Origin of the sequence: Streptomyces albiflavescens (assembly GCF_014645835.1) — a bacterium.
GTDB lineage: Bacteria > Actinomycetota > Actinomycetes > Streptomycetales > Streptomycetaceae > Streptomyces > Streptomyces albiflavescens.
This window is the reverse complement of record NZ_BMMM01000001.1, coordinates 1,094,391-1,141,571: the sequence shown is the minus strand read 5'-3', so window position 1 is coordinate 1,141,571 and position 47,181 is coordinate 1,094,391. Positions and strand designations below refer to the sequence as shown.

The window sequence follows — 47,181 nt, the reverse complement described above, 5'->3', positions numbered from 1 at the left end:
CTAAGCCTTACAGCGCCGATGGTACTGCAGGGGGGACCCTGTGGGAGAGTAGGACGCCGCCGAACTTCTTTTAGAGCTCCGGCTCTTGGGCATATCGCCCAAGAGCCGGAGCTTTTTTGTTTTCCCGAGGAGTTTCCCGATGGCGTCTCCACCCCTCCGCATCGCCGCGTGTGAGCTGCAGGTAAGGTCAGGGGGCATCGTTGGCTCTTTCCCACAGGAGGCCCCCGGGTGGAGGTCCAGGAGACCCGTGTCCAGACGGACCGGGTCCTCACCATCCCGAACATCCTCAGCATGGCGCGCCTTGTCGGCGTACCCATCTTCCTGTGGCTGATCCTCAGGCCGGAGTTCGGCGGTCCCAAGAGCGACGGTTGGGCGCTGCTCGTGCTCATGCTGAGCGGGATCAGCGACTATCTGGACGGGAAGCTCGCCCGTCGATGGAACCAGATCAGCAGCCTTGGCCGGCTGCTCGACCCCGCGGCCGACCGGCTCTACATTCTGTCGACTCTCGTCGGGCTGACCTGGCGCGAGATTCTTCCGCTCTGGTTGACCGCTGTACTTTTGGCGCGCGAGCTGGTTCTGCTGGTGATGGTGGGCATCCTCAGGCGCCACGGCTATCCGCCGCCTCAGGTCAACTTCCTTGGCAAGGCTGCCACGTTCAACCTGATGTATGCCTTCCCGTTGCTACTGCTCAGTGACGGAAGTGGATGGATCGCGTCACTCGCTGCTATTTTCGGATGGGCGTTCGCCGGATGGGGTACAACGCTGTACTGGTGGGCAGGGATCCTCTACGTGGTTCAGGTCCGCCGTCTTGTCAGGGCGGACACCATCGCCGATTGAGCTCGCCGATAGCGGGCTGTAGTGGCTCGTTGGCCCGCGAACGAAAAGTGCGGGACAATCTGGACGGGTGAAGTCGGCTAGACCGTCGTCTCTTCAAGGAGGACGCTTCCGACATGAAGGCCGTCGTGATGGCCGGAGGCGAAGGCACACGTCTTCGTCCCATGACCTCAAGCATGCCCAAGCCGCTCCTGCCCGTGGTCAACCGCCCGATCATGGAGCACGTGCTCAGGCTGCTCAAAAGGCATGGGCTCAACGAGACCGTCGTTACTGTCCAGTTCTTGGCGTCACTGGTCAAGAACTACTTCGGTGATGGCGAAGAGCTCGGCATGGAGCTCACCTATGCCAATGAGGAGAAGCCACTCGGTACCGCCGGGAGTGTCAAGAACGCCGAGGAGGCGCTGAAGGACGACACTTTCCTCGTCATCTCCGGCGATGCTCTGACCGACTTCGATCTCACCGACCTCATCAATTTCCACAAGGAAAAAGGCGCGCTCGTCACCGTCTGTCTGACGCGCGTACCGAACCCCCTTGAATTCGGCATCACCATCGTGGACGAAGAAGGCAAGGTCGAGCGCTTCCTGGAGAAGCCGACCTGGGGTCAGGTCTTCTCGGACACCGTGAACACCGGTATCTACGTCATGGAGCCCGAGGTCTTCGACTATGTCGAGGCCGATGTCTCCGTCGACTGGTCCGGCGATGTCTTCCCTCAGCTGATGAAGGAAGGCAAGCCGATCTACGGCTATATCGCCGAGGGCTACTGGGAGGACGTCGGTACGCACGAGAGCTATGTGAAGGCGCAGGCCGATGTCCTGGAGGGCAAGGTCGACGTCGAGATCGACGGATTCGAGATCTCCCCGGGGGTATGGGTCGCCGAGGGCGCCGAAGTACACCCCGACGCGGTACTGCGCGGACCGCTCTATATCGGGGACTACGCCAAGGTCGAGGCAAGCGCCGAAATCCGCGAGCACACCGTCGTCGGCTCGAATGTCGTCGTCAAGAGCGGCGCCTTCCTGCACAGGGCCGTTGTGCACGACAACGTGTACATCGGTCAGCACAGCAATCTGCGCGGCTGCGTCATCGGAAAGAACACCGACATCATGCGGGCCGCGCGGATCGAGGACGGTGCCGTCATCGGCGACGAATGTCTCGTCGGTGAAGAATCGATCATCCAGGGCAATGTACGCGTCTACCCGTTCAAGACCATCGAGGCCGGCGCCTTCGTCAACACCTCGGTGATCTGGGAGTCGCGAGGCCAGGCGCATCTCTTCGGCGCCCGTGGCGTGTCCGGCATCCTGAACGTGGAGATCACCCCGGAGCTGGCCGTGCGCCTCGCGGGGGCGTATGCCACGACCCTCAAGAAGGGCTCCACCGTCACGACGGCCCGCGACCACTCCCGGGGCGCTCGCGCGCTGAAGCGGGCGGTCATCTCGGCGCTGCAGGCCAGCGCCATCGACGTACGCGACCTGGAGAACGTGCCGCTGCCAGTGGCCCGGCAGCAGACTGCCAGGGGCAGTGCCGGCGGGATCATGATCCGGACGACGCCCGGTGTGCCGGACTCCGTCGACATCATGTTCTTCGACGGAGCGGGCGCAGATCTGTCGCAGGCCGGGCAGCGGAAGCTGGACCGTGTCTTCGCGCGGCAGGAGTACCGGCGTGCGTTCCCCGGTGAGATCGGGGACCTGCACTTCCCGTCCAGCGTCTTCGACTCGTACACAGGGTCGCTGCTGAGGAATGTCGACACCAGCGGTATCGCGGAGTCCGGACTCAAGGTGGTCGTGGACGCCTCGAACGGCAGCGCCGGGCTCGTTCTGCCCAGCCTGTTGGGCAAGCTCGGAGTCGACTCGCTGACCATCAACCCGGGTCTCGACGAGTCGAGGCCCACAGAGACGGCGGACACCCGGCGGGCTGGTCTGGTGCGGCTCGGTGAGATCGCTGCGTCCGCGCGGGCGGCGTTCGGGGTGCGCTTCGACCCGGTGGGTGAGAGGCTCTCGCTCGTCGACGAGAAGGGGCGGATCGTCGAGGACGACCGGGCCCTGCTTGTCATGCTCGACCTCGTGGCCGCGGAGCGACGCAGTGGGCGGGTGGCGCTGCCGGTGACCACTACGCGGATCGCCGAGCAGGTGGCGGCGTACCACGGCACACAGGTGGAGTGGACGACCACGTCCCCCGACGATCTGACGAGGGTCGGGCGCGAAGAGTCGACGATCTTCGGCGGCGACGGGCGCGGTGGCTTCATCATTCCCGAGTTCAGCGGCGTGTTCGACGGCGCGGCCGCCTTCGTACGACTCATCGGGCTGGTGGCGCGGACGCAGCTCACGCTCAGCCAGATCGACGCGCGGATTCCACGGGCGCACGTCCTCAAGCGCGATCTCGCGACCCCCTGGGCCGTCAAGGGACTTGTGATGCGCCGGGTCGTGGAAGAGGCCGGAGATCGGTTCGTGGACACGACCGACGGTGTGCGGGTCGTGGAGACGGACGGGCGCTGGGTGATGGTGCTCCCGGACCCCGCCGAGGCCGTCACGCATCTGTGGGCCGAAGGGCCCGACGACGAGTCCGCGGAAGCCCTGCTCGACGAGTGGGCGGCCGTCGTGGACAGCGCCGGTCGCTGAAACAACCAGCACGCGCGCGTGCCGGACAAGTGCCCCCAAGGGGGCCTGTCCGGCACGCCGGTGGGGCCATTCGGAGGTATCGCCCGCGACGTGCGACGATGTGCGGCATGCCGCAGCAGCCCCCCGTTCGGAGCAGCGCTCCGCGCCCCTCGCGCCCGGACGCCTCCATGTCGCTGCTCACCAACGTCATGGACCACAGCCTCGACGACGGATACGCCGAGGCGGCCGCCCGTAAGAAGGCCGAGGGCGGCGGTGGCATGCCGAAGACGGTGCGGGCGAAGCTCGGCCTCGCCGCCGGTCTGGTGCTCGCGGCCCTGGTGGTGACCGTGGGGGCGGCGAACGCGAGGATTGCGGCCCCGGTCGTCGCCAAGGAACGCCAGGAGCTCATCGACCGCATCGAGCGTGAGACGGCGGCCGCCGACAAGCTCGAGAGCAATGTCGACACCCTGCGTGCCGATGTGAGCGCGCGGCAGCGCGAGGCGCTCAAGAAGAGCGGCGGCGAGCAGGCCGACCTGGTGAGCATCCTGTCGGGCGCCACCGATGTGCACGGCCCCGGCGTGAAGCTCGTCGTGAACGACGCCAAGGAAGCCAGCACGGGCGGTGACGGCAGCAATCCGCGTGAGACCTCGGGGTTCTCCGACACCGGACGCGTGCGCGACCGTGACATGCAGCGCGTGGTCAACGGGCTCTGGGAGTCGGGCGCCGAGGCCATCGCGATCAACGGACAGCGGCTGACGGCCCTGTCGGCGATCAGGGCCGCGGGTGACGCGATACTGGTCGACAACAAGCCGCTGGTGCCGCCGTACACGGTGCTCGCGGTGGGGGACGACAAGCGGCTCAGCACCAGGTTCCAGAACAGTGCCGACGGGCTGTATCTGAATGCCCTGCAAGAGAACTTCGGCATCCGGACCAGCATCTCCGTCGAGAACGACATCCGGTTGTCCGCCGCACCAAGTGTGATCGTACGTACAGCACAGCCGAGCACAGAGAAGGGCACATCGTGATCGCCGTACTGGGCCTCGTCGTGGGAGTCGTGGCTGGATTGTTGGTCCGGCCCGAGGTTCCGGCGGTGGTCGAGCCTTACCTTCCGATCGCCGTGGTGGCGGCGCTGGATGCCGTGTTCGGAGGCCTGCGCGCGATGCTCGACGGCATCTTCGACGACAAGGTCTTCGTGGTGTCGTTCCTGTCGAACGTGGTCGTGGCCGCGCTGATCGTCTTCCTGGGCGACAAGTTGGGCGTGGGCGCCCAGCTCTCCACGGGGGTCGTGGTCGTCCTCGGTATCCGAATCTTCTCCAACGCCGCGGCGATCCGCCGGCACGTCTTCCGGGCGTGAGGCCGATGAGCAAAGAGGAAGAGACCTCCCAGCCCTCGGGGACCCCCCAGCCCTCGGGGACCCCCCAGCCCTCGGGGACCCCCCGGCCGTCCGAGACGCCGGAGAACCGGCTGCGCAAGGAACTTCCCGACGAGGTGCCCGCGGCCGCTCCCGACAATTCCCAGCAAGGCGGCCACCAGGGGGACGCCGAACCCTCGCTGACCGGCCGGCAGCGACTGGGCAAGGGCTTGTGGCCGCCGCGGGTGACGCGCGCGCAACTCATCGTCGCCGTGCTGCTGTTCGGCCTCGGATTCGGCCTGGCCGTCCAGGTCGCGTCCAACAGCGACAGCGGCAGCGCACTGCGCGGTGCACGCCAAGAAGATCTCGTACGCATCCTCGATGAACTCGACAACCGAACTCAGCGTCTTGAGGACGAGAAGCAAGGTCTCGAAGATCAGCGCACCGAACTGGAGAACAGCTCGGACCAGGCTGAGGAGGCGCGCAAGCAGACGGTCGAGAAGGAGAAGCAACTCGGCATTCTGGCGGGCACCGTGGCTGCGCAGGGACCTGGCATCACCCTGACGATCGAGGACACGAAGGGGACGGTCAAGGCGGACATGCTGCTCGACGCGATCCAGGAGCTGCGCGCGGCCGGCGCGGAGGCGATCCAGGTGAACGGCGTACGTGTCGTCGCCGGCACCTATCTGACGGACTCCGGAAGCGGAGTGAAGGTCGACGGGAACAAGATCACCCAGCCCTACCGTTTCAAGGTCATCGGCAAGCCGCAGGACTTGGAACCGGCACTCAACATCCCCGGAGGCGTGGTGCAGACAATGGAGAAGGAGCAGGCCACCGTCACGGTGGACCGCTCGACGAAGATCGTTGTAGACGCCTTGCGACCGGCGAAGCGGCCTGACTACGCTCGGTCGTCCTCCCAATGAGCCCGGGCCGCATGGGGGGCGCCCCGCGAGGGCATGAGGTTGCGGGGGGTCGGCGCACCGAATGGGTGGTGCGTGGTGGAAACTGTCTGGTGGTTACGGACGTTGTGAGGATGTCCGGGTCGACCGGTGTGTTCAATCAGGGTTCGTCCTGCCCCACGGGCGGGTCTGTTTCGGTCAAGGGGAATCGCCCGTGAAGTTGTTTGCGAAGTTGTTCGGCAAGAGCGCGCGAGAGGGCAGCGGTGACAATGCGACTGCTCGCCACCGCGCACCGCGCCATGGAGACATGGAAGGCCAGGGCGGCGACCGCCCGCTGTTCCGGGACCAGGTCGGTGACCTTTCCGGTGGTCAGGGCGCGCCGTCTGTTGACCCTGCCCAGTCCGGCCGCATAGGTTTCGGGGATCCGTCGACCTCAAGTACGGGTGGAGGGTTTACCTCCGACCCGTACGCGTCCCATGCCCCTGGTGGGCAGCCGCGGCAGGAGGATCCGTCCATGTCGGCCCTGGTGTGTACGAGGTGCGGTAACCGCAACGCGGAGAACAGCCGCTTCTGCTCCAATTGTGGTGCGCCGCTGCGGGGCGGCGCGGAGCGTCCGTCCGAGACGACGTCCACGATCTCCATTTCGGGCCTTGAGGCCTACGACGCCGAGGTGACGGGCCAGACGCCCTCGCCGATGCTCTCCCCGGAGGCGCAGGCGGCTGTCGACGCCCTGCCGCTCGGCTCGGCGCTCCTGGTGGTACGCCGTGGCCCGAACTCGGGCAGCCGCTTCCTGCTGGACGGCGAGCTGACCACGGCCGGGCGTCATCCGCAGAGCGACATCTTCCTGGACGACGTGACGGTGTCGCGCCGCCATGTGGAGTTCCGCCGCGCGGCGGACGGATCGTTCACGGTGGCCGACGTCGGCAGCCTGAACGGCACGTACGTCAACCGCGAGCGGATCGACCAGGTCGCTCTGTCGAACGGTGACGAGGTGCAGATCGGCAAGTACCGGCTGGTCTTCTACGCGAGCCAGCGGGGTATCTGACCCTCCCCCGGGCTCCGTCCGGGGGGACCCCCAGGAAGGTCCATGCTTCAAAGACCGAGCGGCGGTGCCGGAAGCGGTACCGCCGCCACGGACAGTGGGCTGATGAGCATCGGCGCGGTGCTGAACGTGCTGCGCGACGAGTTTCCCGAAGTCACCATCTCCAAGATCAGGTTCCTGGAGTCGGAGGGCCTCATCGAGCCGCAGCGAACCCCCTCGGGGTATCGCAAGTTCAGCGCGAACGACGTCGAGCGCCTCGGTCACGTCCTGAGGATGCAGCGGGACCACTACCTGCCGCTGAAGGTGATCCGCGAGCATCTGGACGCCCTGGAGCGTGGTGAGCCGGTGCGGCCGCCGTCCCCGGGGCGTCAGCGCGACTCCGGCGACGGTGAGTCGCTCGGTGACCTCTTCGGAGAGCCCGAGGCGCCGGCAGCGGCACGGGTGGGCCGTGCCGAGCTGCTGGCCGCGGCGGAGATCGGTGAGCAGGAGCTCGAGGAGTGGGAGTCGTACGGGCTGATCGCGCCGCTGCCGGACGGTGCGTACGACGCCGAGGCGGTGACCGTCGCCGCGCTCGTCGTCGAGCTGGGGCGGTTCGGGATCGAGCCGCGCCATCTGCGTGCGATGAAGGCCGCGGCCGACCGTGACGCGGGCCTTGTGGATCAGGTGGTGGCTCCGCTGCGCCGCCACCGCAATCCGCAGACCAGGGCGCACGCGGAGGCCCGTACGAAGGAGCTGGCGGGGCTCACGGTGAAACTGCACGCGGCGCTGGTGCAGACCGCGCTCGGCGTGCGACTGCCCTGATCCGGGGCGCCCGCCCAAGCCGTGGATCGTCCACCCGTTCTGTGCCCGACTACCCAAACGTCCCGGGCACGGCCTAGGGTTACTGTGTGAACGAGCTCGATGTCGTAGGTGTCCGGGTCGAAATGCCCTCCAACCAACCGATCGTGCTTCTGCGTGAAGTGGGAGGCGACCGGTACCTCCCCATCTGGATCGGACCAGGGGAGGCGACGGCGATCGCCTTCGCGCAGCAGGGCATGGCCCCGGCGCGACCGCTGACCCACGATCTGTTCAAGGACGTGCTGGAGGCCGTCGGCCAGGAGCTCACCGAAGTGCGCATCACGGACCTGCGTGAGGGCGTCTTCTACGCGGAATTGGTGTTCGCCAGCGGCGTCGAGGTGAGTGCGCGGCCGTCCGATGCCATAGCGCTGGCTCTGCGCACCGGGACGCCGATCTACGGCAGCGACGGGGTGCTCGACGACGCCGGCATCGCGATCCCGGACGAGCAGGAGGACGAGGTGGAGAAGTTCCGCGAGTTCCTCGACCAGATTTCGCCCGAGGACTTCGGCACCAACAGCCAGTGACGACCCGATGCGTCAGGCCGCTCGGGGCGGCAATTGCCCGCGGCCAGTGTGGTGTGCCGCGGTCCGCTCCGAGTGCATTCGGCTAGCCTTTCCCCGCGGTGGGGCACGGGAAACCACTCTTAGGGTGATTATCACTCGGCGTGCCGAGTGTGGCGATCGTTGACGCACCCCTGGTGACTGCCTACCGTCGAGAAGGCAGGTCAAGGACGGAGGTCGGCGTGAGAAGCAGCGGCGACGGTACGGCTGGGGGTGCCCCCGGACGCGGTCTGGGGGAGAGCAGCCCGTACCCTCCCCCAAGCTCTCGACTTCGCTCGAGCAGGGGGTACCCCCATCACGGCAGCGCGGCCGATCACGTTCCGCAGCGGCCGACGGCAGTGCCCGGAGAGGGAGGGGCGGTTTCCGAGGAGATCGGCTACCGCGGTCCCACGGCGTGTGCCGCCGCGGGCATCACCTATCGGCAGCTCGACTACTGGGCGCGGACCGGTCTGGTCGAGCCGAGTGTGCGGCCCGCCTACGGATCGGGTACGCAGCGCCTCTACAGCTTCAGGGACGTGGTCGTCCTGAAGATCGTCAAACGGTTCCTCGACACCGGGGTGTCGCTGCAGAACATTCGCACCACCGTCCAGCACCTCAGGGAGCGCGGATTCCGGGACCTGGAGCGGATGACGCTGATGAGCGACGGCGCGACGGTCTACGAGTGCACGTCCCCCGATGACGTTCACGCGCTGCTCCAGGGCGGCCAGGGTGTCTTCGGCATCGCTGTGGGCGTGGTGTGGCGGGACGTCGAGAGCGCACTCTCGCAGCTGCACGGGGAGCGCGTGGACACGGGCGAGACACTCGTCGGCCACAACCCGACGGACGAGCTGGCGCGACGGCGCAACCGGGCCGTCTGAGGCCCGGGCGAGGCAGTAGGGGAGCCGGCCCCGGCGGGCGAGGTCCACAGGGCGCCGGCCGTACCGGGGCATTGTCAGTGGCGTAGGGCAGCATCGGAGATGTGAGAACCGCGCCCACGATCCTGCATCTCGACATGGATGCCTTCTTCGCCTCGGCGGAGCAGGCGTCCAAGCCGAGCCTGCGCGGGAAGGCGGTCGTCGTCGGCGGGCTCGGGCCGCGCGGAGTCGTCGCCACCGCCTCGTACGAGGCCCGCGTCTTCGGAGTGAACTCCGCGATGCCCATGGCTCAGGCGCGCCGGCTCGCGCCGAACGCCGCGTATCTCGTGCCGCGCTTCGGGCTCTACCGGGAGGTCAGCGAGCAGGTCATGGCGCTGCTGCGGGCTCTGTCGCCCCTGGTGGAGCCGCTGAGCCTGGACGAGGCCTTCGTGGACCTGGAGGCGGGGGGAACGGCCTGGGACGAGGGCTCGGCGCGGCTGGCAGGGGCGAAGCTGCGCGCGGACATCCGGGCCGTCACGGGGCTCACGGGATCGGTGGGACTCGCCGCTTCCAAGATGCTGGCGAAGATCGCCTCGGAGCAGGCCAAGCCGGACGGCCTCGTCCTGATAGAGCCGGGGACCGAGCGCGCGCTGCTGGGGCCGATGTCGGTGCGGACGCTGCCGGGCGTGGGGCCCGCCACCGGGGACCATCTGCGGCGTGCCGGGATCACCACGGTCGACGAGATCGCCGAGGCGGGCGAGGACGAGCTCGTACGACTGCTGGGGAAGGCCCATGGGCACGCGCTGTACGCGATGGCGCTGGCCCACGACGAGCGGCCCGTGGTGGCCGAGCGGGAGGCCAAGTCGGTGTCGGTCGAGGACACGTACGACGTGGACATCCATGACCGTGTGCGGGTCGGTCTGGAGGTGCAGCGGCTCGCCGACCGGTGTGTACGGCGGCTGCGCGGAGCCGGTCTGTCCGGGCGGACCATCGTCCTGAAGGTGCGTAGGTACGACTTCTCGACGCTTACCCGGTCCGAGACCCTGCGGGGGCCCACGGACGACCCCACGGTCGTGCGGGAGGCCGCCGCGCGGCTTCTGGAGGCGGTGGACACGACCGGTGGCGTCCGACTGCTGGGTGTGGGCGTGACCGGGCTCGCCGACTACACCCAGGAGGACTTGTTCGCGCAGGCACAGGCGCAGGCCGCCGCAGGGGAGCCTGCGGTCCCAGAGCACTCCGCTCAGGAGGCGCCGGAGGAGTCCGCCGAGGAGCATGTGCCGCCCGCCGAGCGGCGGTGGCCCGCGGGGCACGACGTGCGGCATGCCGAGTACGGGCACGGGTGGGTACAGGGCAGTGGCCTCGGGAGGGTCACCGTGCGGTTCGAGACGCCGTACTCCGAGCCGGGGCGCGTGCGGACGTTCCGGACCGACGATCCGGAACTGGAGGCGGCGGACCCGCTGCCTCTGGTGGAGCGAAGACCGGGGGATCCGGGGCCCCGGGTTGCGGACCCCGGACCTCAGGCGTCCTCCGTGCCGGCGAGTCGCCCGAAGTCGCGGTCCGGCGGGGGCGGAGGGGGCGCCACGTCGAGACCGTAGTGGTGGTAGAGCTGGAGTTCCTGCTCGGGGGAGAGGTGGCGTCCGACGCCGAAGTCGGGGGCGTCCTTGATCAGGGCTCGGTCGAAGGGGATGCGAAGGGCGCCCTCGACGAGTTCACTGGGCTCCAGGGGCACGAAAGCGTCCCTGCTGAACAGGCCCGTGCGTATGGCCGCCCACTCCGGGATCCCGGTCGCGTCGTCGAGGTAGACCTCGTCGATCGTGCCGATCTTGGTGCCATTGCGGTCGAACGCCTTGCGGCCGATCAGGTTGCGCGGATCGATGTCGGTCTGCACGGGCCCTCCTCTTGGTCGCAACTCATTCGTAAGCACTACAAAAGAGCACATTCAGGAAGGCGGCCACTCGAAGACTCAGGTCTTGTCCTCGCTGGTAGGCTGGCAGGCGGCTGCTGACCCCGTGCGGGAGAGTCCTCCAGACTTCATCGGAGGCGCCGAAGGAGCAAATCCTCCCCGGAATCTCTCAGGCTCACGTACCGCACGGACGAGGTCACTCTGGAAAGCAGGGCGGGCGTCGATGGCCTCCGCTCTCACCGACGGTGAAAACCGGGTCGTCAGCGAACGGGCCGGTGAAACTCTCAGGTTGAGATGACAGAGGGGGAGGCCGTCGGGGCACCCGTGCCGGGGTGCCCCTCGAAGGTCGCGTCAGACCAGGAGGCCTCCGCAATGACCGCCCATCGCATTCCGCTCTCCGAGCTCGAACAGGGAATCCCCTTCGAGCAGCGCCACATCGGGCCCGACTCCGAGGCACGGGCCAAGATGCTCGCGCAGGTCGGGTACGGCTCGCTCGACGAGCTGACGGCCGCCGCGGTCCCGGACGTCATCAAGAACGCCGACGCCCTGGACCTGCCGGGCGCGCGCACCGAGGCCGAGGTGCTGGCCGAGCTGCGCTCCCTCGCGGACCGCAACCAGGTGCTCGACTCGATGGTCGGCCTCGGTTACTACGGCACGTTCACGCCGCCGGTGATCCTGCGCAATGTCATGGAGAACCCGGCCTGGTACACCGCGTACACGCCGTACCAGCCGGAGATCTCACAGGGCCGTCTCGAGGCGCTGCTGAACTTCCAGACCGCGGTCGCCGAGCTGACCGGGCTGCCGACCTCCGGCGCCTCGCTGCTCGACGAGGGCACCGCCGCGGCCGAGGCGATGGCGCTGTCCCGCCGCATGGGCAAGAACAAGAAGGGTCTGTTCCTGGTCGATGCGGACGCGCTGCCGCAGACCATCGCCGTCATCGAGACCCGCGCCGAGCCGACCGGCGTCGAGGTCGTCGTCGCGGACCTCGGCGAGGGCATCCCCGGCGAGCTCGCCGGGCGCGAGATCAACGGCGTACTGATCCAGTACCCGGGCGCTTCCGGTGCCGTGCGCGACCTCAAGCCGATCATCGAGCAGGCGCACGAGCTGGGCGCGGTCGTCACTGTCGCCGCGGACCTGCTCGCCCTGACCCTCCTCACCTCGCCCGGCGAGCTCGGCGCCGACATCGCGGTCGGTACGACGCAGCGCTTCGGTGTGCCGATGGGCTTCGGCGGGCCGCACGCCGGATACATGGCGGTGCGCGAGACCTTCGCGCGCAGCCTGCCGGGTCGACTCGTCGGCGTGTCCGTCGACGCGGACGGGAACAAGGCGTACCGCCTCGCCCTGCAGACGCGTGAGCAGCACATCCGCCGTGAGAAGGCGACCAGCAACATCTGTACGGCTCAGGTGCTGCTCGCCGTGATGGCCGGCATGTACGCCGTCTACCACGGCCCCGAGGGCCTGCGGACCATCGCGCGGCGTACGCACCAGTACGCCACGATCCTCGCCGCGGGTCTGACGGCGGGCGGGGTCGAGGTCGTGCACGGCGCGTACTTCGACACGCTGACCGTGCGGGTGCCGGGCAAGGCCGCCGAGGCCGTCGCCGCCGCGCGCGAGGGCGGTGTCAACCTCCACCTCATGGACGCCGACCACGTGTCGATCGCCTGCGACGAGACCACCACGCGCAAGCAACTGGCCGCCGTATGGGCCGCGTTCGGCGTCGAGGGCGACGTCGAGGCGCTGGACGCGACGGCGCAGGACACGCTGCCGGCCGCGCTGCTGCGCACCGACGGCTATCTCACGCACCCGGTCTTCCACCAGCACCGCTCCGAGACCGCGATGCTGCGCTACCTGCGCAAGCTCTCCGACCGCGACTACGCGCTCGACCGCGGCATGATCCCGCTGGGCTCCTGCACGATGAAGCTCAACGCGACCACGGAGATGGAGCCGGTCACCTGGCCGGAGTTCGGCCAGCTGCACCCCTTCGTGCCCGCCGAGCAGGCGCAGGGCTACCTCACGCTCATCCGTGAGCTGGAGGAACGTCTCGCCGAGGTCACCGGCTACGACAAGGTCTCGCTCCAGCCGAACGCCGGTTCGCAGGGCGAGCTGGCCGGTCTGCTGGCTGTGCGTGGCTACCACCGCGCCAACGGCGACGAGCAGCGCACCGTCTGCCTCATCCCGTCCTCCGCGCACGGCACGAACGCCGCGAGCGCCGTGATGGCCGGCATGAAGGTCGTGGTCGTGAAGACCTCGGACGACGGCGAGATCGACGTGGAGGACCTGCGCGCCAAGATCGAGCAGTACCGCGACGAGCTGTCCGTGCTGATGATCACGTACCCCTCGACGCACGGTGTGTTCGAGGAGCATGTCGCCGACATCTGCGCGCAGGTGCACGAGGCGGGCGGTCAGGTCTACGTCGACGGCGCCAACCTCAACGCACTGGTGGGCCTGGCCAAGCCGGGCCACTTCGGCGGTGACGTCTCGCACCTCAACCTGCACAAGACGTTCTGCATCCCGCACGGCGGCGGCGGTCCGGGCGTCGGCCCGGTCGGTGTGCGCTCGCACCTGGCGCCGTATCTGCCGAACCACCCCCTGCAGCCCGCGGCCGGTCCCGAGACCGGTGTCGGCCCGATCTCGGCCGCTCCCTGGGGCTCCGCGGGCATCCTGCCGATCTCGTGGGCGTACGTCCGGCTCATGGGTGGTGAGGGCCTCAAGCGGGCCACGCAGGTGGCCGTCCTGTCCGCGAACTACATCGCCAAGCGCCTGGAGCCGCACTTCCCGGTGCTCTACACCGGTCCGGGCGGACTCGTCGCGCACGAGTGCATCATCGACGTGCGTCCGCTGACCAAGGCGACCGGCGTCACCGTCGACGACATCGCCAAGCGTCTGATCGACTACGGCTTCCACGCGCCGACGATGTCGTTCCCGGTGGCCGGCACGCTGATGATCGAACCGACCGAGTCCGAGGACTTGGGCGAGCTCGACCGGTTCTGCGACGCGATGATCGCGATCCGCGCGGAGATCGAGAAGGTAGGTTCGGGCGAGTGGTCGGCGGAGGACAACCCGCTGCGGGGCGCGCCGCACACGGCCGCCGCGCTCGGCGGGGACTGGAAGCACGCCTACACGCGTGAGGAGGCCGTCTTCCCGGCCGGTGTCTCGACGGCGGACAAGTACTGGCCGCCGGTGCGCCGCATCGACCAGGCATACGGCGACCGGAACCTGGTCTGCTCCTGCCCGCCGCTGGACGCCTACGAGGACTGATCAGCGCTCGGGACCTGGACGGCTACGGGGAGTGATCGCCCCCGGACATGCGTCGGGGCCGGTTCGGAGAGTACGTCTCCGGGCCGGCCCCTCTTATGTCTGGGTGGCTCCGCTGGCGAGGCCACCCGGTGGTGAGGCTCAGGCGGCCGTCATCACGTGTTCGCTGCCCATGGGGCGATGCGGGGCGATGATCTGGCCGTCCGGCAGGAGCTCACCGGTGTCCTCGAAGAGCAGAACGCCGTTGCACAGCAGGCTCCATCCCTGCTCCGGGTGGTGCGCCACGAGACGGGCGGACTCCCGGTCGGCGGATTCGGCTGACGGACACGGTGGCTGGTGCTGGCACATGGATGGGATCTTTCGCTGGGTCGAGATGTGAGTGATGGCTGTGGTGTCTGTCCCGCGGCTCGATGTGTTCATGGCCGCCCCCCGTTGGTGTGTGGTCTGGAACCCAGTGTTGCCCTACGAGCGTCAATCCGCAGGGATTTAGCTGCACCGCTTCTTACAGGTTGATGACGCATCACCCGTGCGGTCGGTTCATTCCAACTGCACTGTCCCTTCGGGTGGTTCGGGGTGGCCGAATGGGGCTAGTCCGGTCGGGGCGAGCCGCACGTTTCCCCTCGTACGAGCGGGGTGCGGCCCTAACGAGCAACGTGCCCCGCGGCCGGACGAACGGCGGCGGGGCACGGTTGTCTCACTTGCGCCAGGGCCTATGCGGGGACCTCCGCGGGGGAGCTCAGTAGTGGGGCGCGCGTGACCCGGAGGGTCAGGACCGGCAGCAGTTCGGCGACGCGGTGCGGGCGGTGCGCGGCGATGCCGGGCGGGGCGGGCGCCAGCGGCACCAGGAGGTCGGTGGCGGCCGGGTGGCCGGAGGCGCCGTCCGCGGCGCAGTCGCCGTGCAGCCAGAGCGTGAGCATGTAGAGCTCGGGCACGGACAACAGGCGTGCCTGGTAGGGCTGCTGCATGGTCTCGGCCTGTCGCAGGGCGCGTTCGGTGGCGGTGATGTACGGGCCCTCGAAGAAGCGCGAGAAGGCCCAGCCGTCAGGGGTCAGCATGGTGTCGGCGGCAGCCACCGAGCGGTCCCCGCAGCGGATCAGAAAACGCCAGCCGGCGAGCCGGGTGGCGGAGGCGCCCGCGGGAGTGATCCGGTCCAGGACGTGCACGGGCAGCGGGAGTTCGGGCGTGACGGGTCCCTGGGCCAGACGCAGGGACGGAGTGCGCGCCTCGCGGACAGCGGTGGGGGAACCGAGTGCCGTGAGGACGGTGCGCAGGGCCGGCGCGGGAGCCGGGGGTACGTGCAGCGGCATGGTGGGTCGCCTCTCATTCGACAGGCACAGTGGCGCGAGGGCCGGGGCGGACGGCGCTGTCAGCTCTCGGGGTCAGAAGGGCGAGGGGGTCTGGATCTGCCAACAGGGTGTGGCCTGCCGTACGTCACCTTGACGACAGGACCTAGGACCGCGAGCGCCAACTCTCTGCCTCGTTTGCGGAGTTTATACGACACGTGTTCAGACGATGTTTCGTCTAGCCGTCCCGAATATGAAGAGCAAGGCACTATTCGGTCGGCGAAACGCGATGTTCATCCCGCTTCTGTGGCCGCGTACCACGATGACCTCGGAATGCTTCGCCGGAGCGGTCGGCCGATTCTCGTCGGCGTTTTTCACGAGATCATGTCGGGCTGAAACTTGCACCATGCATCATGCCCGGTGAATGTGCCGCGGGTACCTGGGTACAGAGTAGCGGGCAGAGGGTGTGCCCAGGGCGTTATCGATCGCCTTGTCTGGGCATCATCCCCCGTGACCCGGGACGCCAGAGGCCGGAGCATCGGCCTGCCCATCCGAGGAGGGACACTTCGATGGGGGAGAAGGTCGTGGCAGGGCCGTTCGACCTGTCCGATCGGCAGCGCTACCGCGGCAAGCTCCGGAAGTGTCTGACGGGGCTGGAGCGGCTGCTGGAGGAGAAGCGGTTCGATCGTCCGCAGAATCTCATGGGACTGGAGATCGAGCTGAATCTCGCAGGACCTGACGGCATGCCCAGAATGATGAATGCCCAAGTGCTCGAAAGGATTGCGAGCCGCGATTTCCAAACAGAACTCGCCATGTTCAACCTGGAAGTCAACATAGCCCCCCATCGATTGGGCGGCCGGGTATTCGACCGGCTCGCCGAGGAGCTGCGCACCTCGCTCGGGTACGCCCACCGGAAAGCGAGCGAAGTCGACGCCGGAATCGTGATGATCGGTATTCTGCCGACCCTCGGCCAGAACGATCTGGTCTCCTCGAACCTGTCGGACGTCGACCGGTACACCCTGCTCAACGACCAGATCGTGGCCGCCCGCGGCGAGGATTTCGCCCTGGACATCGACGGTGTGGAGCGCCTCGTCTGTACATCGGGGTCCATCGCGCCCGAAGCCGCCTGCACCTCCGTGCAGTTGCACCTCCAGGTCACCCCGGGCCGCTTCGCGGACGTGTGGAACGCGGCGCAGGCGGTGGCCGCCGCACAGATCGCGGTGGGCGCCAACTCGCCGTTCCTGTTCGGTCGTGAGCTGTGGCGCGAGTCGCGACCCCCGCTGTTCCAGCAGTCCACCGACACCCGGCCGCCCGAGCTGCAGGCGCAAGGAGTCAGGCCGCGCACCTGGTTCGGCGAGCGGTGGATCTCCTCGGCGTACGACCTCTTCGAGGAGAACCTGCGTTTCTTCCCGCCCTTGTTGCCCATCTGCGACGACGAGGACCCGCTCGCCGTCCTCGACGACGGAGGCATCCCCAAGCTCGCCGAACTCGTGCTGCACAACGGCACGGTGTACCGGTGGAACCGGCCGGTGTACGGCATCGCCGACGGCGTCCCTCATCTGCGCGTCGAGAACAGGGTGCTGCCGGCCGGCCCCACCGTCACCGACGTCATCGCCAACGCGGCCTTCTACTACGGGCTCGTCCGCGCGCTGGCCGAGGAGGCGCGGCCCGTCTGGACGCGGTTGTCGTTCGAGTCCGCCGCCGCCAACTTCGACGCCGCCTGCCGACATGGCATCGAGGCGCGTCTGGAGTGGCCGCGGCGCGGCCGGTACGGCGGGACCGCGCGGGTGGACGCCGTGAACCTGGTCCGCGACGAGTTGTTGCCGCTCGCCGCCGCCGGACTGGACGCGTGGGGTGTCGAGCCCGCGGACCGGGACCTCTACCTCGGCGTGATCGAGGACCGGTGCCGATTGCGCGTGAATGGCGCGAGCTGGCAGGCGGCCACCTTCCACCGGGCCCTGGAGAAGGGGCATGCCCGGGATACCGCGCTGGCCGCGACGACCCGGCGGTACGGCGAGCTGATGCACCTCGGGGAGCCCGTGCACACCTGGCCGGTGGGGCTGCCGGAGCCGGTTCCGCTCGGGTGAGAGGCGTTCGTACAGGCGTCGGCCCCAGTTGCCCGCCTCCCCGCGGCGTCAGCTCTGACTGCCCGCCTCCACGATCGCCTTGAGGATGACCGAGTGGATCTGGGACGGGTCGTTGACCTGGTGACCCGAGCCGCCGGTCGCCTTGGCGATCTGGTCGACCTCCTCCTTGTCGGCGTCCGGGCCCACCGCGATCGCGATCAGCGGTACCGGGCGCTCCGGGTCGGTCAGCTTCTGCAACTGGGCGACGAGGCTGGAGCGCGAGATGCTGCCCGGGTCCTGGTTGACACCGTCGGTGAGGACGACCAGCGCGTTGAACTTCCCCTTCACATAGGAGGAGATGGCCGCGCGGTACGCGGCCAGTGTGGTGTCGTACAGGCCCGTTGCCCCGGCCGGGACGGGCTCCAGGGCGCTGAAGGCCGCCGACAGTCTGTCCCGCTGGGTGCCGGTGCCCTTGCGGTCGCCTAGGCGTTCCGTCGGGACGAGCACGCGGTAGTCCTTGTCGCCGTCGAGCTTCGTGGAGAACTTCCACAGCCCGATCTCGTCCTCGGGCGTGAAGGTGGCCAGGGCCTGGAGCAGGGATGCCTTGGTGACGTCCATACGGGACTGGTCGGTGCCCGGCACCGGTTCGGTCATGGACGCGGAGGCGTCGACGACCGTGGTGATCCGGGCGCTCTGCACCGTGATCGTCCACATGCCGAGGGTCTCCTGGAGGGCCTTCGCCGACGCGGGTTCGGCCGAGGCCTGGACGTACGGTTGCGGGGAGCGACCGCCGGCCTTGGTGACCAGCGCGTCCGAGGCGGTCGCGGCATCCGTGCGGAAACCGTGCTTCTGCAGGATCTTCTGCGGCTCCGACTCGCCCAGCAGCGTCATGAAGCGCAGGGCGGCGCGACTCTGGTCCGTGCTCAGCCGTGGCTCGTCGACCAGCGTGAACGGGTAGTCGAGCTGGGGCGATCCGTCCTTGGGGTAGAAGAGGTCGAGCCCGTCGCCGCTGTCGGCCGAGGCGTTGTGCGCGAACGCCGCCTGCTCGGAGAGGATCAGCGCCTGGTTGCGCTTCGGATTGCCCTGCTCGGTGCCGGAGGAGTCGCGCGGCAGCGTGTCCAGGACCTGGCTGTCGCTGTCGGAGGTGCGCTGGGAGAGGGCCTTCGCCATGGCGGCCGCCTGGGTGTCCCCGCCCTTGGTCCGCGCCGCGGCGGTGCTGAGCTGCGTCAGCGCGAGCAGTCCGGACGCACTGCGGGTCGGGTCGGCCGCGCCGAGTTTCAACCGATCGCTCGTCATCGTCGCGCCGGCCAACTCGGTCCAGGTGTATGTCTTCTCGGGCCAGCCAAGGGTCTTCGCGGCCGACGGGACCACGGCGACGCCGACCGGGGAGTACGCGACGTTGCCCGCGTTGGTCACTCCGGTCGCCGCGCTGTCCGCGCTGACGCGCTGCACCCACACGTCGGAGTCCGGCACCCACACCTGAACGTCGGACGTCTTGCCCGACCGGAGCGCGTCGGTGAACTTGTACGACTCGCGCGCGGTCACGGTGACGTCGAGGCAACGGCCGTCGGAGGTGATGTTGTTCTTGCGGGCATGATCGGCGGTGGCTCTGAGGGCGGGCGCCATGTCCGGGGACGCGGCGACCTCGAGGTGGACGGCGTTGTCCTGGCAGGAGCCGCCGAAGGAGAGCAGGCCACCGCGGACGGCGACCGCCGTGCCCGCCGCGACCGTGAGTACGAGCACCGTCGCGATGGCCACGTTGCGGCGGCGCGTGCGGGGTCGGGGGTCGGCGACGCCCGCCCGGTACTCGTCGGGCAAGCTGTGACGTCCCATGACGTTAGTGCCCCTCCCTGTTGAGCCTTGAGCCGTGAGACAGCCGTAAGGCAGACATAGGGGAGGTACGCCCCGTACGGCGCCCGTCCCCCCAACGGCCTGTCGCGCACGATCTTCGTAACTTCTTTCGAGACCCTAGCGGGGCGAAGATGGGGATGAGGCGGGATTACTCAACTGGAGGCGGGAGTGCAGGTGGAGGCGGGTTCGGTGGCCGATTCTTTTCCGAAGGAGCGGCTGACACGACGGATCTTCCGGGACGAGACGCTGCTCGTCCTGGGGCTCTCGCTCGGTGCGAGCGGGGTGTCCGCGCTGATCAGCTTTGTCGGATCGGTCACCAAACCGGGGGGTCTCAAGGACCAGGCGGCCACCCTGAACGCCTCGGCCGCGCCGGGGCGGCCCTGGCTTGATCTGGCATGGCAGCTGTTCGGAATCGCGTCGGCTCTGGTGCCGGTCGCGCTGGTCGCGCACTTCCTGCTGCGCGAGGGCCAGGGGCTGCGCGTGATCGGCTTCGACCGCACGCGGCCGTGGCCGGACCTCGGGCGCGGGGCCGTGATCGCGGCGGTGATCGGCAGCACGGGCATCGCCTTCTATCTGGCCGCCCGGGGGCTCGGCTTCAACCTCACCGTGGTGCCCGAGGCGCTGCCCGACGTGTGGTGGAAGTACCCGGTGCTGATCCTGTCGGCCGTGCAGAACGCCGTGCTGGAGGAGGTCATCGTCGTCGGGTATCTGCTGCGCCGGCTCGGCCAGTTGGGCTGGACGCCGGGCACCGCCCTGGTGGCGAGCTCGGTGCTGCGCGGCTCGTACCACCTCTACCAGGGCATCGGCGGTTTCGTCGGCAACATGGCGATGGGTGTGGTCTTCGTCTTCCTGTACCGGCGATGGGGGCGGGTGGGCCCGCTCGTGGTCGCGCACTCGCTGCTCGACATCGGGGCGTTCGTGGGCTACGCGCTGCTGGCGGGCAAGGTGGGGTGGCTGCCGACGGCGTGAGCGGTGTGAGCCGGGTGAGCCGGTCTCAGGGGGCGTACGACACTCTCGTACGCCCCCTCTTGTATTCCGCGTGGCGCGTCCCCGGCGGCGCGGCGGACGCTCGGCGGCGCGGCGGGGACTAGGGGGTTTCTGATGGATCTCCGTGGAAGAAGGAGCGGCGTTCGGTGCGTGCTCTCGGCGTGCCGGGCGTCGCGACGCCGCGGAGATCCATCAGAAGCCCCCTAGGCGAGCAGGTCGCCCTCGATGACCGTGATCGCGCGGCCCGTGAGCAGGGTGCGGTCGCCGCGCAGTTGCGTGCGGACGAGGCCGGAGCGCGGGGACGCCTGCAAGCCCGTGAGGTCGGTGCGGCCGAGGCGCTCCGACCAGTAGGGGGCGAGGGCAGTGTGGGCGCTGCCGGTGACCGGGTCCTCGTCGATGCCGACATTCGGGAAGAAGCAGCGGGAGACGAAGTCGTAGCCCCGGGAAGGATCTTCGGCGCGAGCGGTCGCGATGATGCCGCGCTCGGAGTACCGCGTGAGCGCCTTGTGGTCCGGCGCGAGGCCCAGGACCACCCTCTCGTCGGCGACTTCGATCACCAGGTCGCCGATGTTCGGGCCGGTGTCGAAGGCGGTCAGTGGCTCGGCGCCCAGCGCCTCGGCGACGCCGTCCGGGACCTCGACCGGGGTGAGCGGCGCGGTCGGGAAGTCCAGCGTGACGGAACCGTCCTCGTGGGGCGTGGCGATGAGGACGCCGCTCAGCGTGGCGAACCGTACGGGCCCCTCGTGGACGCCCGTGGTGTACAGCACGTGCGCGGTGGCCAGCGTCGCGTGCCCGCACATCGCGACCTCGGTGGCGGGCGTGAACCAGCGCAGCGCCCAGTCGGCATCGCCGCCCTCGGGAAGGCGGCGGGCGAACGCCGTTTCGGCGTGGTTGACCTCAAGGGCCACGCCTTGGAGCCAGGCGTCGTCCGGGAACGTGTCGAGGAGGAGGACACCGGCAGGGTTGCCGGTGAAGGGGCGGTCGGTGAAGGCGTCGACGATTCGAATCCGCATGGCGCGACGCTAACCGCCCGCCGCGGTCGCGGAACAAGGCCAATCGCGGGGAGCTGGAGCTCTTGCCGACTCGGGCTCCCCGTCATGTTGATCTCGTTGCCGGCTCGGCTCCGGGTCATGCCGATCCCTCGTCCGAGGGCGAACCAGCCGCCTGGTGCGAAGGCGGGATTCCCCTCCCCGGCGTCGCGCAGTATCACCAGGCGCTGTCGCGATCACCAGGCGCCGTCGCGCGGCCGCCGTTGTCCCGTGCCGGCGCACCTGGAGTGTGTGCCATCGAGGTTCGAGCGACAGGACCGATGGTCACAGCGACTGCGGCAGTAGCCGTACGTCGGCCTTGGGGAGCTTGGCCCACCAATGGTGGTAGCGGCTGTAGACCGCCACCTCGCGGCCGGCGAGGAGCGCCGTCAGGGACTGGGCCTCCGCGGCGAGTCCGTCCCAGGCGGCGGGCGAAAGGGGGCGGAAGGCCATGGCCTCGATGCCGCCGTCCACCGGCCGCCACACACCGGCGACATATCCGTCCACCAGCAAGGTGGGCAGCACGTCGCCGTTGTTCCGGATCACCGAAGGGCGATAGGCCGGGGGTATGACCCGGCTGCGGTCGGCGTAGGCCAGCAGAATGCTGTCCCACATCGCCATGAGCCGGGGCGGAGCAGGGGTGTCCCCGGGCGGCCGGGAGGCGCCCGGGAGGTCGAACAGCGTGACGCCGTCCGGTCCCTGGAGCTGCTCGACGGCGCCGTCCAGAGCACGGAGGGCCTCGCGAACGGGCGCCCGCTGCACCATGGCGAACTGCGCGACGTCCGCCACCGACGCGGGCCCGAACCCTGCCAGATAGCGCAGGATCAGGGTCCGCAGGGCCTCCGGATCCACCGCCCGGCCCGTGGCCAGGGGCCCTGTTCCGGCCGCGACGAAGAACGGCCGGACGCCGAACGACCATGGTGCGTCCGTGGGGGCATGGTGCAGCGGCGCGTACGCCTTCAGGCCCCACCACGCCCCGTCCTTCCGCGGGGTGCCGAGCCGCTCCTCGACCCATGCCTGCATCTCGGCCTCGCTCCGCGGCCGGTTCGCGAAGGCCAACAGCTCCGGCACCAGCTCCTCCGCGTCCGCAGGCGTCAGCCCTACGTCGGCGAAGCGATGACCCAGCCGGGAGCCGTACAGCGTCGGCTGCATCGCCGCGCGGAAGACCTGGTAGTCATCGGTGTGCACGGCGTGCAGGGTGATCCGCATCAGGGACGCCTTGACCACGGAGCGCCGGGTGAACGCGGCGTCCAGCTCGGCCGCGGCGAACCCGCTGAGCCGGTTCCAGAGCGCGAGATACGGTGAGGCCGGGTGCTGCGCCTGGAGCGCGACCACGCGCCGCACTCCGTCCAGGACGGTCAACGGCTCCCGCGCCAGAAGCAGTTGGCGGCTGAGGGTGGCCCGGTTGAGTTCGTGCACGGTGATCTTCACAGCCCGCGATTCTGCCGCACCGCGCACGAACTTCGCGTGCGACCACCGGCCTGGGCGAAGAAGCTCCACGACGAGCACCGGCGCGGTCTGACCGCACCGTTCTGGTAGAACATCAACCGCTACGGCACGTTTCGCCTCGGTGTGGACAAGCGGCTTGGCCTACCGCCTGCGGTTGTTGCCCACCTGTTTGTCAGTGATCAGAGGTCGGCCAGTCTCCTGCGCAGGAAGGCCCGCTCCCGCTCGTTGTCGACGAGTTCGAGCGCGGCCCGGTAGGCCGCGGCCGCCTCGGCAGTGCGACCGAGTCTGCGCAGCAGATCCGCCCGCGCCGCCGGGAGCGGGTGGTAGCCCCGCAACGCTTCGGCGTTCAGCGCGTCCAACGCCGCGAGACCGGCCTCCGGACCGTCGCGCATCGCCACGGCCACCGCCCGGTTGAGCTCGACCACCGGCGACGGGGACACCCGCAACAGCACGTCGTAGAGCGCCACGACCTGCGGCCAGTCGGTCGAGGCGACGTCGGCAGCCTCATCGTGCACGGCCGCGATCGCCGCCTGCAGCGCGTACGGGCCGGAGCGAGGCCCGCACAAGGCGGCGACGACCAGGTCGCGGCCCTCGGTGATGCGGTCGGCGTCCCACAGGGCGCGGTCCTGGTCTTCCAGCGACACCAGCTCCCCCGCCGTGTCGACGCGGGCGGCGCGGCGGGCGTCGACCAGCAGCAGCAGCGCGAGCAGCCCGCTGACCTCGGCTTCGGTGGGCAACAGTCGGTGCAGGATCCGTGCCAGCCGGACTGCCTCGTCGGTCAGGTCGGCCCGCACCAGGTCCTCGCCCGCGCTGGCGGCGTAGCCCTCCGTGAAGATCAGGTAGATCACCCGCAGCACACCGGGAATGCGCCCGGCCAATTCATCGGCCTCGGGCACACGGAACGAGATCCGCGCGTTGCGGATCTTGCGCTTGGCCCGCACGATCCGCTGCGCCATCGTGGCCTCCGGCACCAGAAAGGCCCGCGCCACCTCGGGTGTGGACAACCCCGCGAGGCACCGGAGCGTCAGCGCGACCTGGGCCTCGACCGACAGTGCGGGATGGCAGCAGGTGAAGAACAGGCGCAGCCGTTCGTCGGGGACATCGTCGCTCTCCCGCTCTGGCACCGTGGGGAGGAGCTGCCGCGCCTCGACGTGCATGATCGCGAGTCGCTCGGCGTAGGCCCTGTCCCGCCGCAACCGGTCGACGGCCTTGCGCCGCGCGGTGGTGAGCAACCAGGCCACGGGCGTCGTCGGCACCCCGTCGACGGGCCAGCGCTCCAGCGCGGCCTCGACAGCCTCGGACGCGACATCTTCGGCGAGGTCGAGGTCACCGAACTGGCGCACGAGCATGGCGAGCAGCCGGCCCCGCTCCTCACGAAACACCGCCTCGACCATGCCGGCCGCCCGCCCACCGGTCATGACAGGTCGAAGTCCTGAATCGGGCGCACCTCGACCCGCCAGGCCCGGGCCCCGGGGCAGCGGGCAGCCCAGTCGATCGCGGCATCCAGATCAGGGAGGTCGAGGATGTAGTAGCCGCCCAGATACTCCCGGGTCTCGGCGAAGGGCCCGTCGGTGACCATGCGCTCCCCGTTCTTGCCCACCTGGACGGAGGTGGCGGTCTCGAAGGAGTCCAGCACGTTGCTGTCGACCATGACCCCCGCGTCGTAAACCGCCTTGTGGTACGCCATGAACTCCTCCATGAGCCCCTGGTCGGCCTCGGCCGTCTGGGGCTCGGCGTCCTGAGTGCCGATGATGAGCAGCATGTACTTCACGGTGAACTCCTCTGTCGTCTTTCGTCGGGTTCGTGCGTTGCCCGTAGTGCGGCAACACTGGGATGACGAACGGCGAGGCAGCAGATCGACAACCCGCCGAAAGAATTTTCAGGCCCGCTCGATTCCATGCAGCTCGGCCGCCCCCAGGCCCAGGTCTCGATCGCCATCGTCGAGGCCATGTCGTGCGACCCGTGGCGCACACAAACTACGGCCTCCCTCCCTACGCGCCCGCGGCCGGCGCCGGCCCACCACGGACCAGGCCGCGCTCGCACAACAGCCCGACGACGCGCGGGAGAAGACGGTCCAGAAGATCGCCGGCCTCTTCGGCGTTCCCCGCTCCATGGTTTCAACCGAAGGGGGTTGTCACGCGATGGGTTCCGATATATCGTTGACGCATCGCGACTGATCAACGATGGAATGGAGTGATGGCGATGCGTTCCCGTGGAGAAGACTTCGGATACGAACACGGACATGGACACCACGGCGGCCCCGGTCCTCGTGGTCGGGGCGGCTTCGAGGGGCGGCGCGGGGCTTTCGGGCCCTTCGGACCGGGTGGTCCCGGTGGCCCCGGCTTCGGCGGATCCGGCTTCGGCGGATCCGGCTTCGGCCCGGGCCCGTGGGGCGGGCGCGGCGGCCGGGGCGGGCCCCGGGGGAGGGCGCGGCGCGGCGACGTGCGCGCGTCGATCCTGGCCCTGCTCAAGGACCGGCCCATGCATGGGTACGAGATGATCCAGGAGATCGCCGAGCGCAGCGGCGGGGCGTGGAAGCCCAGCCCGGGTTCGGTGTACCCGACCCTTCAGCTGCTGGAGGACGAGGGTCTGATCACCAGCGAGGCCGAGGGCGGCAAGAAGCTGTTCTCGCTCACCGAGCCGGGCCGCAGCGCGGCCGATGAGGGTCCCGACGCGCCTTGGGAAGAGGCTGGGCGCGGGGTCGACTGGGAGACGCTGCACGAGATCCGGCAGGCCGGCTTCGGCCTCATGGAGGCCTTCGGTCAGGTCTGGAAGACCGGCAGCAAGGACCAGCGCGACAAGGCGGTGGCGGTCATCAACGAGGCCCGCAAGAAGCTGTACCTGATCCTCGCCGACGAGGACTGACGGCGTGCTGTGGTACCTGACGGCGCCCCGCGGAAGCGTTTCCGCGGGGCGCCTTTCCGCGTACGGGACCGCGGGGTGCCGTTCCGGGGCGGGCGATGGTGTTCGAGGCTCAGGTGACCAGTCCGGCCAGTTTGCGCAGCGACTCGTTGAGGGCGGCCGTCGCCGAATCCTTGAGCTTGCCCGCCATGAGCGAGACGGCGGCGCCGGTGAACTCCCCGTCGATCCGCACGGTCGTGGCGTCTCCGTCGGCGGTCAGGGTGTACCGCGTGGCGACGTTCACCGCCATCGGGCCCTTGCCTCGGATGGCCAGGGTGCGGGCGGTCTCCAGCTCCTCGATGGTCCAGTTGACCTCGGCCGGGAAGCCCATCAGTTTCATGTTCTCCTCGAAGGTGCCGCCGACCTCGAGTGACGCGGGGCCGCCCTTCGGGAAGCTGGTGTGGGTCGAGTTCCACTCGCCGTACGAGGAGAAGTCCGTGAGTTGCGCCCAGACCTTCTCGGCAGGCGCCTCCATGCGAGCTTCCGCGCTGACTTCGGCCATGCGACCACCTCTTCGTGTCGGGCTACGGTGTCGCGGAACGTAGCCGCAGGTCCCGGAACATTCAATACTGATGAACTGTCAGAAATTGTGTAGGAGGCGGCGGACGGGGGGTGGAGGGGGGCGGTGGAGGGAGAGGCGGCAGCGGGAGGGTGCGGCGGGGGCGGTGGGTACAGAGGGTCAGCCCACCCGTCGTATCACCGCCGCGTCGAACAGGTCCCACGCCCGCGGGTGGGGCCCCTCCTCGTGGCAGTGCCACGCCTCCCAGAACAGGTCGGCGGGCAGCGCCTCCTCCGGGGCGTACACCCGGTACACGTACTGCCTGCCGTCGATCGCCGGCAGGGCCACCAGCCAGCACCTGCTCTCCATGACCCGGGGGACGAGCGCCGGAGCGACGCGGTTGCGTGCGGGGCGCGAAGCAAGACGGCGCGCGCCCCAGGGGGAAATCGGCGCGAAGTCATCCGTAAGGAGGAGAACTCGCCCAGGGATGCCCACCCTGTGCGGGACGCCGAAATGCTGCCAGCCGGGGATGACCCGGCTCGCCGAGACTGATGGGGTAGGGGTTGTGCCATCCCGTATTCCCCAGCAGCCCGCCGCCGAGAGCGGCCCGAACCGTACGGAAGTCGAAGCCGGACTCAGTGCCGAGTTGGCCTCGGTGGTCTCCGGCGCGCGCAGGAGGGCGCTGCGGGACGGGGACCGGCAGATCGACACGGCCCATCTGTTGCACTCGCTGCTGGAGTCCGACCCCGAGGTGCGCGCGGTCTTCGACGGCGGGCCGCAGGTCGCCCGGTTGCTCGGCTACCTCGTGCAGCGCAGCATCGGCTACGGGCTGCGCTGGCAGAGCAGTGTCGAGGACTCCGGTGCCGTGCCCGTGGTCGCCGAGGCGGGCTGGTCCCCGGTGGCGGCCGGTGCCATGGAGGAAGCGTACGAGCGCGCGGTACTGCGGGGCGACGAGCGGGCCCGCGGTCTCGATCTGCTCGCGGCGGTCGTCGCCGATCCCCAGTCGCGGGCGGTCGAGGTCCTCGGACGCGCGGGAGTCGACGCCCGGGCGCTGTTGGGGCGCATCGAGGCCGGATGCGAGGAGTGCGCCGCGCGGGGCGACGGCGCCTACTGAGTCCACGGCGGGCAGGGGGCTGAGCCCGGTGGGGGCCGGTGGCCGAGCCCGGGGAGAGCCGGGCGAAGCGCCGCTCGCCGGGCCGGGAGAGAGTCATTCGCCAAGCCGGGAGAGTGTCCCGCCGAGCCCGGCCGAGGGTGGCAGACCTTGACGTCGAGTCGGCGCGTCCATGTCCAGCCGATGAGACAGGTGTCATTGGGGATGACGCTCCTGTCGACGCCTGTCATCATGTGCCGGTGCATACGTCTCAGGGCAGTCAGGGCAACCGTGGAAGGGGCGTCGGCCTGGGCCTCGCGCTCGTGTCGGCGGTCGCGTTCGGCGGATCGGGTGTCGCGGCCAAGCCGCTGATCGAGGCGGGTCTCGACCCGCTCCACGTGGTGTGGTTGCGTGTCACGGGCGCCGCGCTGGCGATGCTGCCGCTGGCCGTACGCCACCGGGCGCTGCTGCGGCAGCGTCCCGCACTGCTCGCCGGGTTCGGACTGCTCGGTGTGGCCGGCGTCCAGGCCTGCTACTTCGCCGCGATCTCCCGTATCCCCGTCGGCGTCGCACTGCTCGTCGAGTACCTCGCGCCCGCACTCGTGCTCGGCTGGGTGCGCTTCGTGCAGCGTCGGCCCGTGACACGCGCCGCGGCCCTCGGGGTCGTCCTCGCGGTCGGTGGACTCGCCTGTGTGGTCGAGGTGTGGTCCGGGCTGAGCTTCGACGCCATCGGACTGGTCCTCGCGCTGGGCGCCGCCTGCTGCCAGGTCGGCTACTTCGTCCTGTCCGACCAGGGCAGCGACGCCGGCGACGAGGCGCCGGACCCGCTCGGCGTGATCGCGTACGGGCTGCTCGTCGGCGCCCTCGTGCTGACGGTCATCGCGCGGCCCTGGACCATGGACTGGTCCGTGCTCGGAGGCAGCGCGGACATGAACGGGACGTCCGTGCTCGCCGCGCTGCTCCTCGGCTGGATCGTGCTGATCGCGACCGTCGTCGCGTACGGCACCGGAGTGCTCTCCGTGCGCAGGCTCTCTCCGCAGGTCGCGGGCGTCGTGGCCTGCCTCGAAGCGGTGATCGCGACGATCCTCGCCTGGGTGCTGCTGGGCGAGCATCTCTCGGCACCGCAGATCGTCGGCGGCTCGGTGGTGCTGCTCGGCGCGTTCATCGCGCAGTCGTCGGCGCCCGCGAAGCCGTCGGACGGCCCCGTCGCGAGCGGCGGGAGCGACCTCGAACGGGAGTTGTCGGCCCACGGAACCGCAGCGTAGGGTGCGGATCATGCCGTCGACGCTCGTTCTTCCGCCTCCGGCCGCCTGAGGCGGGCCCTCCGGAATCCACGCCCGGCCCCGAGCCGGGCGCAACGGTGCTGCCCGCAGAAGAAGTCCGAGGACCTTTCCGTACGCCCCCTGCCCGTCAGCACGGGCTGCGACGTGGTCCCTTCCTGAGCTTCTGCGTATCTGCGGAGAGAACACGTGTCGAACACTGCATCCGGCCTGCCCATCGGGCGAGGCCTCCTCTATCTGATCGTCGCCGGTGCCGCCTGGGGCACCGCGGGCGCGGCCGCGTCACTGGTCTACCGGGCCAGCGACATGGGACCGATCGCCCTCTCCTTCTGGCGGTGCGCGGGCGGGCTCGTCCTCCTGCTCACCGTGCGCCCGCGGCGTCGGCGGGTCCGGTCCGCCGTCTGTGAGCCACTCGGCCGCAAGGTTCTGCGGATCGGCGTCACGGGCTGTGGGCTCGCTGTCTTCCAGACCGCGTACTTCGCCGCAGTCGAGGCGACCGGCCTCGCGGTGGCGACCGTTGTCACGCTGGGCGCCGGGCCCGTACTCATCGCGCTCGGCGCGCGGCTGACCATGGGGGAGCGGCTCGGGCGCGGCGGGATCGCCGCCGTCGCCGGGGCGCTCGCCGGGCTCGGCGTGCTGGTGCTGGGCAGCGGAGATGCGACGGTGCGCCCCGGCGGTGTCCTGCTCGCGGTCGTGTCGGCGGCCGGGTACTCCACGATGACGCTGCTCACGCGGTGGTGGGGACGCGAGGGCCGAGCTGACGGGTCCGGCACGACGGCGTGGACGTTCGCCGTCACCACCGTCCTCCTCCTGCCGCTCGGCCTGGCCGAAGGGCTGGTCCCGCACGCCGCTCAACCGGTACACATGCTGGCCCTGCTGGCGTACATCGCCGCCATTCCCACAGCGTTGGCCTATGCCCTGTTCTTCGCGGGCGCGGCCGTCGTCCGTTCCGCGACCGTCTCCGTGATCATGCTCCTGGAGCCGGTGAGTGCGGCCGCCCTGGCCGTCGGGCTGCTCGGCGAGCGACTCACCGCGCCGACGCTGGTGGGCACCCTGCTGATGCTCGGCTCGGTCGCGGGACTCGCGCTGGCGGAAACCCGCGTCGCGGGGGCGGACGGGAGCCCGGTACCCGTGGAGGAATCGGCGCTGGTCTGAGGCGCGCGGTGCGGAGTGCGGGGTGCGGGCTCACCCGGGCCCGCCGGGCGAACCCGTGCCCCGCACCGCTCGGCCGACGAGGATGAGCACGATTGAGCTTGCGCCGGGGTGGCCAGGCGATGGGGCTCGAAGCGTCAGCAGGCCGCGGGTCCGGCCAGGACGAGTGCGGTGCTCGGCCGACGGAGGGGCGGCACGCCGGGCGGCCCGGTCCGGGACCGGGCCGCCCATTGCGGCCATGACCTGGTCAAGACGGCGGGCGGCCGCAAGGCTGATCGCGGGGCATCAGCCCAGTACGACCTCGCCCGTGCGGACGGCACGCATGGCCCTTTCGACAGTCTCCCGATTTTCACCGACCGGCGCCACGTAGTCGAGGACGTCGCGCGCGGCGTCCTCCCCGAGCGTTCGGGTGATCACCCATGCGGCGAGATACTGCGACGCCAAGCAGCCCCCCGCTGTGGCGATGTTCCCCTCGGCGTGGAACGGCGCGTCGAGCACGGCGATGTCGCAGGCTTCGACAAAGGGTCGGCTCTTCATGTCCGTGCAAGCCGGCATGCCGTCCAGCAACCCGAGGCGGGCGAGCACCAGCGCGCCGGAGCACTGCGCACCGATCAGCTGTCGCGAGGGGTCGAGCGGCAGCCTGGAGATCAGCCGGTCGTCGGCGACCACGTCGCGCGTCTTCACCCCGCTGCCGATCAGCACGACGTCGGCCTGGGTCACGAAGTCCATCGGGCGCTGCCCGGTCACCTCGACGCCGTTCATCGACGTGACCACCGGCGTCGGTGTCGTGATGAAGGCCTCCAGACCGTCCTTTCGGCACCGGTTGATCAGCGCGGAGGCGATGAAGCTGTCGAGTTCGTTGAACCCGTCGAAGGTGACCACGGCTACCTGCATGACAACTCCCTGAGTACGGCATCGGATGTCCGCTCCAAGGCGCGCAACTCAGGGTCGCGCGCCAAGGGGCGGCCGGTCGGTGGCGTGCATGCCACCGACCTTGCGTTTCGAGTTCCTAGCCCGAGGACCGCACTCGCCGGCCCGCCCGCCTGCTGACGTCCCGAGGATCGCCAGGGCGAACGCATCGCATGCATGATCGTGCTCGTCCTCGTAGGTCGGGCCCGTGCGGCCGCGCGGGCCCGGGCGCGGCCCACCGGGCTCACACCCCCCTGCCCCGCCTGCGCACCTGGTGCTCCCGAGCCGCCGCGTCCCCCGGTCCACCGCGCGCCGCCAGCCCGGCCGCGATCCGCTCCTGCACCTCCGTCGGCTTGTGGCTCGCGTACTTGAACTTCGCTCGTACGTCGGTCACTTCGAGCCGCAGACCGCGGATGCCGGAGAGGAGGCGGCCGTACGGGGCCTCGCCGACGGCGGCGGTCGCGGAGCTGCCGTCCGGCTGGAAGTGGCCGACCTGGCGGTTCAGCAGGTCGGCCTTCTCCGCCGGGTCGTCCACGACGTGGGCGGTGCAGCGGAGTTGGACCGCCGTATAGAAGCTCGTCGGCGTGCCGTGCTCGGGCGGTACGTCCGGCGGGGCCTGCCAGGGGCCGGGGATGAAGGCGTAGTCGTCCACCACGCTCAACAGCACGACCGGGTTCGCCTCGAGCGCGGGCCACAGCGGGTTCGGGCGCGCCAAGTGGGTCAGGGCCTCGCCCTGTTCGGCGTCGTACGCGAAGTGCAGCGGCTGCACGTACGGAGGCTCGCCGGACGGTCCGTTCACCGCGAGCTGCCCGAAGTCGTGGGCGGCGAGCCACCGTTGCCACTCGGCGTCGTCGTGAGGCGCGTCCCAGGGGTGGATCAGCATCACAGAGCCGCGAGGTAGTCGGGGAACTCGATGCCGGGGGCCAGGTCGTCGGCGGGGATCGGGGCGCCATGGCCCTTGGCCAGGGGGAGGACTCCGGTCCAGTGGGGGAGTGCGAGGTCCTCGGGCTCGTCGCTCGGGCCGCCGGTGCGGAGCTTCGCGGAGACCTCGTCGAGGTCGAGGCGGATCACGGCGGTGGCCGCCAGTTCCTTGGCGTTGGCGGGGCGCGAGTCGTAGGAGCGGCCGGGGACGACGTGGTCGACCAGGGCGTCGAGGGCCGTGCGCTTCTCGTCCGGGTCCGTCACCTGGTGGGCGATGCCGTGCACCACCACGGAGCGGTAGTTGATCGAGTGATGGAAGGCCGAGCGGGCCAGGACCAGGCCGTCGACATGGGTCACGGTCAGGCAGACCGGCAGCCCGGGATCGGCCTGGCCCGTCATCCGCAGCGGGCGGGAGCCCGTCGAACCGTGCACATAGAGACGCTCGCCGACACGTCCGTACAGCGTCGGCAGGACGACCGGGGCGCCGTCGCGGACGAAGCCGAGGTGGCAGACGTAGCCCTCGTCGAGTATCGCGTGCACCAGCTCGTGGTCGTACGCGGCTCGGTCCTTGGAGCGGGTGGGGACGGTGCGGTCGGTCGGGGTGTAGGCAGCGGGCTGTGTCGTCCCGGGCTGGGTGCTCGTCTCCGGCATCGTCTGTGCCATTGCCTTCTCCATTGCACTAGTGCATAATACTCTTTGTGCTAGAAGAGTATCGGATCCAAGGGCGTCGCGCAGCCGAGATCGCCGCGAGCGTCGAAGGCGGGGTCGGGTCGGGTGACCTGGAGCCGGGTCAACTGCTCCCGCCGATGCGGGAGTTGGCCGAGCGGCTCGGAGTGAATCCCAATACGGTCGCGGCCGCCTATCGCACGCTGCGTGAGCGCGGGGTGATCGAGACCGCGGGCCGCCGGGGCAGCCGGGTGCGCTCGAAGCCCGCCACCACGGGGCGTGAGCACATCCGCGTCGAGGTGCCGGAGGGTGTACGGGACGTGGCCGACGGCAACCCCGACCACGCGCTGCTGCCGGGACTCGCGGAGGCGTTCGCGGCCGCCGCCGAGCGGTCCGACCGCGCGCCGGTGATGTACGGGGCCGCCGCCGTCGAACCGGAGTTGGAGCGTCTCGCGCGCGCCGACCTCGATGCGGACGGGGTGCCCGACGGACCCGTCGTCGTCACCTCGGGATCGCTCGACGCCATTGAGCGCGTCCTCGCGGTCCATCTCAAACCGGGGGATGCCGTCGCCGTCGAGGACCCGGGCTGGGGCAGCCTGCTCGACCTCGCCCCGGCGCTCGGGCTGCGCACGGTCGGCGTCGGCGTCGACGACGAGGGCCCGCTCCCCGACGACGTACGCCGTGCGCTGGAGGCCGGAGCGCGGGCCCTGATCGTCACCGACCGGGCGCAGAACCCGACCGGTGCCGCGGTGAGCGCCACGCGCGCGCGTGCCGTGCGGTCCGTGCTCGAGGCGTACCCGGAGACCCTGCTCATCGAGGACGATCACGGGCATCGGATTGTCGACCTGCCTCTGCATCCCGTGGCAGGGGTCACGCACAGCTGGGCCCTGGTGCGCTCCGTCGCCAAGGCGTACGGCCCCGACCTGCGGCTCGCCGTGCTCACCGGGGATCCCGTCACGGTCGACCGGGTGCACGGGCGGCAGCGTCTGGGCCCCGGCTGGGTGAGCCGTCTGCTGCAGTGCGCGGTGGTGCACTTGTGGACCGCGGGGGCGGTGGATGCACGGGCCGTGGCGGCGGCTTACGGGCGGCGCCGGGACGCTCTGATCGATGCCCTGAAGCAGCGTGGCATCGAGGCGCACGGGCGCAGCGGGATGAACGTGTGGCTCCCCGTCCCGGACGAGACGGGGGCGGTCGCGCGGTTGCTGCACTCCGGCTGGGCGGTCGCGCCCGGGGCGCGCTTTCGGATGAGTGCGCCGCCCGGGATCCGGATCACCGTCTCGACACTCACCCCGGACGACATCGAGCCGCTGGCGGACGCGGTCGCCTCCGCCGTCGGCCCGGCGCCCGCACGTCGCTACGTGTGAATCAGCGGCGCGCCTTCGCCTGGGTGAGCGCCGCGCCCGCGAGGACGACCACCGCTCCGACCGGAGTCGACCAGGTCAGCGACTCGCCGAGGATCGCGACGCCCGCGGCGGTGGCGATCACCGGGATGAAGTACGTGACCATCTGGGCCGTGGTCGGCCCGACCTCGGCGACGATGCCGTACTGGATGAGCATGGCCAGCCCCGTGCCGAGGGCTCCCAGGGCGACGATCGCGAGCAGGGGGATGACCGGGAAGTGGCTGGGCAGCGTGGTGAACAGCGGTGTGACGAGGGCCAGTTGGGCGGTCGCGAGGAGCAGCTGGGCGCCGGTCATCGACAGGTGCGAGTGACCGGCGCCGGCCAGGGTGCGGCGGACGTAGATCCAGCCGATGGGGTAGCTCAGCGAGGCCAGCAGGGCCATCGCCGTGCCCGTGGCGTCCAGGCCGTGGAAGCCCTGCCACACGCCGAGGACCGTGAGCACGCCGAGGAAGCCGATGCCGAGGCCGGCCACCCTGAGGCGGGTCGGCCGGTCCTCGGAGAGGGCGACCAGGGACAGGGCCATGCCCCACAGCGGCGAGGTCGCGTTGCAGATGCCCGCGAGTGTCGACGGGATGGTCAGCTCGGAGTAGGCGAAGAGCGAGAACGGCAGCGCGTTCAGCAGGAAGGCCGCGACCGCGAGATGCCCCCAGGTGCGCGCCCCGCGTGGCAGTCGCTCCCGCTTCACCACCATCGCCGCCGCGAGCACCGCGGTCCCGAAGAGCAGCCGCCCGAAGGTGACCTGGAACGGGGCGTAGCCCTCCGTGCCGACCTTGATGAGCAGGAAGCTGAAGCCCCAGATCAGGGAGAGGGCGCCGAAACGCAGTCGCCAGTCGAGGGCGGTGGGGCGACGTGAAGTCGTCGTGGTGGCGGCGGGGGCTCGACGGCCGGTGACGGTGCTCATGATGACAACGATGAGGCAGAGCCATCTCTTAGCACAAGCGAGATTTTTCAAGCGATATCTCGTAGCATTGCTTACATGTTGAATCTCGAGCGCCTGCGCACCCTCGACGCCCTGGCACGGCACGGCTCGGTGAGCGCCGCGGCCGAGGGGCTGCACGTGACGACGTCGGCCGTCTCCCAGCAGATGTCCAAGCTGGAGCGCGAGGTCGGGCAGCAGCTGCTCGCCAAGAACGGCAGGGGCGTGCGCCTCACCGACGCCGGACGGCTGCTCGCCGACCATGCCGCGCGGATCCTGTCCCAGGTCGAGCTCGCCCAGTCCGACTTGGAGGCGCAGCGCGGTCAGGTGGTGGGTGAGCTGCGGTTGTCGGCGTTCCCGACCGCCGCGCGCGGGCTCTTTCCCGCCGCGCTCGCCGCTCTGCGTACCGATCATCCCGGGCTGCGGGTGCGCTCCTGCGAGCTGGAGCCGGAGGCCGGGGTTGCCGGGGTGGTGCGCGGCGATCTCGATCTGGCGGTCGTGCTCGACTGGTACAACAAGCCGATGCCGCTGCCCGACGGCCTGGTGAAGGCATCGATTCTCGACGACCCGGCCGATGTGGCGATGCCGGTCGGGCACCGGCTCGCGGACCGTGACGAGGTGGACCTCGGTGATTTCGCCGACGACGAGTGGATCACCTGGGGCGAGGGCGAGTTCTGCCACGAGTGGCTGATGTTCACGCTGCGCTCCAAGGGCGTCGAGCCGCGCATCGGGCACCGCGCGGCGGAGACGCACACCCAACTCGGCCTGGTCGCCGCGGGGCTCGGGGTGTGCGTGGCTCCGCTGCTCGGGCGCCATCCGATGCCCGAGGGGGTCGTCACGGTGCCGGTGCGGCAGCGCGTACGGCGCCATGTCTACGTCGTGTGGCGGGCCGACGCCGACCGCCGGCCGTCGATCAGGGCGGCGGTGGATGCCCTGCGCAGGGCCGGGGAAGGCGTCGAGTGAGCTGCGGAGCCGAGTGCGACGCTGGGGCAAGTGCCTTACAGAGGAGGCAGTTTCCGGAAGTCCCAGGAAGCGATCGCCTCAGGAGTCAGCCGCGCCCAGGCGTGACGGCCGTCGTGCGGCATCTCCTCCAGGCCGAAGTTCTTGCGTGCGAACAGGGTCTCGGGGACGTCGAGTTCCGCGCACAGCTCCCCGGTGCGGGGGGCCTCCCCCACGAACTCCACCGTGCCGGACAGTTCGACGCCACGCAGGTCCCCGTACTCCTCACCCGAGTCGATCACCACGGCGACGCGCGGGTCGCGGCGCAGCTCCGCCCAGCGCTTGCTGCGCACCACGGAATACAGCCACAACGAGGTCCCGTCCCAGGCGAACCAGAGGGCGCTCACATGCGGGGCGCCGTCCTTCGACACGGTCGCGACGCGGCAGGTGCGCTGGGTGGTGAGGAACTCGTCCAGTTCGCCGGGAGTCATCATGATCTTCCGGCCCCTGCGCTGAGTGACAGCCATGCGGTCCCCTCTTCTTCCGCGTCGGCCCTCGTCCGAGCCGACAGAGATCCTCTGACATCGCGTCAGAAAAGCATGGGCCGTCTTCCGTCCCCACGCAATGGTCGTTACGCTCGCCCGCTCCGACCTCCGACGACAAGGGGAGCCATGCCGTCGTACGAACAGCTCAGTGAACTCCTCGACCCCGCCACCACGGTGCTGCTCACCGTGGAGTGCCAGCAGGGTGTCGTGGGCCAGGACAGCGCGCTGCCCGAACTCGCCAAGGAGGCACGGTCGTCGGGGGCGCTCGCCCACGTCGCCCGGCTGGTGGCCGCCGCGCACGAGAGCGGGGTGCAGGTCATCCACGCGGTCGCCGAGCGGCGTCCGGACGGCCGGGGCGCCAACCGCAATGCCCGGCTGTTCCGTGCGGCCGAGCGGCTGCCCGTGCAGCAGTTGACGGGGACCACGGCCGTGCGGATCGCGCCGCCCATCGAGGTCGCCGAGGAGGACTTCGTCGTACGCCGGCTGCACGGCCTTTCGCCGATCGCGGGCACCGACGTAGATCCGCTGCTGCGCAACCTCGGCTGCCGCACCCTCGTGGTGACCGGTGTCTCGGCCAACGTGGCGATCCCCAATGCCGTGTTCGACGCCGTGAACCGTGGCTACACCGCAGTCGTGCCCGCGGACGCCATCGCGGGGGTGCCCTCCGACTACACCCCCGCGATGATCCGCAACACGCTCGCCCTGGTCGCCACCATTACCGCGACCGACGACGTGCTGGCCTGCTTCAAGCGACCACGCCGCTGAAGTCCCCAGGGGCCGCGCGAAGTCGACCGCTGAAGTCCCCGGCGATCACGCCAGCGTGATCGAGTCGCCGTCGACAGTGATCTTGGCGGCGGCCAGCGCGCTCGTCGCGGGCCCCTTCTTCACGCTGCCGTCGGTGGCGGAGAACTGGCTGCCGTGGCAGGGGCAGTTGATCACGCCGTTCGAGATGCCCTTCACCGCACATCCCTGGTGGGTGCACTTGGAGGAGAAGGCCTTGAACGTCCCCGCGGTCGGCTGGGTGACCACCACACCCTGGTCGGCGAACACCTTGCCGCCGCCCTCGGGGATGTCGCTGGTCTTGGCGAGGACATTGGCGCCGGCGTTCCCGGCCGCGGCGTTGTCGTCGCCTCCGGAGCCGCCGCCGTTCACCTCGGTGGAACCGGACGACTTCTTGTCGTCCGACCCGCACGCGGTCAGCGCGACGGCGAGCCCCGCCGCGCCGACGGCCGCCACGACGGTGCGGCGGGCCGGAGCCGAGACGGGCTGAAGCGATTCGCTGGTCATGCTGACTTTCCCTTCAACGGACGTGATGGTGATCTGTACAGAACTACGGTCCGCCCGTGGGCCCTGTTCAGGGCGTTGGGATTATTTGACCCAATCGACAGCAGGTCGACAGCTGCGTCCGCTGCCCGCGGTCGCCCCAGTAGCCTGGGGCGATGCTCAAGGAAGTCATCGCGACCCGCTACATCACGCCCCTGCGTGAGGGCGGCTCGCTGCCGGGGCTCGTCGAGGCCGACGATCTCGGGACGTACGTCATGAAGTTCACCGGTGCCGGACAGGGGCGCAAGACGCTCGTGGCGGAGGTCGTCTGCGGTGAACTCGCCCGCAGGCTCGGCCTGCGTGTACCCGGTCTGGTGACGATCGACCTGGACCCGGTCATGGGACTCGGCGAGCCGGACCAGGAGGTCCAGGAGCTGCTGAAGTCGAGCGGCGGGTTGAACCTGGGGATGGACTTCCTCTCCCGCGCGATCGGCTTCGACTCACTCGCTTTCGACGTGAGCCCCGAGGAGGCCGGCCGGATCGTCTGGTTCGACGCGCTCGTCAACAACGTCGACCGCTCCTGGCGCAACCCCAACATGCTGGTCCGAAGCGGCGACCTGTGGCTCATCGACCATGGCGCCACGATGATCTGGCACCATCACTGGCCCGGAGCAGGGGCCTCCGCCGCCAAGCCGTACGACGTCTCCGACCACGCGCTCGCGCCCTTCGGGCCGGACATCGCCTCGGCCGCCGCCGAGCTGGCGCCGCTGGTCACCGAGGAACTGCTCGCCGAGGTGACCGCCGAGATTCCCGAGGAGTGGCTGGCGGACGAGCCCGGCTTCGACTCGACCGACGCGCTGCGCCGCGCCTACGCGCAGCCGCTCCTGGCACGCGCCACCGTCATCCACGAACGCATCAAGGGCATCGAGGGGGACAAGTGAGCGAGCGGGACGTCTTCGAGTACGCGCTGCTGCGCGTGGTGCCGCTGGTCGAGCGCGGCGAGTGCTTCAACGCGGGCGTGCTGGTGTACTGCCGCGCCAAGTCCTTCGTCGCGGCGCGGACACATCTGGACGAAACCAAGCTGCGGGCGCTGGACCCGGAGGCGGACGTGGCGGGCGTACGGGCCGCGCTGCGCGCCGTCGAAGGGGTCTGTGCCGGAGGAGAAGCGGCTGGTCAGGCGGCCCGCGATGACGCCGGGCGGCGTTTTCGCTGGCTGATCGCGCCCCGCTCGACGGTTGTCCAGCCGGGGCCTGTGCACACCGGACTCACCGCCGATCCGGCGGCCGAGGTCGAGCGGTTGCTCGACCTGCTGGTCAGGTAATGGATCACACGCACGCGGTGTGCCGTTGACACCGAGTGCCAGGGCTTCTAGCGTCACGTCTACTGAAGGTACTAAGCGGTCGCTCACCGGAGGGGCGTACCGTGAGCCGCAGGCCTTTCAGGACTGCCGAAGCGTCCGCGAGGGTGCCAAGGTTGCCGAGACGGGCCTTCCCACAGGCTTTCCGACAGGCTTTTCCAAGGGCGAGGAGAACCAGCAATGTCCACCACTGAGCAGCGCGTCGCCGTAGTCACCGGTGCCGCGCGCGGCATCGGCGCCGCGACCGCCGTACGACTGGCCGCGGAGGGCCGCGCCGTCGCGGTGATCGACCTCGACGAGGCCGCGTGCAAGGACACCGTGGAGAAGATCACCGCCGCCGGCGGCAAGGCCATCGGCGTCGGCTGCGACGTCTCCGACGAGGCCCAGGTCGAGGCCGCCATCACGCGGATCGCCGAGGAGCTCGGCGCGCCGACGATCCTGGTGAACAATGCGGGCGTGCTCCGCGACAACCTGCTGTTCAAGATGAGCGCGTCCGACTGGGACACGGTCATGAACGTGCACCTGCGCGGCTCCTTCCTCATGACGCGAGCCGTCCAGAAGTACATGGTGGACGCCAAGTTCGGCCGGATCGTCAACCTGTCCTCGTCCTCGGCGCTCGGCAACCGTGGCCAGGTGAACTACTCCGCTGCCAAGGCCGGTCTGCAGGGCTTCACCAAGACGCTCGCGTTCGAGCTCGGCAAGTTCGGCGTCACCGCGAACGCCGTCGCGCCCGGCTTCATCGTCACCGACATGACCGCCGCCACCGCGGCCCGCGTCGGCATGGGCTTCGAGGAGTTCCAGGCCGCCGCCGCCACGCAGATCCCCGTGGCGCGCGTCGGCAACCCCGACGACATCGCCAACGCGATCGCCTTCTTCACCGGCGAGGCCGCCGGATTCGTCTCCGGCCAGGTGCTGTACGTGGCCGGCGGGCCGCTCAACTAGGGCCGGGAGGCACGGACATGACCACACTTCCCGAACTCTCGGGCAAGGTCGCGCTGATCACTGGCGCGAGCCGCGGCATCGGCTACGGCATCGCGGAGGCCCTCGTCGCCCGCGGCGATCGGGTCTGCATCACCGGCCGCAACGAGGACGCTCTGAAGGAGGCCGTCGAGGCGCTCGGCTCCGAGCGTGTCATCGGCGTCGCCGGCAAGGCCCACGACGAGGCCCACCAGGCCGTCGCCGTCGAGCGCACCATGGAGGCCTTCGGGCGCGTCGACTACCTGGTCAACAACGCCGGTACGAACCCGGTGTTCGGGCCGATCGCCGAGCTGGACCTCAACGTGGCGCGCAAGGTCTTCGAGACCAATGTCGTCTCGGCGCTCGGCTTCGCCCAGCAGACCTGGAAGGCCTGGCAGAGCGAGAACGGCGGCGCGATCGTCAACATCGCCTCCGTCGCGGGCCTCGCTCCCTCGCCGTTCATCGGCGCATACGGCATCAGCAAGGCCGCCATGATCAACCTGACCGTGCAGCTGGCGCACGAGTTCGCGCCCAAGGTACGGGTCAATGCCATCGCGCCCGCCGTGGTGAAGACCAAGTTCGCCGCGGCCCTGTACGAGGGCCGCGAGGCGGAGGCGGCCGCGGGCTACCCGCTCGGCCGGCTCGGCTTGCCCTCCGACATCGGGGGCGCCGCCGCGTTCCTCACCTCGCAGCAGGCGGACTGGGTCACCGGCCAGACGCTCGTGGTCGACGGCGGCAAGTTCCTGAACGCCGGAGTCGAGTAGCCCGCACGTTGTGGAGAGTTGACAAAAACTGCGACGGCGTCGACCGAGGTCGACTTCGACGGAGGCTTCTGCAACGGGTTCACAGAAGTCTGACAACGTAGTCACATCCGTGCTGATCAAGTGCCCTGCCGGGAACGTGGTTCCACCGGCAGGGCACTGCGGTATGGTCTGCCGACCCTTGGTACGGCAGATCGAGGAGCGCGCGCGTGTTCAACCGGAACCGATTCCTGCGACAACTGGCGGCGGCCACGTCCATAACCCTGGTGGCCGGGTGCGGCGTCTTCTCCTCGGGATCGTCCGGCGACAAGGAGCCGATCGTCGTGGGCACCACCAGTGCGCCGAGCACGCTGGACCCGGCCGCCTCCTGGGACGGTTCCTGGGAGCTGTTCCGCAACATCTACCAGACGCTGCTGAGCTACCCCAACGGCGCGGTCACGCCCCAGCCCGACGCGGCCAAGAGCTGCGCGTTCACGGACCTGTCCAATCGCACGTACCGCTGCGTGCTCCGCCCGAACATGAAGTTCGCCGACGGAGACACGCTCGACGCCCGGGCCGTCAAGCACTCCATCGACCGCATCAGGAAGATCGCGGTCCGCGGTGGTCCGGCGGGCCTGCTCGGCAGCCTCGACCGGGTCCAGGTGCTGGGTGACCGCGAGGTCGTCTTCCACCTCAACAAGCCGGACGCCACCTTCCCGTTCGTCCTGGCCACCCCCGCCATGTCGATCGTCGACCCCGAGGATTATCCCGCCGACGCCCTGCGCACGGACGGCAAGGTCTTCGGATCCGGGCCGTACATCCTCCAGTCCTACGAGGAGGGCAAGAAGGCCGAACTGGTCACGAACGACCACTACGACGGCTTCGCCCAGCGCAAGAACGACGCGGTCACCATCCGCTACTTCCCGGACTCGACCCAGATGGTCGAAGCGCTCAGGAACAAGAAGATCGACGTCACCTACCGCGGGCTCGCCGCCTCGGACATCGTCGAGCTCCAGGGGCGCGACTCCCAGAAGGGCATTCAGCTCCTCGAAGGCGCCGGTACCGAAATCAGCTACCTGGTGTTCAACCCGAAGGACCCGTGGGCCGGGAAGCTCGCGGTCCGCAAGGCGATCGCCCAGCTCGTCGACCGGCCGGCCATCGTCCACAAGGTCTACAAGGACACCGTCGACCCGCTGTACTCCATGATCCCCGCGGGTCTGGTCGGGCACAGAGCCGGGTTCTTCGACGACTTCGGGGAACCCAGTTCGTCCAAGGCCCGCAAGATCCTCGTGAAGGCGGGCATCAAGGAGCCCGTCCCGCTCACGCTCTGGTACACGACCGACCGCTACGGTTCCGAGACCGCACCCGAGTTCCGGGAGCTCAAGAGCCAGCTCGATGGCTCCGGCCTGTTCCGCGTCACGCTGAAGAGCCGCCCCTGGAAGACGTACGAGGCGGGCTACCGCAAGGGCGAGTACCCGGTGTTCGGGCGCGGCTGGTTCCCCGACTTCCCGGACGCCGAGAACTTCATCGCGCCCTTCGTGGGCGATCAGAACGCCCTCGGCACGCCCTATCCGGCCCCGCGGATCACGAACAACCTGCTGCCCGAGTCGCGCCGTCAGAGCGACCGCGGCGCCGTGGTCAGGGAGTTCGAGGAGGCCCAGCAGATCCTCGTCGACGACGCCCGGCTGCTGCCGCTGTGGCAGGGCAAGCAGTACGTGGCCGCGAGCGAGGACATCTCGGGTGGCGAGCGGGCCCTGGACCCGTCGACGATCATGGCCATGTGGGAGTTGCACCGCAAGACCAGCTGGTAGCGCGCGGCCGGACCAGCCGGACCAGCCGTGCGGGAGCGGGGCGGGAGCCCATTGTCAGTGGGCGACGGTAGGTTCTGTGGTCTGGAAGTGACCGCACATCGGAGGAAGTTGACGTGACCGATATCGCCATGCTGCCCGAGTCCTGGCGCGGCGTCCTGGGCGAGGAGCTGCAGCAGCCCTACTTCAAGGAACTCACCGAGTTCGTCGAGGAGGAGCGCGCGAAGGGCCCCGTCTACCCTCCGCGGGAGGAGGTCTTCGCCGCGCTCGACGCGACGCCGTACGAGCGGGTGAAGGTGCTCATCCTCGGTCAGGACCCCTACCACGGCGAGGGTCAGGGGCACGGCCTGTGCTTCTCGGTCCGCCCGGGGGTGAAGACCCCGCCTTCGCTCCGCAACATCTACAAGGAGATGAAGGAGGAGCTGGGCACCTCGATCCCGGACAACGGCTATCTGATGCCGTGGGCCGAGCAGGGTGTGCTGCTGTTGAACGCGGTGCTGACGGTGCGCTCCGGCGAGGCCAACTCGCACAAGGGCAAGGGCTGGGAGAAGTTCACGGACGCGGTGATCCGCGCCGTGGCCGACCGGCCCGACCCGGCCGTCTTCGTGCTGTGGGGCAACTACGCGCAGAAGAAGCTCCCGCTGATCGACGAGGAGCGGCACGTGGTGGTGAAGGGGGCGCACCCCTCGCCGCTGTCCGCGAAGAAGTTCTTCGGTTCGCGTCCGTTCACGCAGATCAACGAGGCGGTGGCCCGACAGGGCCACGAGCCCATCGATTGGCAGATCCCGGACCTGGGCTGACACCGGAGCCGCTGGGCCCGGCCGTCACCGGCCTGGCTCAGCGGTGCACGGGGGCGCCTGAGCGTGATTGTCAGTGCCTCGGGCTAGCGTCGTGAGGGACAGCGACGAGCCTGGAGGACGCGGTGGCGGAGCAACAGGAGCAGGCGGCGCCGGACGCCATGATGACCCGGATCGGGCAGGTCGTCATGCTGCACCACGGCGGTGACCGCGAAGAGGCTCGGGGTCGCTTCCTGGACCTGTGGGCGGAGATCGGCGAGGACGGCGACCCCCTGCACCGCTGCACGCTGGCGCACTACATGGCCGACACGCAGGACGATCCTTCGGACGAACTCGCCTGGGACCTGCGGGCGTTGTCGGCGGCCGAGGAGCTCAGCGACGGGCGGGTCGTCGAGCACCACCAGTCGCTCGCGGCGCGCGCGTTCTACCCGTCGCTGCATCTGAATCTGGCCGCCGACTATGTGAAGCTCGGCCGCTCCGAGGCCGCCCGCAGCCATCTGCGCCGGGCCCGTGGCGCGGTCGGGGCCCTCCGGGACGACAGCTACGCGGACGGCGTCCGGGGGGCGATCGGCCGTCTTGAGCTGCGGCTCGACGGTGCCGGGGCAACGGGGGAGGGCCCCGGACCCGACCGCCTCGGCGGGCCCGGAGGCGAAACGCTGGGGCCGCCGAGGCAGCGGCCCTAGCGTGTGCGTGCCGGCCGGCCGTCTCGGATCCGTGGGGTAACCGGCCGCATGCCGGCACCGGTGGCGCGCCCTCGCGACGACGCACCCGCTTGCGACGGGCGCCGACTCCGTCAAGGTCCGTAGGCCCGCCGGCAGATGGTCGCCTCGGGACTGTCCGTCTGCCAGCCCCCGTACTTCCTGCCGAGGGCACACACGTCCGGGTTCTGCGGCACATCGGGGACTGCGGGCGGGACGGCGACGTGCGGCTCGGGGCGCCGTGGCTCGGGATGCGGGGCGGGATGCGGGCGGCGCGGAGGGATCGCCGGTGCCGCTGCGGGCGGCGGGGGAGCCGCACGACGCGGTGTCCCCGCGCTCGGTGCGGGCTTCCGGGACGGCCCGATGTGCTCCAGCGCCTCCCGCGCCGGTGCCTGCACGATCTGTGGCTTGGCCTTGCCGTCCGGACGCGGTGCGTCATGCCGGGACGGCACGGGCGCGGTGCCCGAGGCGGGCGATCGCTGGACGGTCACACAGCCGGTGAGGGCAGTGACAGCCACAGTGACCATGAGCGTTGCGGTCGTCGTTGTTCGATGCACCCGCGCAACTCTGCTGGGTCGGGCCGTCCTTGGGGAGCGGACAAGCGAAGGTTGCCCCGCACGAGTGATCCTTCCGCTCCTCCGGCGGGTGTCGCCGTCAGCAGGGTGACCCGGCGCCGGGTGACTCGACCTCCGCAGGCACCGTGGTGCGTGCCTCACCAACTCGTCGGTGCTGTGCTGCGCGCGTCGTGCTCTCGCTGCCGCCGTGGTGCGCGCCTCGTGCTCTCGCTGCCGCCGTGGTGCGTGTCGGCCATCTCGTCGGCGCCGTGCCCCGTGGCTCACCAGCCGGTGGCGCCATCGATCCGCTCCCGGATCCCGTCGATCCGCTCCCGAATCAGACCGCTCATCGGCGTGCGCGGCGGGGGTTCGGTCCGCTCGTCCTCATGGCGTCAGCATCCCCCTCAACAGCTCGCGGAAGCTCTCCCGCAGTTCGTCGACGCTCGGCACGGAGTCGTGGAACGAACCGGCCACGCACGAGAACATCAGCCCGTCGCACCACGCGACCAGTGACAGCACGTGCCGAGCGGGATCGCGTGACCCCGCCGCCGTGACCAGCGCGTTCAGTGGATCCCGGAGCCGCTGCCCCGCCGCGTCGAAGAACTCCCGCAACTCCGGCCGCCGGGTGGCCTCCAGGGCCAGCTCGTAGCGGGCGACGAGCAGTTCGCGATGGCGCGTCAGATACCGGTGCAGGGCGAGCGCGAAACCGTCGGCGAGCGCGTCGACCCCGCCCCGCGGATCCGGCATCTCGTCGGGCGTCAGCACCTGTGCCTCGCGCTCCGCGAGCCTCCGTACGGCGGCCTCCAACAGGGCGAGCCGGGTGCGTGGCTGGCGGGTCATTGTCCTGGAACGCTCCCCCTCGCTGGCCCCGGTCGGCGCCGGCATCTCCCTCGCCCCCAATGCCCTGCGCGCGCTCGACGTGATCGGCATGGGCGACGAGATTCGTGAGTCGGCCGCCTGGCAGGGCGACGGCGGGATGCGCACCCCGGACGGCCGCTGGGTGTCCCGCACCAGCGCCGCCGCCCTCGCCGCCCGCTTCGGCGGCCCGCTCGTGGTCCTGCACCGGGCGGCCCTCATCGACCGGCTTTCCGCCCGGCTCCCCGAGGGCACCGTGCGCACGGCGGCCGCCGCGACCCTGGTCGACCCCGGCAACGGCACGCGCCCCGCCCTGGTCCGCACCCCGGGCGGCCATGTGGAGGCCGAGCTCGTCGTCGGCGCCGACGGCATCCACTCCGCCGTACGGCAGGCACTCTTTCCCCGCCACCCCGGGCCCGTCTACTCCGGTTTCACCACGTGGCGGATCGTGATCGAGGCGCCGGAGCTGCGCTTCGCGGCGCACGAGACCTGGGGCAGGGGCCGCATCTGGGGAACGCAGCCGCTGAAGGACGGAAGGATCTACGCATACGGCGCCGCCCTGGCCCCCGCCGGGGAGCGAGCGGAAGACGACGAGAGGCGCGAGCTGCTGCGCCGGTTCGGCGACTGGCACGACCCGATCCCGGCCCTGATCGCCGCCGTCGACCCGACGGACGTACTGCGCCACGACGTCCACCACATCACCGAGCCGCTGCCCGCCTTCCACGGCGGACGGGTCGCCCTGCTCGGCGACGCCGCGCACGCCATGCCGCCGACCCTCGGGCAGGGGGGCAACCAGGCCGTCGAGGACGCGATCGTGCTCGCCCACCACGCGCGCCCGGTGGGGACCGATCTGGCCGCGTACACGGCGGACCGCAAGCCCCGTACGACCGCCATCGCGCGGAAGGCCGCCCAGGTGGCCCGGCTCAACCTGATGAGCAACCGCGCCGGCATCGCCGTACGCAACGCCGCGATCGCCGCGCTGTCCAAGGCGGGGCCCGCGCTGCTCCTGCGGAGCTTCGACGGCATCGCCGACTGGCGGCCGCCCGGGCAGCCGTATGCTTCCCCCGAGGTCAGGAACCCGCAACGCACCCTTTGAGGAGACCCCTGTGAAGGTCGGCTGCATCGGACTCGGCGACATCGCGCAGAAGGCATATCTGCCGGTGCTGGGCACGCAGCCGGGGTGGGAACTGCATCTGCAGACGCGGAGCCCCGCGACGCTCGACCGGGTCGCCGACAGCCTCCACCTTCCCGAGGCGCAGCGGCACACCGATCTGTCGGAGCTCCTGGCGCAGGATCTCGACGCGGCGTTCGTGCACGCCGCCACCGTCGTGCATCCAGAGATCGTCACGCGGCTGCTGGAGGCAGGGGTACCGACGTACGTCGACAAGCCGCTCGCGTACGAACTCGCCGACTCCGAGCGGCTCGTGCGGCTCGCGGAGGAGCGGCACGTCAGTCTCGCGGTCGGCTTCAACAGGCGTTACGCGCCCGCCTACGCGCAGTGCGCCGATCACCCGCGTGAGCTGATCCTGATGCAGAAGAACCGCATAGGACTGCCCGAGGCGCCGCGCACGATGGTCCTCGACGACTTCATCCATGTCGTGGACACCCTGCGGTTCCTGGTGCCGGGGCCGGTCGACGACGTGACCGTACGGGCCCGCGTAGAGAATGGGCTGTTGCACCACGTCGTGCTGCAACTGGCCGGAGACGGCTTCACGGCGCTCGGCGTCATGAACCGGCTCAGCGGCTCGAACGAAGAGATCCTCGAGGTCTCGGGCCAGGACACCAAGCGTCAGGTGGTCAACCTCGCCGAGGTGATCGACCACAAGGGGCAGCCGACCGTCCGGCGGCGCGGGGACTGGGTGCCGGTCGCCAGGCAGCGCGGTATGGAGCAGGCGGTGATCGCCTTCCTCGACGCGGTGCGCGCGGGCAAGGTGCTCAGCGCCCAGGACGCGCTGGCGACTCATGAACTGTGCGAGCGGGTGGTACGTGTGGTTGAGGAGCGTGCCGCCGCGCTCTGAACGCGCGGGCGCCCTCCGTCGCGCACAGCGCCGTCAGCACCAGCAGGGCCGCGTGCACGGGCCAGTCGCCGAACCTGACGTACGGCGTGACACCTCGGGCCAGCGGCACCTCGTAGACCATCGTCGTGCTCGCGTCCGTGCCGAGCC

General features: G+C 70.0%; 48 protein-coding genes, 1 rRNA gene and 1 riboswitch (1 of these 50 cut by a window edge). Of the genes, 30 read left to right on the top strand and 19 right to left on the bottom strand.

Going from position 1 to position 47,181, the window contains the following annotated elements; all coding sequences use genetic code 11:
* The 11 genes from rrf to IEY95_RS04965 all read left to right on the top strand — a co-directional run.
* A 5S ribosomal RNA gene (gene rrf, locus IEY95_RS51020) occupies positions 1-65 on the top strand; the annotation flags it as partial.
* 163 nt (positions 66-228) lie between these two features.
* Positions 229-837: a cardiolipin synthase ClsA gene (gene clsA, locus IEY95_RS05010; protein ID WP_189184566.1), complete on the top strand. Its 609-nt coding sequence runs from the start codon at positions 229-231 to the stop codon at positions 835-837.
* Positions 838-950: 113 nt separating this feature from the next.
* Positions 951-3,446 (top strand): mannose-1-phosphate guanyltransferase, encoded by a 2,496-nt coding sequence (locus IEY95_RS05005; RefSeq protein ID WP_189184565.1) that lies wholly within the window; start codon positions 951-953, stop codon positions 3,444-3,446.
* 98 nt (positions 3,447-3,544) lie between these two features.
* A complete protein-coding gene (locus tag IEY95_RS05000; protein ID WP_189184564.1) occupies positions 3,545-4,450 on the top strand; it encodes a DUF881 domain-containing protein in 906 nt (301 codons plus the stop codon).
* Complete coding sequence (locus tag IEY95_RS04995) at positions 4,447-4,779, top strand: small basic family protein (protein ID WP_003988855.1); 333 nt, start codon at positions 4,447-4,449, stop codon at positions 4,777-4,779. Before IEY95_RS05000 ends, IEY95_RS04995 begins: the two co-directional genes overlap by 4 nt.
* A gap of 5 nt (positions 4,780-4,784) precedes the next feature.
* Positions 4,785-5,699 carry a DUF881 domain-containing protein gene (locus tag IEY95_RS04990; RefSeq protein WP_189184563.1) on the top strand — a complete coding sequence of 305 codons (915 nt, stop codon included), beginning with the start codon at positions 4,785-4,787 and terminating at the stop codon, positions 5,697-5,699.
* Between the two features lie 61 nt (positions 5,700-5,760).
* Positions 5,761-6,720 carry a zinc-ribbon and FHA domain-containing protein gene (locus tag IEY95_RS04985; protein ID WP_189184562.1) on the top strand — a complete coding sequence of 320 codons (960 nt, stop codon included), beginning with the start codon at positions 5,761-5,763 and terminating at the stop codon, positions 6,718-6,720.
* A 42-nt stretch (positions 6,721-6,762) separates the two neighbouring features.
* On the top strand, positions 6,763-7,518 hold the full coding sequence (gene ftsR / locus IEY95_RS04980; RefSeq protein WP_189184561.1) for a transcriptional regulator FtsR: 756 nt from the start codon (positions 6,763-6,765) through the stop codon (positions 7,516-7,518).
* 86 nt (positions 7,519-7,604) lie between these two features.
* Positions 7,605-8,078 (top strand): bifunctional nuclease family protein, encoded by a 474-nt coding sequence (locus IEY95_RS04975; protein ID WP_006123076.1) that lies wholly within the window; start codon positions 7,605-7,607, stop codon positions 8,076-8,078.
* Between the two features lie 218 nt (positions 8,079-8,296).
* Complete coding sequence (locus IEY95_RS04970) at positions 8,297-8,971, top strand: MerR family transcriptional regulator (RefSeq protein ID WP_229702559.1); 675 nt, start codon at positions 8,297-8,299, stop codon at positions 8,969-8,971.
* Between the two features lie 101 nt (positions 8,972-9,072).
* Positions 9,073-10,542: a DNA polymerase IV gene (locus tag IEY95_RS04965; RefSeq protein WP_189184560.1), complete on the top strand. Its 1,470-nt coding sequence runs from the start codon at positions 9,073-9,075 to the stop codon at positions 10,540-10,542.
* On the opposite strand, the gene IEY95_RS04960 is transcribed toward IEY95_RS04965, so the two are convergent.
* A complete protein-coding gene (locus tag IEY95_RS04960; protein WP_189184559.1) occupies positions 10,464-10,835 on the bottom strand; it encodes a PRC-barrel domain-containing protein in 372 nt (123 codons plus the stop codon). The two genes, IEY95_RS04965 and IEY95_RS04960, sit on opposite strands and share 79 nt — an antisense overlap.
* Before the next feature lie 114 nt (positions 10,836-10,949).
* Positions 10,950-11,045: riboswitch (glycine riboswitch) on the top strand.
* A gap of 177 nt (positions 11,046-11,222) precedes the next feature.
* On the opposite strand from IEY95_RS04960, the gene gcvP reads away from it, so the two are divergent.
* Positions 11,223-14,108 (top strand): aminomethyl-transferring glycine dehydrogenase, encoded by a 2,886-nt coding sequence (gene gcvP, locus IEY95_RS04955; RefSeq protein WP_189184558.1) that lies wholly within the window; start codon positions 11,223-11,225, stop codon positions 14,106-14,108.
* Positions 14,109-14,246: 138 nt separating this feature from the next.
* Here gcvP and IEY95_RS04950 read toward each other — a convergent pair whose 3' ends face one another.
* Together IEY95_RS04950 and IEY95_RS04945 are read right to left on the bottom strand one after the other, a co-directional pair.
* A complete protein-coding gene (locus IEY95_RS04950; RefSeq protein ID WP_189184557.1) occupies positions 14,247-14,453 on the bottom strand; it encodes a DUF5999 family protein in 207 nt (68 codons plus the stop codon).
* A 362-nt stretch (positions 14,454-14,815) separates the two neighbouring features.
* Positions 14,816-15,412: a hypothetical protein gene (locus tag IEY95_RS04945; protein WP_189184556.1), complete on the bottom strand. Its 597-nt coding sequence runs from the start codon at positions 15,410-15,412 to the stop codon at positions 14,816-14,818.
* Positions 15,413-15,957: 545 nt separating this feature from the next.
* On the opposite strand from IEY95_RS04945, the gene IEY95_RS04940 reads away from it, so the two are divergent.
* Entirely contained in the window at positions 15,958-17,475 is a 1,518-nt protein-coding gene (locus IEY95_RS04940; RefSeq protein ID WP_189184555.1) for a glutamate-cysteine ligase family protein, read from the top strand.
* A gap of 48 nt (positions 17,476-17,523) precedes the next feature.
* On the opposite strand, the gene IEY95_RS04935 is transcribed toward IEY95_RS04940, so the two are convergent.
* A complete protein-coding gene (locus tag IEY95_RS04935) occupies positions 17,524-19,287 on the bottom strand; it encodes a substrate-binding and VWA domain-containing protein (protein WP_189184554.1) in 1,764 nt (587 codons plus the stop codon).
* A gap of 186 nt (positions 19,288-19,473) precedes the next feature.
* Between IEY95_RS04935 and IEY95_RS04930 the strand changes: the two genes are divergently transcribed.
* Complete coding sequence (locus IEY95_RS04930) at positions 19,474-20,274, top strand: CPBP family intramembrane glutamic endopeptidase (RefSeq protein WP_189184553.1); 801 nt, start codon at positions 19,474-19,476, stop codon at positions 20,272-20,274.
* Between the two features lie 221 nt (positions 20,275-20,495).
* Here IEY95_RS04930 and IEY95_RS04925 read toward each other — a convergent pair whose 3' ends face one another.
* The 4 genes from IEY95_RS04925 to IEY95_RS04910 form a co-directional block, all read right to left on the bottom strand.
* Positions 20,496-21,305, bottom strand: a complete 810-nt coding sequence (locus IEY95_RS04925; protein ID WP_189184552.1) for a PhzF family phenazine biosynthesis protein — start codon at positions 21,303-21,305, stop codon at positions 20,496-20,498.
* A 300-nt stretch (positions 21,306-21,605) separates the two neighbouring features.
* Complete coding sequence (locus tag IEY95_RS04920; RefSeq protein WP_189184551.1) at positions 21,606-22,751, bottom strand: winged helix DNA-binding domain-containing protein; 1,146 nt, start codon at positions 22,749-22,751, stop codon at positions 21,606-21,608.
* Between the two features lie 197 nt (positions 22,752-22,948).
* On the bottom strand, positions 22,949-24,187 hold the full coding sequence (locus IEY95_RS04915; RefSeq protein WP_189184550.1) for an RNA polymerase sigma factor: 1,239 nt from the start codon (positions 24,185-24,187) through the stop codon (positions 22,949-22,951).
* On the bottom strand, positions 24,184-24,531 hold the full coding sequence (locus IEY95_RS04910; protein WP_229702570.1) for a YciI family protein: 348 nt from the start codon (positions 24,529-24,531) through the stop codon (positions 24,184-24,186). The genes IEY95_RS04915 and IEY95_RS04910 overlap by 4 nt, the downstream gene beginning before the upstream one ends.
* 440 nt (positions 24,532-24,971) lie before the next feature.
* Between IEY95_RS04910 and IEY95_RS04905 the strand changes: the two genes are divergently transcribed.
* Positions 24,972-25,634, top strand: a complete 663-nt coding sequence (locus IEY95_RS04905) for a PadR family transcriptional regulator (protein WP_189184548.1) — start codon at positions 24,972-24,974, stop codon at positions 25,632-25,634.
* Positions 25,635-25,743: 109 nt separating this feature from the next.
* On the opposite strand, the gene IEY95_RS04900 is transcribed toward IEY95_RS04905, so the two are convergent.
* Positions 25,744-26,172 (bottom strand): type II toxin-antitoxin system Rv0910 family toxin, encoded by a 429-nt coding sequence (locus tag IEY95_RS04900; protein ID WP_189184547.1) that lies wholly within the window; start codon positions 26,170-26,172, stop codon positions 25,744-25,746.
* A gap of 177 nt (positions 26,173-26,349) precedes the next feature.
* Entirely contained in the window at positions 26,350-26,538 is a 189-nt protein-coding gene (locus tag IEY95_RS04895; RefSeq protein WP_189184546.1) for a hypothetical protein, read from the bottom strand.
* A gap of 160 nt (positions 26,539-26,698) precedes the next feature.
* On the opposite strand from IEY95_RS04895, the gene IEY95_RS04890 reads away from it, so the two are divergent.
* The 3 genes from IEY95_RS04890 (at position 26,699) to IEY95_RS04880 (ending at position 29,694) form a co-directional block, all read left to right on the top strand.
* The gene (locus IEY95_RS04890; protein ID WP_189184652.1) at positions 26,699-27,283 is read left to right on the top strand and encodes a Clp protease N-terminal domain-containing protein; all 585 of its coding nucleotides are present in this window, start codon (positions 26,699-26,701) and stop codon (positions 27,281-27,283) included.
* A 230-nt stretch (positions 27,284-27,513) separates the two neighbouring features.
* Positions 27,514-28,524, top strand: coding sequence for an EamA family transporter (locus IEY95_RS04885; protein WP_189184545.1), 1,011 nt, complete (start codon positions 27,514-27,516; stop codon positions 28,522-28,524).
* Positions 28,525-28,728: 204 nt separating this feature from the next.
* Entirely contained in the window at positions 28,729-29,694 is a 966-nt protein-coding gene (locus IEY95_RS04880) for a DMT family transporter (protein WP_189184544.1), read from the top strand.
* Between the two features lie 282 nt (positions 29,695-29,976).
* Here IEY95_RS04880 and IEY95_RS04875 read toward each other — a convergent pair whose 3' ends face one another.
* The 3 genes from IEY95_RS04875 to IEY95_RS04865 all read right to left on the bottom strand — a co-directional run bounded on the left by IEY95_RS04875 (position 29,977) and on the right by IEY95_RS04865 (position 32,184).
* Entirely contained in the window at positions 29,977-30,585 is a 609-nt protein-coding gene (locus tag IEY95_RS04875) for a DJ-1/PfpI family protein (protein WP_189184543.1), read from the bottom strand.
* Positions 30,586-30,844: 259 nt separating this feature from the next.
* Positions 30,845-31,483, bottom strand: coding sequence for an FMN-binding negative transcriptional regulator (locus IEY95_RS04870; protein ID WP_189184542.1), 639 nt, complete (start codon positions 31,481-31,483; stop codon positions 30,845-30,847).
* Positions 31,483-32,184, bottom strand: coding sequence for a pyridoxamine 5'-phosphate oxidase family protein (locus tag IEY95_RS04865; protein ID WP_189184541.1), 702 nt, complete (start codon positions 32,182-32,184; stop codon positions 31,483-31,485). Before IEY95_RS04865 ends, IEY95_RS04870 begins: the two co-directional genes overlap by 1 nt.
* A gap of 35 nt (positions 32,185-32,219) precedes the next feature.
* Between IEY95_RS04865 and IEY95_RS04860 the strand changes: the two genes are divergently transcribed.
* The gene (locus IEY95_RS04860; RefSeq protein WP_189184540.1) at positions 32,220-33,551 is read left to right on the top strand and encodes an aminotransferase class I/II-fold pyridoxal phosphate-dependent enzyme; all 1,332 of its coding nucleotides are present in this window, start codon (positions 32,220-32,222) and stop codon (positions 33,549-33,551) included.
* Between the two features lies 1 nt (position 33,552).
* Here IEY95_RS04860 and IEY95_RS04855 read toward each other — a convergent pair whose 3' ends face one another.
* Positions 33,553-34,488 carry a DMT family transporter gene (locus tag IEY95_RS04855; RefSeq protein ID WP_189184539.1) on the bottom strand — a complete coding sequence of 312 codons (936 nt, stop codon included), beginning with the start codon at positions 34,486-34,488 and terminating at the stop codon, positions 33,553-33,555.
* A 75-nt stretch (positions 34,489-34,563) separates the two neighbouring features.
* Between IEY95_RS04855 and IEY95_RS04850 the strand changes: the two genes are divergently transcribed.
* Positions 34,564-35,466 (top strand): LysR family transcriptional regulator, encoded by a 903-nt coding sequence (locus IEY95_RS04850; protein WP_189184538.1) that lies wholly within the window; start codon positions 34,564-34,566, stop codon positions 35,464-35,466.
* A 35-nt stretch (positions 35,467-35,501) separates the two neighbouring features.
* Here the strand turns inward: IEY95_RS04850 and IEY95_RS04845 are convergent, their stop codons facing one another.
* Positions 35,502-35,969 carry a pyridoxamine 5'-phosphate oxidase family protein gene (locus IEY95_RS04845; RefSeq protein ID WP_189184537.1) on the bottom strand — a complete coding sequence of 156 codons (468 nt, stop codon included), beginning with the start codon at positions 35,967-35,969 and terminating at the stop codon, positions 35,502-35,504.
* Between the two features lie 144 nt (positions 35,970-36,113).
* Here IEY95_RS04845 and IEY95_RS04840 point away from each other — a divergent pair, with 144 nt between their 5' ends.
* Positions 36,114-36,752 carry a cysteine hydrolase family protein gene (locus IEY95_RS04840; RefSeq protein WP_189184536.1) on the top strand — a complete coding sequence of 213 codons (639 nt, stop codon included), beginning with the start codon at positions 36,114-36,116 and terminating at the stop codon, positions 36,750-36,752.
* A gap of 45 nt (positions 36,753-36,797) precedes the next feature.
* On the opposite strand, the gene IEY95_RS04835 is transcribed toward IEY95_RS04840, so the two are convergent.
* Positions 36,798-37,274, bottom strand: coding sequence for a Rieske (2Fe-2S) protein (locus tag IEY95_RS04835; protein WP_189184535.1), 477 nt, complete (start codon positions 37,272-37,274; stop codon positions 36,798-36,800).
* A 152-nt stretch (positions 37,275-37,426) separates the two neighbouring features.
* Between IEY95_RS04835 and IEY95_RS04830 the strand changes: the two genes are divergently transcribed.
* The 7 genes from IEY95_RS04830 (at position 37,427) to IEY95_RS04800 (ending at position 43,592) form a co-directional block, all read left to right on the top strand.
* The gene (locus tag IEY95_RS04830; RefSeq protein ID WP_189184534.1) at positions 37,427-38,191 is read left to right on the top strand and encodes a HipA family kinase; all 765 of its coding nucleotides are present in this window, start codon (positions 37,427-37,429) and stop codon (positions 38,189-38,191) included.
* Positions 38,188-38,571 carry a DUF3037 domain-containing protein gene (locus IEY95_RS04825; RefSeq protein WP_189184533.1) on the top strand — a complete coding sequence of 128 codons (384 nt, stop codon included), beginning with the start codon at positions 38,188-38,190 and terminating at the stop codon, positions 38,569-38,571. Before IEY95_RS04830 ends, IEY95_RS04825 begins: the two co-directional genes overlap by 4 nt.
* A 216-nt stretch (positions 38,572-38,787) precedes the next feature.
* Positions 38,788-39,549 (top strand): 3-oxoacyl-ACP reductase FabG, encoded by a 762-nt coding sequence (gene fabG, locus IEY95_RS04820; RefSeq protein ID WP_189184532.1) that lies wholly within the window; start codon positions 38,788-38,790, stop codon positions 39,547-39,549.
* Positions 39,550-39,566: 17 nt separating this feature from the next.
* On the top strand, positions 39,567-40,328 hold the full coding sequence (locus IEY95_RS04815) for an SDR family oxidoreductase (protein WP_189184531.1): 762 nt from the start codon (positions 39,567-39,569) through the stop codon (positions 40,326-40,328).
* A 206-nt stretch (positions 40,329-40,534) separates the two neighbouring features.
* Positions 40,535-42,115: an ABC transporter substrate-binding protein gene (locus IEY95_RS04810; RefSeq protein ID WP_189184530.1), complete on the top strand. Its 1,581-nt coding sequence runs from the start codon at positions 40,535-40,537 to the stop codon at positions 42,113-42,115.
* Positions 42,116-42,228: 113 nt separating this feature from the next.
* Complete coding sequence (locus tag IEY95_RS04805) at positions 42,229-42,912, top strand: uracil-DNA glycosylase (RefSeq protein ID WP_189184529.1); 684 nt, start codon at positions 42,229-42,231, stop codon at positions 42,910-42,912.
* Positions 42,913-43,034: 122 nt separating this feature from the next.
* Entirely contained in the window at positions 43,035-43,592 is a 558-nt protein-coding gene (locus tag IEY95_RS04800; RefSeq protein ID WP_189184528.1) for a tetratricopeptide repeat protein, read from the top strand.
* A 110-nt stretch (positions 43,593-43,702) separates the two neighbouring features.
* On the opposite strand, the gene IEY95_RS04795 is transcribed toward IEY95_RS04800, so the two are convergent.
* Both IEY95_RS04795 and IEY95_RS04790 read right to left on the bottom strand, forming a co-directional pair.
* Positions 43,703-44,134 (bottom strand): hypothetical protein, encoded by a 432-nt coding sequence (locus IEY95_RS04795; protein ID WP_229702556.1) that lies wholly within the window; start codon positions 44,132-44,134, stop codon positions 43,703-43,705.
* A gap of 411 nt (positions 44,135-44,545) precedes the next feature.
* Positions 44,546-45,091 (bottom strand): TetR family transcriptional regulator C-terminal domain-containing protein, encoded by a 546-nt coding sequence (locus tag IEY95_RS04790; RefSeq protein WP_189184526.1) that lies wholly within the window; start codon positions 45,089-45,091, stop codon positions 44,546-44,548.
* Here IEY95_RS04790 and IEY95_RS04785 point away from each other — a divergent pair.
* Both IEY95_RS04785 and IEY95_RS04780 read left to right on the top strand, forming a co-directional pair.
* Positions 44,982-46,112 (top strand): FAD-dependent monooxygenase, encoded by a 1,131-nt coding sequence (locus tag IEY95_RS04785; RefSeq protein WP_189184525.1) that lies wholly within the window; start codon positions 44,982-44,984, stop codon positions 46,110-46,112. The genes IEY95_RS04790 and IEY95_RS04785 overlap by 110 nt on opposite strands.
* Positions 46,113-46,122: 10 nt before the next feature.
* Positions 46,123-47,034: a Gfo/Idh/MocA family protein gene (locus IEY95_RS04780; protein WP_189184524.1), complete on the top strand. Its 912-nt coding sequence runs from the start codon at positions 46,123-46,125 to the stop codon at positions 47,032-47,034.
* Here the strand turns inward: IEY95_RS04780 and lnt are convergent.
* A protein-coding gene (gene lnt / locus IEY95_RS04775; protein ID WP_189184523.1) for an apolipoprotein N-acyltransferase crosses the window boundary here: on the bottom strand, positions 46,952-47,181 show its 3' portion. Its footprint extends 1,345 nt past the window's final position; only the last 230 of its 1,575 coding nucleotides appear in the window; its start codon lies off the right edge, out of view; it ends in the stop codon at positions 46,952-46,954. The two genes, IEY95_RS04780 and lnt, sit on opposite strands and share 83 nt — an antisense overlap.

Bases quoted from the DNA above. Each gene is read 5' to 3' on its own strand.
- IEY95_RS04845 (WP_189184537.1), bottom strand. From the start codon at position 35,969: ATGGCTGTCACTCAGCGCAGGGGCCGGAAGATCATGATGACTCCCGGC.
- IEY95_RS04865 (WP_189184541.1), bottom strand. From the start codon at position 32,184: ATGGCACAGACGATGCCGGAGACGAGCACCCAGCCCGGGACGACACAG.
- IEY95_RS04910 (WP_229702570.1), bottom strand. From the start codon at position 24,531: ATGCTGCTCATCATCGGCACTCAGGACGCCGAGCCCCAGACGGCCGAG.
- fabG (WP_189184532.1), top strand. From the start codon at position 38,788: ATGTCCACCACTGAGCAGCGCGTCGCCGTAGTCACCGGTGCCGCGCGC.
- IEY95_RS04915 (WP_189184550.1), bottom strand. From the start codon at position 24,187: ATGACCGGTGGGCGGGCGGCCGGCATGGTCGAGGCGGTGTTTCGTGAG.
- IEY95_RS04875 (WP_189184543.1), bottom strand. From the start codon at position 30,585: ATGCAGGTAGCCGTGGTCACCTTCGACGGGTTCAACGAACTCGACAGC.
- IEY95_RS04855 (WP_189184539.1), bottom strand. From the start codon at position 34,488: ATGAGCACCGTCACCGGCCGTCGAGCCCCCGCCGCCACCACGACGACT.
- IEY95_RS04790 (WP_189184526.1), bottom strand. From the start codon at position 45,091: ATGCCGATCACGTCGAGCGCGCGCAGGGCATTGGGGGCGAGGGAGATG.
- IEY95_RS04795 (WP_229702556.1), bottom strand. From the start codon at position 44,134: ATGGTCACTGTGGCTGTCACTGCCCTCACCGGCTGTGTGACCGTCCAG.
- gcvP (WP_189184558.1), top strand. From the start codon at position 11,223: ATGACCGCCCATCGCATTCCGCTCTCCGAGCTCGAACAGGGAATCCCC.
- IEY95_RS04940 (WP_189184555.1), top strand. From the start codon at position 15,958: ATGGGGGAGAAGGTCGTGGCAGGGCCGTTCGACCTGTCCGATCGGCAG.
- IEY95_RS04850 (WP_189184538.1), top strand. From the start codon at position 34,564: ATGTTGAATCTCGAGCGCCTGCGCACCCTCGACGCCCTGGCACGGCAC.
- IEY95_RS04950 (WP_189184557.1), bottom strand. From the start codon at position 14,453: ATGTGCCAGCACCAGCCACCGTGTCCGTCAGCCGAATCCGCCGACCGG.
- IEY95_RS05005 (WP_189184565.1), top strand. From the start codon at position 951: ATGAAGGCCGTCGTGATGGCCGGAGGCGAAGGCACACGTCTTCGTCCC.
- IEY95_RS04890 (WP_189184652.1), top strand. From the start codon at position 26,699: ATGACCCGGCTCGCCGAGACTGATGGGGTAGGGGTTGTGCCATCCCGT.
- IEY95_RS04815 (WP_189184531.1), top strand. From the start codon at position 39,567: ATGACCACACTTCCCGAACTCTCGGGCAAGGTCGCGCTGATCACTGGC.
- IEY95_RS04985 (WP_189184562.1), top strand. From the start codon at position 5,761: ATGGGTGGTGCGTGGTGGAAACTGTCTGGTGGTTACGGACGTTGTGAG.
- IEY95_RS04935 (WP_189184554.1), bottom strand. From the start codon at position 19,287: ATGGGACGTCACAGCTTGCCCGACGAGTACCGGGCGGGCGTCGCCGAC.
- IEY95_RS05000 (WP_189184564.1), top strand. From the start codon at position 3,545: ATGTGCGGCATGCCGCAGCAGCCCCCCGTTCGGAGCAGCGCTCCGCGC.
- IEY95_RS04905 (WP_189184548.1), top strand. From the start codon at position 24,972: ATGCGTTCCCGTGGAGAAGACTTCGGATACGAACACGGACATGGACAC.
- IEY95_RS04895 (WP_189184546.1), bottom strand. From the start codon at position 26,538: ATGGAGAGCAGGTGCTGGCTGGTGGCCCTGCCGGCGATCGACGGCAGG.
- IEY95_RS04830 (WP_189184534.1), top strand. From the start codon at position 37,427: ATGCTCAAGGAAGTCATCGCGACCCGCTACATCACGCCCCTGCGTGAG.
- IEY95_RS04990 (WP_189184563.1), top strand. From the start codon at position 4,785: ATGAGCAAAGAGGAAGAGACCTCCCAGCCCTCGGGGACCCCCCAGCCC.
- IEY95_RS04900 (WP_189184547.1), bottom strand. From the start codon at position 26,172: ATGGCCGAAGTCAGCGCGGAAGCTCGCATGGAGGCGCCTGCCGAGAAG.
- ftsR (WP_189184561.1), top strand. From the start codon at position 6,763: ATGCTTCAAAGACCGAGCGGCGGTGCCGGAAGCGGTACCGCCGCCACG.
- IEY95_RS04945 (WP_189184556.1), bottom strand. From the start codon at position 15,412: ATGCCGCTGCACGTACCCCCGGCTCCCGCGCCGGCCCTGCGCACCGTC.
- IEY95_RS04925 (WP_189184552.1), bottom strand. From the start codon at position 21,305: ATGCGGATTCGAATCGTCGACGCCTTCACCGACCGCCCCTTCACCGGC.
- IEY95_RS04870 (WP_189184542.1), bottom strand. From the start codon at position 31,483: ATGCTGATCCACCCCTGGGACGCGCCTCACGACGACGCCGAGTGGCAA.
- IEY95_RS04840 (WP_189184536.1), top strand. From the start codon at position 36,114: ATGCCGTCGTACGAACAGCTCAGTGAACTCCTCGACCCCGCCACCACG.
- IEY95_RS04835 (WP_189184535.1), bottom strand. From the start codon at position 37,274: ATGACCAGCGAATCGCTTCAGCCCGTCTCGGCTCCGGCCCGCCGCACC.